Source organism: Gloeotrichia echinulata CP02, assembly GCA_038087035.1.
In the GTDB taxonomy this organism is placed as follows: Bacteria; Cyanobacteriota; Cyanobacteriia; order Cyanobacteriales; family Nostocaceae; genus Gloeotrichia; species Gloeotrichia echinulata.
Genome location: CP051187.1, coordinates 5,231,078 through 5,288,748, shown reverse-complemented (window position 1 = coordinate 5,288,748; position 57,671 = coordinate 5,231,078). Strand labels below are relative to the sequence as shown.

At 42.4% G+C, this 57,671-nt stretch carries 52 protein-coding genes and 5 pseudogenes; 27 read left to right on the top strand and 30 right to left on the bottom strand.

The features are described from left to right. Positions 1-43: 43 nt before the first annotated feature. The 3 genes from frr to HEQ19_23370 form a co-directional block, all read right to left on the bottom strand. Positions 44-592: a ribosome recycling factor gene (gene frr, locus HEQ19_23380; protein ID WYM02006.1), complete on the bottom strand. Its 549-nt coding sequence runs from the start codon at positions 590-592 to the stop codon at positions 44-46. Then, positions 579-1,307 (bottom strand): UMP kinase, encoded by a 729-nt coding sequence (gene pyrH / locus HEQ19_23375; GenBank protein WYM02005.1) that lies wholly within the window; start codon positions 1,305-1,307, stop codon positions 579-581. The genes frr and pyrH overlap by 14 nt, the downstream gene beginning before the upstream one ends. A 70-nt stretch (positions 1,308-1,377) precedes the next feature. After that, positions 1,378-1,932: a thioredoxin family protein gene (locus HEQ19_23370; GenBank protein ID WYM02004.1), complete on the bottom strand. Its 555-nt coding sequence runs from the start codon at positions 1,930-1,932 to the stop codon at positions 1,378-1,380. A 263-nt stretch (positions 1,933-2,195) separates the two neighbouring features. Between HEQ19_23370 and HEQ19_23365 the strand changes: the two genes are divergently transcribed. After that, entirely contained in the window at positions 2,196-3,086 is an 891-nt protein-coding gene (locus HEQ19_23365; protein ID WYM03561.2) for an alpha/beta fold hydrolase, read from the top strand. Between the two features lie 84 nt (positions 3,087-3,170). Here the strand turns inward: HEQ19_23365 and HEQ19_23360 are convergent, their stop codons facing one another. The 14 genes from HEQ19_23360 to HEQ19_23295 all read right to left on the bottom strand — a co-directional run bounded on the left by HEQ19_23360 (position 3,171) and on the right by HEQ19_23295 (position 15,802). Next, positions 3,171-3,455 carry a hypothetical protein gene (locus HEQ19_23360; protein ID WYM02003.1) on the bottom strand — a complete coding sequence of 95 codons (285 nt, stop codon included), beginning with the start codon at positions 3,453-3,455 and terminating at the stop codon, positions 3,171-3,173. A 447-nt stretch (positions 3,456-3,902) separates the two neighbouring features. After that, a complete protein-coding gene (locus HEQ19_23355) occupies positions 3,903-4,151 on the bottom strand; it encodes a hypothetical protein (protein WYM02002.1) in 249 nt (82 codons plus the stop codon). Between the two features lie 663 nt (positions 4,152-4,814). Further along, positions 4,815-5,135 (bottom strand): hypothetical protein, encoded by a 321-nt coding sequence (locus tag HEQ19_23350; GenBank protein ID WYM02001.1) that lies wholly within the window; start codon positions 5,133-5,135, stop codon positions 4,815-4,817. Between the two features lie 30 nt (positions 5,136-5,165). Next, a complete protein-coding gene (locus HEQ19_23345; protein WYM02000.1) occupies positions 5,166-7,334 on the bottom strand; it encodes a peptidase domain-containing ABC transporter in 2,169 nt (722 codons plus the stop codon). Between the two features lie 185 nt (positions 7,335-7,519). Continuing rightward, positions 7,520-9,034 (bottom strand): HlyD family efflux transporter periplasmic adaptor subunit, encoded by a 1,515-nt coding sequence (locus HEQ19_23340; GenBank protein WYM01999.1) that lies wholly within the window; start codon positions 9,032-9,034, stop codon positions 7,520-7,522. Positions 9,035-9,865: 831 nt separating this feature from the next. Then, positions 9,866-10,141: a CTB family bacteriocin gene (locus tag HEQ19_23335; protein ID WYM01998.1), complete on the bottom strand. Its 276-nt coding sequence runs from the start codon at positions 10,139-10,141 to the stop codon at positions 9,866-9,868. Positions 10,142-10,232: 91 nt separating this feature from the next. After that, on the bottom strand, positions 10,233-10,532 hold the full coding sequence (locus tag HEQ19_23330; protein WYM01997.1) for a CTB family bacteriocin: 300 nt from the start codon (positions 10,530-10,532) through the stop codon (positions 10,233-10,235). 82 nt (positions 10,533-10,614) lie between these two features. Next, the gene (locus HEQ19_23325; protein WYM01996.1) at positions 10,615-10,932 is read right to left on the bottom strand and encodes a CTB family bacteriocin; all 318 of its coding nucleotides are present in this window, start codon (positions 10,930-10,932) and stop codon (positions 10,615-10,617) included. 294 nt (positions 10,933-11,226) lie between these two features. Then, on the bottom strand, positions 11,227-11,559 hold the full coding sequence (locus tag HEQ19_23320) for a CTB family bacteriocin (GenBank protein WYM01995.1): 333 nt from the start codon (positions 11,557-11,559) through the stop codon (positions 11,227-11,229). A gap of 234 nt (positions 11,560-11,793) precedes the next feature. Next, entirely contained in the window at positions 11,794-12,084 is a 291-nt protein-coding gene (locus tag HEQ19_23315; GenBank protein WYM01994.1) for a CTB family bacteriocin, read from the bottom strand. Positions 12,085-12,314: 230 nt separating this feature from the next. After that, positions 12,315-12,659: a CTB family bacteriocin gene (locus HEQ19_23310; GenBank protein ID WYM01993.1), complete on the bottom strand. Its 345-nt coding sequence runs from the start codon at positions 12,657-12,659 to the stop codon at positions 12,315-12,317. A 446-nt stretch (positions 12,660-13,105) separates the two neighbouring features. Further along, a complete protein-coding gene (locus HEQ19_23305) occupies positions 13,106-13,477 on the bottom strand; it encodes a CTB family bacteriocin (GenBank protein ID WYM01992.1) in 372 nt (123 codons plus the stop codon). Between the two features lie 480 nt (positions 13,478-13,957). Then, positions 13,958-14,293, bottom strand: a complete 336-nt coding sequence (locus tag HEQ19_23300) for a CTB family bacteriocin (GenBank protein WYM01991.1) — start codon at positions 14,291-14,293, stop codon at positions 13,958-13,960. 225 nt (positions 14,294-14,518) lie between these two features. Next, positions 14,519-15,802, bottom strand: coding sequence for a transposase (locus HEQ19_23295; GenBank protein ID WYM01990.1), 1,284 nt, complete (start codon positions 15,800-15,802; stop codon positions 14,519-14,521). An 80-nt stretch (positions 15,803-15,882) separates the two neighbouring features. On the opposite strand from HEQ19_23295, the gene HEQ19_23290 reads away from it, so the two are divergent. The 5 genes from HEQ19_23290 to HEQ19_23270 all read left to right on the top strand — a co-directional run bounded on the left by HEQ19_23290 (position 15,883) and on the right by HEQ19_23270 (position 21,735). After that, positions 15,883-16,056 (top strand): hypothetical protein, encoded by a 174-nt coding sequence (locus HEQ19_23290; protein WYM01989.1) that lies wholly within the window; start codon positions 15,883-15,885, stop codon positions 16,054-16,056. A gap of 833 nt (positions 16,057-16,889) precedes the next feature. Beyond that, a complete protein-coding gene (locus tag HEQ19_23285) occupies positions 16,890-18,119 on the top strand; it encodes a sedoheptulose 7-phosphate cyclase (protein ID WYM01988.1) in 1,230 nt (409 codons plus the stop codon). Positions 18,120-18,123: 4 nt separating this feature from the next. After that, positions 18,124-18,957 (top strand): class I SAM-dependent methyltransferase, encoded by an 834-nt coding sequence (locus HEQ19_23280; protein ID WYM01987.1) that lies wholly within the window; start codon positions 18,124-18,126, stop codon positions 18,955-18,957. Between the two features lie 209 nt (positions 18,958-19,166). Beyond that, positions 19,167-20,564 carry an ATP-grasp domain-containing protein gene (locus HEQ19_23275; GenBank protein WYM01986.1) on the top strand — a complete coding sequence of 466 codons (1,398 nt, stop codon included), beginning with the start codon at positions 19,167-19,169 and terminating at the stop codon, positions 20,562-20,564. A 118-nt stretch (positions 20,565-20,682) separates the two neighbouring features. Next, the gene (locus tag HEQ19_23270; protein ID WYM01985.1) at positions 20,683-21,735 is read left to right on the top strand and encodes a D-alanine--D-alanine ligase; all 1,053 of its coding nucleotides are present in this window, start codon (positions 20,683-20,685) and stop codon (positions 21,733-21,735) included. Here the strand turns inward: HEQ19_23270 and HEQ19_23265 are convergent. Then, a pseudogene (locus tag HEQ19_23265) lies at positions 21,698-22,087 on the bottom strand (RNA-guided endonuclease TnpB family protein). The gene HEQ19_23270 and the pseudogene HEQ19_23265 sit on opposite strands and share 38 nt — an antisense overlap. Positions 22,088-22,448: 361 nt before the next feature. Continuing rightward, a complete protein-coding gene (locus tag HEQ19_23260; protein WYM03560.1) occupies positions 22,449-24,041 on the bottom strand; it encodes a helix-turn-helix domain-containing protein in 1,593 nt (530 codons plus the stop codon). A 616-nt stretch (positions 24,042-24,657) separates the two neighbouring features. Here HEQ19_23260 and fdxB point away from each other — a divergent pair. The 8 genes and pseudogenes from fdxB to HEQ19_23220 all read left to right on the top strand — a co-directional run bounded on the left by fdxB (position 24,658) and on the right by HEQ19_23220 (position 32,318). Continuing rightward, complete coding sequence (gene fdxB, locus HEQ19_23255) at positions 24,658-24,951, top strand: ferredoxin III, nif-specific (protein WYM01984.1); 294 nt, start codon at positions 24,658-24,660, stop codon at positions 24,949-24,951. A 363-nt stretch (positions 24,952-25,314) separates the two neighbouring features. Further along, positions 25,315-25,488, top strand: coding sequence for a hypothetical protein (locus tag HEQ19_23250; GenBank protein WYM01983.1), 174 nt, complete (start codon positions 25,315-25,317; stop codon positions 25,486-25,488). A gap of 60 nt (positions 25,489-25,548) precedes the next feature. Beyond that, positions 25,549-26,526 carry a cytochrome c oxidase subunit II gene (locus tag HEQ19_23245; GenBank protein WYM01982.1) on the top strand — a complete coding sequence of 326 codons (978 nt, stop codon included), beginning with the start codon at positions 25,549-25,551 and terminating at the stop codon, positions 26,524-26,526. A 91-nt stretch (positions 26,527-26,617) separates the two neighbouring features. Beyond that, positions 26,618-26,893: pseudogene (locus HEQ19_23240) on the top strand (cbb3-type cytochrome c oxidase subunit I). 58 nt (positions 26,894-26,951) lie between these two features. Then, complete coding sequence (locus HEQ19_23235; GenBank protein ID WYM01981.1) at positions 26,952-28,379, top strand: recombinase family protein; 1,428 nt, start codon at positions 26,952-26,954, stop codon at positions 28,377-28,379. Between the two features lie 596 nt (positions 28,380-28,975). Further along, positions 28,976-30,373 (top strand): annotated as a pseudogene (locus HEQ19_23230) (cbb3-type cytochrome c oxidase subunit I). Between the two features lie 207 nt (positions 30,374-30,580). Next, complete coding sequence (locus tag HEQ19_23225) at positions 30,581-31,168, top strand: heme-copper oxidase subunit III (GenBank protein WYM01980.1); 588 nt, start codon at positions 30,581-30,583, stop codon at positions 31,166-31,168. 667 nt (positions 31,169-31,835) lie between these two features. Further along, on the top strand, positions 31,836-32,318 hold the full coding sequence (locus HEQ19_23220; GenBank protein ID WYM01979.1) for a hypothetical protein: 483 nt from the start codon (positions 31,836-31,838) through the stop codon (positions 32,316-32,318). A 109-nt stretch (positions 32,319-32,427) separates the two neighbouring features. Here the strand turns inward: HEQ19_23220 and HEQ19_23215 are convergent, their stop codons facing one another. Continuing rightward, positions 32,428-32,607 carry a hypothetical protein gene (locus tag HEQ19_23215; protein WYM01978.1) on the bottom strand — a complete coding sequence of 60 codons (180 nt, stop codon included), beginning with the start codon at positions 32,605-32,607 and terminating at the stop codon, positions 32,428-32,430. A gap of 7 nt (positions 32,608-32,614) precedes the next feature. On the opposite strand from HEQ19_23215, the gene HEQ19_23210 reads away from it, so the two are divergent. From HEQ19_23210 to HEQ19_23200, 3 genes are all read left to right on the top strand, one after another. Next, on the top strand, positions 32,615-33,226 hold the full coding sequence (locus HEQ19_23210) for a cupin (GenBank protein ID WYM01977.1): 612 nt from the start codon (positions 32,615-32,617) through the stop codon (positions 33,224-33,226). 267 nt (positions 33,227-33,493) lie between these two features. Then, positions 33,494-33,961, top strand: a complete 468-nt coding sequence (locus HEQ19_23205; GenBank protein WYM01976.1) for an ArsC/Spx/MgsR family protein — start codon at positions 33,494-33,496, stop codon at positions 33,959-33,961. Positions 33,962-34,172: 211 nt separating this feature from the next. Beyond that, positions 34,173-35,480 carry an EF-hand domain-containing protein gene (locus HEQ19_23200; protein ID WYM01975.1) on the top strand — a complete coding sequence of 436 codons (1,308 nt, stop codon included), beginning with the start codon at positions 34,173-34,175 and terminating at the stop codon, positions 35,478-35,480. Between the two features lie 317 nt (positions 35,481-35,797). On the opposite strand, the gene cysK is transcribed toward HEQ19_23200, so the two are convergent. From cysK to HEQ19_31285, 4 genes and pseudogenes are all read right to left on the bottom strand, one after another. Then, positions 35,798-36,757, bottom strand: coding sequence for a cysteine synthase A (gene cysK, locus HEQ19_23195; GenBank protein ID WYM01974.1), 960 nt, complete (start codon positions 36,755-36,757; stop codon positions 35,798-35,800). Positions 36,758-36,792: 35 nt separating this feature from the next. Further along, positions 36,793-37,020 (bottom strand): hypothetical protein, encoded by a 228-nt coding sequence (locus tag HEQ19_23190; GenBank protein ID WYM01973.1) that lies wholly within the window; start codon positions 37,018-37,020, stop codon positions 36,793-36,795. A gap of 206 nt (positions 37,021-37,226) precedes the next feature. Further along, a pseudogene (gene nrdJ / locus HEQ19_23185) lies at positions 37,227-38,297 on the bottom strand (ribonucleoside-triphosphate reductase, adenosylcobalamin-dependent). 356 nt (positions 38,298-38,653) lie between these two features. Further along, positions 38,654-41,065: an LAGLIDADG family homing endonuclease gene (locus tag HEQ19_31285; GenBank protein ID WZI66994.1), complete on the bottom strand. Its 2,412-nt coding sequence runs from the start codon at positions 41,063-41,065 to the stop codon at positions 38,654-38,656. A gap of 287 nt (positions 41,066-41,352) precedes the next feature. Between HEQ19_31285 and HEQ19_23170 the strand changes: the two genes are divergently transcribed. Continuing rightward, positions 41,353-41,619 carry a transposase family protein gene (locus HEQ19_23170; GenBank protein ID WZI66993.1) on the top strand — a complete coding sequence of 89 codons (267 nt, stop codon included), beginning with the start codon at positions 41,353-41,355 and terminating at the stop codon, positions 41,617-41,619. A 205-nt stretch (positions 41,620-41,824) separates the two neighbouring features. Here the strand turns inward: HEQ19_23170 and HEQ19_23165 are convergent, their stop codons facing one another. From HEQ19_23165 to HEQ19_23145, 5 genes are all read right to left on the bottom strand, one after another. Next, entirely contained in the window at positions 41,825-43,066 is a 1,242-nt protein-coding gene (locus HEQ19_23165) for a hypothetical protein (protein WYM01972.1), read from the bottom strand. Positions 43,067-43,069: 3 nt separating this feature from the next. Further along, a complete protein-coding gene (locus HEQ19_23160) occupies positions 43,070-43,279 on the bottom strand; it encodes a hypothetical protein (GenBank protein ID WYM01971.1) in 210 nt (69 codons plus the stop codon). Between the two features lie 18 nt (positions 43,280-43,297). Then, positions 43,298-43,522: a hypothetical protein gene (locus HEQ19_23155; protein ID WYM01970.2), complete on the bottom strand. Its 225-nt coding sequence runs from the start codon at positions 43,520-43,522 to the stop codon at positions 43,298-43,300. Between the two features lie 167 nt (positions 43,523-43,689). After that, a complete protein-coding gene (locus HEQ19_23150; GenBank protein WYM01969.1) occupies positions 43,690-44,568 on the bottom strand; it encodes an NAD(P)-dependent oxidoreductase in 879 nt (292 codons plus the stop codon). A gap of 536 nt (positions 44,569-45,104) precedes the next feature. After that, a complete protein-coding gene (locus HEQ19_23145; GenBank protein ID WYM01968.1) occupies positions 45,105-46,307 on the bottom strand; it encodes a class I SAM-dependent methyltransferase in 1,203 nt (400 codons plus the stop codon). A 516-nt stretch (positions 46,308-46,823) separates the two neighbouring features. Between HEQ19_23145 and HEQ19_23140 the strand changes: the two genes are divergently transcribed. The 9 genes and pseudogenes from HEQ19_23140 (at position 46,824) to HEQ19_23100 (ending at position 56,522) form a co-directional block, all read left to right on the top strand. After that, positions 46,824-47,120 carry an RNA-binding protein gene (locus tag HEQ19_23140; GenBank protein WYM01967.1) on the top strand — a complete coding sequence of 99 codons (297 nt, stop codon included), beginning with the start codon at positions 46,824-46,826 and terminating at the stop codon, positions 47,118-47,120. 556 nt (positions 47,121-47,676) lie between these two features. Continuing rightward, the gene (locus tag HEQ19_23135) at positions 47,677-48,873 is read left to right on the top strand and encodes a transposase (GenBank protein WYM01966.1); all 1,197 of its coding nucleotides are present in this window, start codon (positions 47,677-47,679) and stop codon (positions 48,871-48,873) included. Between the two features lie 187 nt (positions 48,874-49,060). Then, positions 49,061-50,110 (top strand): class 1 fructose-bisphosphatase, encoded by a 1,050-nt coding sequence (gene fbp, locus HEQ19_23130; GenBank protein WYM03559.1) that lies wholly within the window; start codon positions 49,061-49,063, stop codon positions 50,108-50,110. A 303-nt stretch (positions 50,111-50,413) separates the two neighbouring features. Continuing rightward, a pseudogene (locus HEQ19_23125) lies at positions 50,414-51,013 on the top strand (transaldolase family protein). A gap of 252 nt (positions 51,014-51,265) precedes the next feature. Further along, positions 51,266-52,795 (top strand): glucose-6-phosphate dehydrogenase, encoded by a 1,530-nt coding sequence (gene zwf, locus HEQ19_23120; protein ID WYM03558.1) that lies wholly within the window; start codon positions 51,266-51,268, stop codon positions 52,793-52,795. Between the two features lie 105 nt (positions 52,796-52,900). Then, the gene (gene opcA / locus HEQ19_23115; GenBank protein ID WYM01965.1) at positions 52,901-54,277 is read left to right on the top strand and encodes a glucose-6-phosphate dehydrogenase assembly protein OpcA; all 1,377 of its coding nucleotides are present in this window, start codon (positions 52,901-52,903) and stop codon (positions 54,275-54,277) included. 193 nt (positions 54,278-54,470) lie between these two features. Then, on the top strand, positions 54,471-54,800 hold the full coding sequence (locus tag HEQ19_23110) for a helix-turn-helix transcriptional regulator (GenBank protein WYM01964.1): 330 nt from the start codon (positions 54,471-54,473) through the stop codon (positions 54,798-54,800). Positions 54,801-54,848: 48 nt separating this feature from the next. Next, positions 54,849-55,073, top strand: coding sequence for a hypothetical protein (locus tag HEQ19_23105; GenBank protein WYM01963.1), 225 nt, complete (start codon positions 54,849-54,851; stop codon positions 55,071-55,073). Positions 55,074-55,154: 81 nt separating this feature from the next. Beyond that, complete coding sequence (locus HEQ19_23100) at positions 55,155-56,522, top strand: cobyrinate a,c-diamide synthase (protein ID WYM01962.1); 1,368 nt, start codon at positions 55,155-55,157, stop codon at positions 56,520-56,522. Between the two features lie 266 nt (positions 56,523-56,788). Here HEQ19_23100 and HEQ19_23095 read toward each other — a convergent pair whose 3' ends face one another. Continuing rightward, positions 56,789-57,286 carry a pentapeptide repeat-containing protein gene (locus HEQ19_23095; GenBank protein ID WYM01961.1) on the bottom strand — a complete coding sequence of 166 codons (498 nt, stop codon included), beginning with the start codon at positions 57,284-57,286 and terminating at the stop codon, positions 56,789-56,791. Between the last annotated feature and the right edge of the window lie 385 nt (positions 57,287-57,671).

Here is a 57,671-nt window from a genome sequence, read left to right as displayed (position 1 = left end):
GAGAGTTATTAGGCTTAACTTCTCACTCCTGGTTTGTGATTTTTTAGACAGTGGAGATGTCTTTTTCCTTTTCTACCAGCAGTTCATCGATTCTGGCAATATATTTGTTTGTCAGTTTTTGCAGTTTGTCCTGCTGATCGCGTGCTTCATCTTCAGGGATAGCGGCGCTTTTTTCTTGTTTACGAATAGAGTCCATAGCATCACGGCGGATATTGCGAATACCAACGCGACCTTCTTCTGCATACTTGGTGGCGAGTTTGACTAATTCTTTACGTCTATCGCTGGTCAACGGCGGAATATTCAGGCGGATGACAGAACCGTCATTACTGGGGGTTAAACCCACATCAGACAAAGAAATGGCCTTTTCGACTATATTCAAGCTCTTCTTATCGTAGGGCTGAATGAGGATCGTTGAGGCGTCTGGCGTGCTAATATTTGCCAGTGATTTTAGGGGTGTGGGTGAACCATAGTAGTCCACCAACACTTTATCTAGTAAACTCGCATTGGCGCGACCAGTGCGAATAGTGTTAAAAGCGCGTTGAGTTGCTTCAACGGTCTTTTGCATCGTACTCTCAGCTTCAGATAATGTCACAAGAACCTCCCACAAGGGTGCCGATAGATTCTCCCATGACTGCGCGGTGGATGTTACCTCTCACCGTTAAGTCAAAGACAAGAATGGGGATATTATTTTCTTTACACAAGGCGATGGCGGTACTATCCATTACCCGCAAATCCTTAGCCAAAACGTGGGCGTAGGTGAGGCTAGTGTAACGCTTGGCCTGGGGATAAATATGGGGGTCAGCATCGTATACGCCGTCTACCTTGGTGGCTTTAAAAATCACTTCAGCATCAATTTCTGCGGCTCTTAAGGCTGCAGCGGTGTCAGTGGTAAAGAAGGGATTTCCCGAACCAGCACCAAAAATTACCACCCGTCCTTTTTCTAGGTGACGGATGGCGCGACGACGAATATACGGTTCTGCTAATTCTTGCATAGCGATCGCGGTTTGAACCCGCGTCTGTACCCCTATATGTTCTAGCGAATCTTGTAGCGTCATGGCGTTCATTACCGTGGCAATCATGCCGATGTAGTCAGCGGTGGCGCGGTCCATACCCGCCGACGCCGCTTTGACGCCACGAAAAATATTGCCGCCACCAACGACGATAGCGATCTGAACGCCAGTTGCTACCACCTCTTCTACTTCCTGGGCTATTCCTTTGACCACTTCTGGATCAATGCCGTAGCCCATATTGCCCATTAAGGCTTCACCGCTCAGTTTGAGTAAAACCCGTCGGTAATTCGTTCCCATGAAGTTACGCTTTATCGAAAAAGTTGCAATTGCCTCCAATTTAAGATAACAGCACAGTGTCCCCCTGTGTCTAGTTCCGCCAGATTAATGAAGTACCGATGGCTTCAGTTTCCCAAATGCGTATGTCTTGACCATTAAACAAAGCGGCGATCGCGTTTCTCAGATAATCCTCTCCCACGGCTGATGGGTGTTCGGGATGATCGTCAATCCTTCCTTTATATCGGACTATACCATTTCTATCTATTAAGAACGCCATTGGTGTTTTAGTAGCACCAAAGCTGCGGGTCACATCTTGAGTTGGGTCCCACAGATAGGGGAAGTTCAATTTGTGACTCTGGGCAAAAGCTTTCATATTTTCAAAGCTTTCCATAGTCTGCCGATTAGCATCATTACCATTCAATCCAATCAATGTCAAGCCGCTGTTGGTAAATTCTGCTTGAATATTTTTGAGCCTGTCTACATACAACCCTACGTAAGGACAGTGGTTGCACATGGAAATGACGCCCACGGCGCGGAACTTGTTAAGGTAACGGCTGAGATGGTGTACTTGATTGTCAATTCCTGGCAGTTCAAAATCTGGTGCATAACTCCCAACGGTCGTATCAATTGTTTCTACTATATTCATTTTCTTGGCCTGGCAGGAACTAGGAACAAAAAAATTCGGGCAAATTTAGCCTCACTTTTGTGTTGCAAGCCACTCCTTAGGCAATGCTGGATATGTCAATTATTTTATAAACGAATTTTGTTACCGTAAATTGTAAAACTACTGAATCTAATACTGGTGCTAATTTCAGCACACCACATGAAATGTCATAATAAAGATAACTGCTACAAACAAATCCAAGTCTGTGCCTGATATTCATCACCTGGGTTGATAAATTTCTCATCATGACTACTACAACCGCATTTACCTCGACAAAAACCTGGATTTGGCAAGGTTTTCCCATCAGCTATCAAAGTCAAGGCACTAGTGGACCTGCTGTAGTGCTGGTGCATGGCTTTGGCGCTTCCTGGGGGCACTGGCGTCAAAATATCCCTATATTAGCCGAAAATTGCCGTGTTTATGCTATAGATTTAATTGGCTTTGGTGGTTCAGCTAAACCCAAGCCTGGTGAAAACATAGCGTATACACTGGAAAATTGGGGACAGCAAGTGGCAGATTTTTGCCGCGAAGTTGTCGGTGAGGCAGCTTTTTTAGTGGGAAATTCCATTGGCTGTATTGTGGTTATGCAAGCGGCGGTTAGTAACCCCGATATCGCCTTAGGAGTAGCCTTGCTCAACTGTTCTTTACGCCTGTTGCACGATCGCAAACGGGTAACTCTACCCTGGTCTCGTCGCTTTGGTGCGCCCCTCTTGCAACGGCTATTATCAATCAAACCAGTTGGTGAATTCTTTTTCAATCAACTTGCCAATCCCAAAACTGTGCGGAAGATTCTACTCCAAGCCTATGCTAATTCGGCGGCGGTGACAGATGAACTAGTAGATATTCTGATAGCACCAGCAGGTGATCCAGGGGCTGGCGCTGTGTTTCTTGCTTTTACGGCTTATTCCACAGGACCGCTACCGGAAGACTTGTTACCTATTTTACCTTGCCCTGCAATTATTTTATGGGGAACTGCTGACCCTTGGGAACCAGTTGATTTAGGTAGAGAGTTGGCAAATTACCCCCAAGTACAAAAGTTTATTCCCCTAGAAGGGGTAGGACATTGCCCCCAGGATGAAGCGCCGGAGTTAGTAAATCCGATTCTACTCGATTGGATTGGGCAGATCAATCCTTGAATTTTTCGGAAACTTTGGATTTTGAAGCAATTACCAAAGATTTTCGTAGGGGCGCAAGGCCTTGCGCCCCTACAGTGTGTCTATCTAAAACAACGGGAATCCCACGTTGCTGAATCCGCTGCTGCGGCGGAATCGCCTGCTTCCGGAGGTGTATGCGCCACCCAGTCCGCTGAAGGTGCCAACGCCTACTGATTGGCTTCTATAGTCACTTGCTGAAGAAGAAATACCTCCACCTAGTATAGATGGATATGGATATGGCATATATATACCTCCTACAGGTGGATAATATATATATCCGCCGGCTATCAGTTGCTGTTCTTCTGTGGATAGCTCCACAAGCAACTCGGAATTGATGAATTGATCTGACATAATTGTTACCCTCTTTTTTGCACATAAATGTGACAGAAATATGTTTCCTTTACATATGTCTGTCACAGCTATGCTTCTATTTATAAATAAGTTTTCTCTTAATTAAATTATTCTAAAGTTATAAATTAGCAGGCGAAAGTTCTGGCTATTGGTTTATACCAATTCCCGTCTAAGGTTGAATGAAAATATTTTGTCCGTAATATACTTTCATTCAACTTAGATCTGTGATTTAAATGCTGCGTAAGTTTCAATGCGATTCAGTTAAGTAGAATCGTGAGATGGGTTTCGCCAAGACTCAAACCAATTTACACATTTTTATTTTTTCTGGGCTTAACCAAACCGTACTGAAATACATCCATAAAACCAGTGTTTACACCTCAATTTTCCATAGTGAATGCTTATTCTATTAGTCTGTTAATTTTGATTTGAGAATCATCAAATTAGCGACTAGTAAAGAACCATGCCATTATTAGTATTATTTGAATTCAAGCTCTTTGTCGTTTCGACTAAGCCACCGCTTCCCATACCGTTATTCAGCATTGGATTCAACAAGTCATTGTTAGGGCTTAGTGGCGAGAAAGGAAAATTTTGTTGAGAATTTATAGGTAAAACCTGACCGCCAGATATAAATTGTTGTTGCTCTACAGTTAACTCTACAAAAGACTCGGATTTGAGAATGAGAATTTGAACTGACATTTTTTGCCTCACTTACTTTTATAGGTGGGTGATAAGCTATGAATAGCTTTGACTTTAGACTCTTGATACTGGACAGCCTACAAGCAGAAATAAATAATAAATATTTAATCAATCTAGGCGTGCATCAGCTTAAATATGTTTCTAGTTATAAACATTTAATTTGTCAATTTAATTAGTCTCTGGTTATAAATTGATAAATTAAAATTCTATCTTTTGGCTAATTTATATGGCAGAATCAGGACTTAATCAAGCGGCACATATAGTAATCATATTTGGTTTCTGATTGGTTTATGAAAGAATCCGAATCAATACTGCTCGGTTAAGGAAAATCGTAGGTTGGGTTGAGGCTCTGCGTACTCCTTCGGAGAACCCGCAGGGTAACCCAACAAAGCCCCGTCCATGTTGGGTTTCGTTCCTCAACCCAACCTACGAATTTTAAGTTTTTTGAGCAAAACCTACGCAGTATTGGAATCCGAATATCTGTATTGTGGACATTACCGACCATTGAGCTTTGAGCCAGAAATTTATTTCACGGCTCAAAACATACGCAGTATTGTGGGGGTAGCCCATTAGTAATTACGAATTACTAATTGTCAACCTAGATGAGGTTTAATATCATTCTGATTGCCTCTTAAACTAGGATATTTCATGATGAACACTTATTTATGAAAATAACCTATTGAAATAAGTAGCCAAAAAATCCGGGGATGTATTCTGTCCTTCAATACCAGAAGGTAAAGCGTATTTTATGGTGGCTGACATGGTAATTTGTGAAAAATGATAGCCAGTTTTTTGCGTAGAAAGATAACCGTAACCTGGAATATTCGTTTGATTTTCGGCTGAGTTTTGAATGTCAGTCTTCTGGATGAAAAAATTAGTTTCGGCGTAAGGATTCAAGTCTTGTCCAGCCGTTATGGTTTCCTGCTCTTGTTCAGATAAATCCCTAAACAAGTCAGAATTTGTGAATTCATGATTTTCGGACATATGATTACTGTTTCACACTGATAAAAATCTTCAGATTGATAAAAACTGCAGATGCTCACCTGGCTGAGAAAGAAAACTTTCTAATGTCCCTTGTAGTTGTAGTTTACCCTTATCTAGTAGCACGATCCAATCAGCTCGATGGATGACACTAGGACGATGAGTAATGAGAATTGTAGTTTTACCTTTACGATATTCCAACAGCCGATCTAGTACGTGAGATTCGCTAACTGGATCGAGTCCAGCAGTTGCTTCATCTAAAATGAGTATAGGTGGATCGGTGAGGATACCTCTGGCGATCGCTAATCTTTGTCTTTGTCCACCAGAGAGATTAGCACCAAATTCTCCTAACACAGTTTGATACTTATTTGGGAGTTGACTAATAAAGCTATCTGCATCAGCAATATGACAAGCTTTAACAATATCTTCAAAGGAAATATAAGGCGTTCCTAGGCGGAAGTTGTCCAAAATTGAGCGACTCCAAAAATGTGGTTCTTGGGGGACATAAACTACTTGTTGTCGTAAGCAATCAAGAGAAAGGTCATGGATGTTAAAAAAGCCAATCCTGATATTCCCAGAACTGGGTTGATATAAACCTGATAATATTTTTGCTAAAGTACTTTTACCACAACCTGATTGACCAATTAAAGCAGTTACTTTTCCCCCAGGAATCTTGATGGAAAAATCTTCTAATAAATCAACTCTTCCAGGGTGGTGAAATGTGAGATGAGAACAACGAATATCTGCATCACCAGAGATTTTTCCTACAGGCTTTGGACTAGTTTCGACCACTTCCGGCGTCGCATCGATAACTTCTAAAAGGCGAGAAATTGCTGTTTGCGAGCGAAAATATTGATCTACTAAGCTAACTAGCGAACTAATTAAAGTTAAAACATTGACCTGTAGGGCGTTAAAAGCCAGCATTTGACCGATACTTAATTGACCCTGCATCACCAACATACTCCCAATCCCAAGTAAAATTACACCACCAATAGTGCCAAGAAGTCTAGCAACAGTACCGTTAATAATTCCGATTTGGATGGTGCTGAAAGTTAAATTTGCAAGACGACCAAAGCGACTTTGGAATTCATCCCAAAATTGGGGAGCAGCATTTGTGGTTTTGATTACCTGCGCTCCCTTAAATGTTTCTACCAAAACGCCTTGATTTTCTGCTCCCAAAACTAAGAGATTGCGGGTTTTTTGTTGGAGAATGGGTAAGAAAGGTAAGCTAGATAGAGTCATTAATGCAGCGATCAGAATGACTGCTAGTGTTAATTGCCAACTGTACAACAGCATTAAGCAAAAAGAAATGGCTGCAATAAAAATCTGGCTAGGTAAAAGAACTACTACCTGGGATACTAATTGGTTGATTTCATTAATATCTCCCAGTCGGCTGGTAATTTCGCCACTGCGACGGGCTTCGTAGTAAGCTAAAGGTAATTGGAGAATTATCCGCCCAAATTCCAAGACTAACCCTAATTGTAACCGTTGACCAAAGTGAGCAATCATAGTCGCTTGCACTACTTGCAGACTACTACTAAATAAGGTCATGACTACAACAGCTGACACTACAACGGTGAGTAATTGGGTATCTCCGCGAACCAATACATCATCTGTGAGCAGTTGGATTAAAACGGGAGTACCAAGAGCCAGTAGACCCAGGACAATGTTGATCATTAATACCTGAGCCAGTAATCCACGAAATGGTAAGATCCGGTGCAAAAAGCGCCCGAAACCACCTTTAGATTTTTCTTGGGTCTGCTCAAAAAAGCGGTCTGGATCTGGCTCTAGTAAAAGCATGACCCCATTCCAAGCTGTTGTTATCTCTTGGCGGGTGACATAACGGATGCCAACTGATGGATCTGCAATTACATACTTACTACCCTTTTTATCATATAAAACCACCCAGTGGTAGCCATGCCAATGAATAATTGCTGGTAGGCGGATTTCTTTGATTCTGTCGATAATCGCCGGTGAAGCTTTCACTGCTCTAGCATTAAAACCCAAAATCTCAGACCCACGTTTTAAACCTAATAAGGTTGTTCCTAACTGTCCAGTTCCTACTGCTTCTCGGCTTTTATTGATGCTTAAGAAGCGTTTGTAATACTTACAAATTGAAACTAGACAAGCGGCTCCACAGTCTTCTTCACTTAATTGTAAAACAGATTGGTATTTCTGATTGGGTTTGAAGAATTGCAACATCGTCACTAGACCTATGAAATTGGTACACAATATCAGTTAAGCGCAGCAATAGTTTCTATCCTGATTTATTTATTATTGGTCGTTTTTCATCTGTCATTTGTAAAGGACAAAGTACAAATTAAAAATGACAGCATTGACGAAAAAAACAGGCAATTTCGATGTGAAATAAAAACAGAATTTTTGGCTTACAAATTTGTGATTATTCTGGCTTTTCTGAGAACGAACTGAAGTACAGTTTCTTCGCGGGAAATAATATCAGTTCTACCTTCCATTCCAGGTTGGAGATGACACTGGCGATCGCCTCTACCGACATATAGAGTTTGCGGCTTAATGGTGACTTCATAAGCGGTAAGCTGGGGAAGACGAGGGGCGGAAGATACGCTATTTTGTACAACTGGTAGAGCATCTGGGGCGACAGTTTTCACTGTTCCTTTGAGAGTACCGTAGTCTGGATAGGGACAAGCAGAAACCTGCATCTGAACTTTTTGACCTGGTTTTACCTTGTCAATATCTTGAGCCTGGACTTGAGCCTTAATCAACAAAGGAGCGTCAAGGGGAGCAATCTGAGCGATCGCTTCACTGGGTTGTACTACCTGTCCTTGGTTACGAAGATTCAATTGCAACAGTGTACCGGCGATGGGCGAGCGAATCACGCTCTTATTCAGGTCAGTTTCTAGCTGTTTGAGTTCTTTGCGATTGCTAATAACTTGCTTTTCCAGTTCAAGACGCTGCTGGATGAGAGTTTCTTGTTCTTTTTTCAAAGCCGCTAATGTAGCCTCTCCCTTCGACTGTTCTTGGTTAATTCGTTCCCTAGCCACAGTGACAGTAGCATTACTAGGATTAACAGCAGTTTTTGCTTTTTCTAGGTTTATCTGGGCGACCTTCATGGCTTGTTGTTTTTCTTCCATTAGATCTTTAGCCCTAGCTTTAGCTTCTTCTAGCTTTGCTTCAGCAGAGGTAACTGCTTGTTGTTTTTCCTCAAATAGACTGCGAGGAACAGCGCCTGACATGACTATTGGCTCCAATCGTTCTCTTTGCACTTTAGCTAAATTCAACGCCGCTTCTGCTTCTTTAACAGTTGCTGTTAATACTTTTTCCCGCTGTAATCGGTCTAGCTGGTTTCTAGCTAACTTAAAAGTTGCTTGTGCTTGTATCATTTCAGCTGTAGCTTTAATTTGCTGATCTTGATAGTTACGTTGAGTCCCAGCTAGGTCAGCCTGAGCCGAGATTAAATTACGGCTAATTAAACGGGTTTCAGCAGCGATTTGAGCATTGATGTGACCATTCTGAGCATCGATTTGACTTAATTGTAATTGACTGTGCTGAATACTGTTTTGTAGTTGGCTTTTTTGGTTCTGAAGGCGGGAATCATCAACGTAAGCGATCGCATCCCCCTGAGCCACAACCTGATTTTCTTGGGCTGTAATCTTTTGAATAGTGCCCGTAACCTCAGACTGAACTACACGCAATTCTCCCACAGGTCGGATATTCGCCGGCACTTTGACTGTGACGTTGTAATTGAGAACAGATGAGAGACTCACCCCAGCGATAAAGGAAATCACTAGAACTGCGCCACCGATGGTAGTCCATTTATTGATCCGGGGGAGAAACTCGTTAGTTTCAAGTAAAGGGAGCTGCTCTAGATTGGGTTCACTAAATTTATTCCAAACATAATTTTCCTTTTGGCGTAATAAGTTCACAGTCTTGCACCTTTTGTTTTCAATTAAACGATGAACAAAAATTAGGGTGTTCTTATACTATTCCTCTTTCAAGTCATTACAAATTGGCAGTAAAAAAGTCTGGGTCAGGGAGCAGAAGTAAATAAGCAAGAAGAATTTGTAACTATAGTTGAGAGAATTGGTATAATATCACCCCTGTTGATTCCCAAAGGACAGGAGCAAAATTGATTGCACAAACCGGCAAGTCCACATAACTAGATTGCAAACTGCCTGCTTTGGAAAAATAACTGCCTTGGGTAATACGCCTAGAGACATAAATATTCGCCAGTTAAAGCTACAAACAATGTCAAAGGAGATAGCAACTCTTGACAAAAACTTTACCCTCAAGGCTTATACGGCTCACACGTTTACGATGAAAACAAAAGACAAGGTAATGAATTTTGGTAAACACCCTACAGCAATAAGCGTGTAATAGGTTAAGGAATGATACGGTAACATTGACTGCTAAAATTAGCAATACTTATGGTTTATAATAGGTTATAATGAATCGTGGGGGCAGAAAAAGGTATGCGGTGAATGCAGGAAAAGCCTTTTTCAAATCTTGAGTGTGGATAACACTTAGAGACAACAGAGGAGATCGTTCAAACTCCCTCAAAGTCCTCACTTACGTTGAGCGAGTAATAACAGTATCCTCTCCCCCTTTTTTAATTCCCACAAACAATTCTAGTCCTAGCTTTGCCCGAAAGTCTTGTTAGGGGCGCAAGGCCTTGCGCCCTTACCTCATTTCCCCAGATGTCTATTTGAGAACCAGAGATGCATTGAAGCTGTAGCAGCTAAATTTTCCGCGACACGTTAAAGGATGGGTGGAGGAGGTAAAGCTGTGATGTTCTCAGGAATAACTCCACCGAAGCCCAAGAAATCTTGTGCTGCGGTATTAATAGACTTATCCAAGTCAAGGGAGAAAGCAGCATCGCCTAGAGGTCCATTCGCCCTAGACTCAATAGAAGCTTTCACTCTTTCGGCAAAATTAGTGTTATTTAGTTCATAGTCAGCGCCACCACCTAGAAGCTCCTGTTGCTCCTCAGATAACTTGACAAACAACTTGGATGCAATGATTGGATCTGACATAATTGTTCGCCTCACGTAACCTACTGCTTGCGAGCAGGGGAAGGGCTTTGCTCTGGTAGCTGATTGTTTTTGGATCGGCTGTGAGAATAATTCAATTGAATGTTTCGCTACTGCCGATAAAGGGTGGCAAGATCATGGAATCTGTTGCACCAGTAACAGCGCCTGAAGCTTGTCCTAGGGAGTTACCGATGCTACCCAGAGGACCGGAAGTAGTTACCCCCTGTACAGTTTTATCGGAAAATTCAGTTTCTGACCCGTCTGTTCTAGCTCTACCGAGGGGACCTATTGGCGAACCACCGGGTAATACAAGATTCTGTCCGCCAGATAGCATCTGTTGTTGCTGTTCTGATAATTCGACAAACCAGTCTGATATAATTATGTGATTTGACATGATTGTTAGCCTCACTTAACCTAGTTATTTTGGCTAGTGGCTGGGAATAGGAACGAAGAACTAGGAAGATCAAAAAATTGTTTTATCTTCCTGTTTGGCTGAACTCGAAATCTGGTGGCAGGATCATCACATTTTGTGCAGCGGTGGTTCTGCCTGAACGGTCGGCAATAGAGTTACCAAGGCTGCCATTTGGACCTGAAGTTGTTCTTCCATTTAAATTTGCAGTCCTCCCAAAGTTTTCTGACCCAGTGATTAATGGTGCGTTTCCTAGAGCAGCTATTGATGGTATGGGATCGCCAAATTTAAACCCCTGCGATGGGCCGACACCACCACAAAGCAGTTCTTGTTGCTCATCAGATAAATCGACAAACAACTCCAGCGTGATGTTATCGTATGACATGATTCTTAGCCTCACTAAATTTTAAAACCAAAAATTCCAGAAACTGAGTTGTATAGCAGGGGACTGGGGACACAACGACCGCTCAGTGCATCGCTGGGGACACAACGACCGCTCAGTGCATCGCTGGGTTACAAGTCTGATTGTGTCTAGGTTTTATCATCAGTTAATGTCCTAAGCACTTTGGCGGTTGCTATAGATGTATTTTTTCCAGAAGCATTCAACCAGATGATCAGGTGCGATAACAGGAAAAATCTAGAATCCGCGCTTGCTTCTTCCCAGGAGGCTGGTTCAGGTTCAGAAGGGACTACTGTTGTTTGGTTGGATGCTCATTGCGCCTACGTTGTTGACGCTTGGTATATTGTTAAAACTATTAAACGGACTACCAAACGGAGACATTCCTGTAGCATCCGTTGACAATAAATTGTGTCCACCGGAAACAATTTCTGAAATCTGGTTATTAGTTTCCGTGACATTGCCTTGTGGACCAGTAGTAGTAGTACCATTTGTATTAGCAACCCTTTGAGCAAAATTATTGCTGCTCTGGGTAGAGTCGCCACCAGCTAGCATTTCCAGTTGTCCATCAGATAACTCGACAAGCCACTCCGATGAGATGATTTGATCTGACATGATTGTTTGCCTCAGTGACGTAGTTCTTAAACAAAGGATTCCAGAGGCTGACTCGCGGATGCACTATTAGGGACTAGCAAAAAATAAATTACCCAATATTTGAGTCTGTAGGGTGCCTCAACAGTTATCAGTTATCAGTTATCAGTTATCAGTTAAAAGTTTTGATAACTGATAACTGTTCGTTGACTACTGATTTAACTGGAAGTCCCTGATGCTGAATCGTTCGCCGTCGCCCTATAGTAAGCCGGTGAGAGTGGGTGCAGGACCTAAAGCGCCAAGTCCAGTTGGTAGAGTTGCTACACCCAATCCCAACAAATCTTGAGAAGCAGTATTAACAGCTGAAGTTTGTCCTACGGAGTTGGCGGTGCTACCATTAGGACCGGAAGTGGTGAACCCCTGTAAACTGACAATTCTGTTAGCGTAATTGCTCCCACTTAATTCAAAGTCAGCACCGCCAGTTATACTCTCCTGTTGCTGAACACATAATTCGACAAACAACTCGGATGCAGTGATTTGATGTGACATAATTATTTGCCTCATACTATTTTAGATTTGAAATTTTGCGAAAAGTCTAAGCGCCACAAGCCGACATCAAGAACTTTGCAAGACAGATGGCAATGATTTTTCAACTTGGTATCATCTATATAAAGGATTCCAGAGATTGACTTGTACATGTAATCAACCACAGGAAAGGACAACTCTGGAATCCGTGCCTACTTGCTGTGTTCTAGGAGCGTAAACAATGTTTGACCAGTTTAGGCGCCTGGGATTGTTGGTAAGGTGAGTCCCCCAACTCCTGTGCTTGTGGGGACTGCTAAACCGGTGAGAACCGGAGCAGCACCCAATGCACCAAGTCCTGTAGGAAGTTGTGCCACACCCAATCCCAACAAATCTTGGGCTGCGGTATTGACAGCCGAAGTAGTACCTATAGAGCTGGCGCCGCTGCCATTGGGACCGGAAGTGGTTAACCCTTGTAAATTAGCTAGTCTGTTGGCGAAATTGGTGCCGCTCAATTCAAAGTCCGCACCACCAGTGAGAAATTCTTGTTGTTGAGCAGATAATTCGACACATAACTCCGATGCAGTTATTTGATGTGACATGATTGTTAGCCTCACTTACGTAATTCTGAAATAAAGGATTCCAGAGACGAATGGCACTAAGAGCGATCACCGAAGAAGCGGAGGGGCAGGGATCTCTTAGCAGGGGGAGCAAGCCCTGACCTGGAGCCGTGGAGCGGAGCGGAACATGGATATGTTCGCGGAGCGTCTCGTTCGCGGAGCGTCCCGTAGGGAAGAGAAGCCCCGCCCTTCTAGGGCGCTCTTACTGGGGCGGAGTCTGAGCTTCCGTCTCAGTTTTCCCCCTTGCTCCCTGCTCCCCTGCCTCTTTTGACACTTTTAGGTAAATAGACCACATTTGGCGTAGGGGCACAGCAGTGCTATGCCCTTACAGTGTGGTTCAAATACGTGAAAACTGCTGTAACTTCTCTATTTGAAGACTTGAATGGCCAGGTTACTTCAGGTGGCGAATATGCTCTCTAGGAGGTCAGTTATTGGTTACTACCTAAACCGAAGCCGCCTAAGGGGCTGGCCGCAGGATTTGTGAAGGAGTTTCCACCAGTTGTTGGGCTTCCTGCTAAACCAGTGAGAACCGGTGCGCCACCCAATGCACCGATTCCTGTAGGAAGTTGTGCCACACCCAATCCCAATAAATCTTGAGATGCAGTATTGACGGCTGAAGTTTGACCTATAGAGCTGGCGCCGCTACCATTGGGACCGGAAGTGGTGAAACCTTGTAAATTAGCTAGTCTATTAGCGTAATTACTGCCGCTTAACTCAAAGTCGGCACCGCCGGTGACAACCTCTTGTTGCCCATTAGATAGCTCTGTAAACAAGTCGGATGCAATTATTGGATTTGACATGATTGTTAGCCTCACTTACGTTTTTGTCAGATTTTGTCAAAAAAGATTCCAGAAACTGACTCGCTCAAACAGAAAGCCAGATGATTCGTTTGTGCAAAAAAGAGGGTAACAGGAGAAGTTCCTGGAATCAAAGATTGCTGTCACGACCCAAGGGGAAGAAACCTTGAGGGACTAGATTGGAATGCACGTACACAACTGTAGCGTTGGTGGTCATGTAAGGGGTAACTGAAGAGGTTGACCTCTGCAATAGTTAGGTATTTACAGCAATTTTCAAGCAACCACATCTGTAGTAAAGGTGCAAGGCCTTGCGCCCTTACTGCGTGGATTTATAGGAAAATACTGTAAAGATCGCAGAAGCCACTGAGTTTCCCGCATCCCACAAGGTTTTATGAGAACCCCCACCCACCATTCCCGAACTAAATAGGCGAAGCGGTCGGCTGTGGGAATGGTTCAAGGGCTTGGCGGAGTAGATATGTCCGCCTATTGACCAAGACCGGTGCCTACTGTGGCAGGACCTTGAGCAGGTTGTGCTAAACCAGTGATTGTTGGTGCTGCACCCAATGCACCAATTCCTGTAGGAAGTTGTGCCACGCCCAATCCCAATAAATCTTGAGAAGCGGTATTGACAGCCGAAGTTTGACCTATAGAGTTGCCCGTGCTACCATTTGGACCGGAAGTGGTGAAACCTTGTAAATTAGCTAGTCTGTTAGCGTAATTACTACCGCTCAACTCAAAGTCGGCACCGCCGGTGACAACCTCTTGTTGTCCTTCTGATAACTCTGCACACAACTCGGATGCAATTATTTGATTTGACATGATTCTTAGCCTCACTTACGTTTTTAGGTGGTTCATCACCTAAGAACTTAACTATAAGCATTGTTTGTCAGGAATTCATAAATCTAAGGGCTGAAATCAAATTTGTAGATTTACCTCTCAACGTAGAAATAAAATCTTGTATTTGTTGTATGTATAGCAGGCAAGGGGCTATGCAATAGTTCCAAATCACATAGTCAAATATAGTCAGACTTATGCAATTTAGCTTTAAGCGACTCTACTTTCAGCATGGACACGCTTAAATAGTGGAGTTATCCGCCTTGGATGTACTACCAGACACCCCCTATCCCTTAGAATAGACTGGAGACAGTCAAACCCTTCAGGATTACTTTTTCTGCCGATGTTGTACCCTGCGTTCACGTCAGCATGAATCTTCAAACCATCTTTACTGATATACCACGCACGTTTGACACGTTTTCCTGAGAATACATGCTTGATCTTGTTGTTAGGTTGATAAGTTGGGATGATGTCCCAATCAATCGCTGAAGCCTTACTTGTGTAAGATTCTTCTGCTACCTTAACGGTAATACCGACTCTAACTAATTTATAAGTCAGTATCTCGATAAATTTAGCATGTGGTATTTGAATAAAGCTTTGGTTTGTACGTTTACCTAAATTAAGACGTGTTTTCCATTGTTCGTTTTTCCCGATTGAGACGTGAGTTACACCAAGAGATAGAAGTTGATCCACAATCATTTTTGTGGCTTGATGCAAATATGAATCTATAAATTGATTACGGTTGCGGACGATATTTGCGATTCGCCTTGATTTAGCTTTACCATGAGGCAGAAAACCTCGAAACTTGGCAATCTGCTTGTTATAAAATTGGTTGGCTGATTTTAATGGTTTCCCGTTTACGATAATTGGCTGTTCGCTAAAGTCGTTGAAAACAATCGTCGCTAGATTGTCTAAGCCTATGTCTATCGCCGCATTCAGTTCAGGATTCAAACTACAAAAAAACTCTGACAACTCGGTAATTTCATAGACTATTTCGATAACGAAGCATCCAGTTTTTGGGACAATTCGCACTTCGCACAAGTCCTCAAATCTTAGTCCAGGCTTTACCGGGATTCTGATTGGCGACATTGACGGGACAACCGAACCTTTACTAAATTCTCTTTTACCAATGGCTTGATTGTTAAACTTAATCAGGTTCTTATCATCAACATAATTAGGTGGTTTTGGTCTACCAGTGAACTTAGTTGGTTCAAGTTTGTAAGCCACTAATGCTTTGTAGTAAGCAATCCACGCATCTGCATTCTGTTTTAATACGAGTTGAGCTACTTTTGCGCTTATTGCTTTGTAGTTCTCGTTTTGTTTAAATAAAGTGTCTAAGCTAGCTTGTGATTGAGTTCCCCATCCGTAGAAAAAACCTTGGCGTTGAGTGAATTGAGCAGTGTTATAAAGCTGTCGAGAAATAGTGGTAATGTCACTACAATAATCAAACCAGTCATGTCCTTCTTTGATTATGTGCTTTTCTACTTGACGCATATTTATACTGAGCGTAGTCAAAGTATTGATCAACTTTGGCAATGAAATTAGTATATCATTCAAGATACAGTAAGATATGCTTGACTAGAAAACTTAATCAATCTGTTGGAGAATTTAAGGCTTCTACAATTTTTTCGGTTTTGCGCTTTGCCCTGATATCTTTTTCGGGTCGTCATCAACAATTACCGTACCCGTGGGAAGTTGTTCTGTTGGATATGGTATTTTACCTGCTTTGTAATGTCGTCAAGCGGTAAGGTACGAAATCCCCAAGGTTTTAGCATAATCAGATAATTTCATTAGGACTGTCTTTTAGACTATATCTGACTCTGCTAGACTATATTTTGTTTAAAGTTTTATCATACTGCGTAGGATTTGCAGGGGAGGCAGGGGAGGCAGGGGAAGCAGGGGAGGCAAAACTCAACGCCAGCCTCCATTTCTCCCCCTGCTCCAAGAGCTTGCCTCAACCAAGAAATTCCAAAACCTACGCAGTATTGAGGGGCTATGGGCACGAGGTAATCAGCAATGGGCTAGGACTAGTCCCGCGATTTCAAATCCCAAAAGCCTTCAGACCGCTGACTACACGAACAGCGAAGAGGGAGCGGCTTTCTGTAGGGTAGCCTGTACCTGGGCAGGAAAATCAAGATTTTGCATAGTCCACGTAGGTGGACTTTCATAAAAGTACTCTAAGCTCCAAGCCTTGTCACGACTGGGTTTCCTGGCACTACAAGTTATGCTTTTCTGTATTACATAGCGTGATGCCCGTTAAAATTCTCAAAAAAGTTAACATTTCTACATAAAAAGTGTAAACTAAAGTTACATACATAAGTCGAATGGCACGAAGTTAAGAAAAAACCTCGTGTTAGGCTTTTGTTGTGGGTAGTGTTAATAAACATTCAATAGAGTAAATCGGAACTATAGGAATCCGGTTTGATTTTTGAACATGTCTAAGTATCTGTGGGTAGGGCTATGCCTTACACACCTTGGTTTTGCTTGGCATTGTCTAGCTTAGGTGTAATTCAAAAATCAAATAGTATTCCTGTACTACCAAAATCCCACAATTTTTTAGTTTGAATAAAGGTCAACAGACATGAATACAGTTCAAGCAAGTTTTGAAGCGAAAGAAACTGAATTTCACGTACAAGGTTACGAAAAAATCGATTTTAGTCTGATCTATGTAAACGGTGCATTTGACATTAAAAACCGAGAAATTGCAGATAGCTATGGGAAATTTGGTCGCTGTCTGACTGTGATTGATGCCAATGTGTATGAACTGTATGGCGAGCAGATTAGGTCATATTTTAGACACTATGACATTGAACTAACAGTATTTCCCATCATCATTACAGAGCCGGATAAAACCATTGCAACTTTTGAAAAAATTGTTGACGCTTTTTCAGACTTTGGCTTAGTTCGTAAAGAACCAGTCTTGGTTATCGGTGGTGGTCTAATTACTGATGTAGCTGGGTTTGCTTGCGCTGCTTACCGTCGCAAGAGTAACTACATTCGCATTCCTACGACCTTAATAGGCTTAATCGATGCAGGTGTAGCAATTAAGGTAGCGGTGAATCATCACAAGTTAAAAAATCGCTTGGGAGCATATCATGCACCTTTAAAAGTGATTCTCGATTTCTCATTTTTGCAAACCTTGCCAACGGTTCAAGTTCGTAATGGGATGGCAGAATTAGTAAAAATTGCTGTAGTTGCTAACTCACAAGTCTTTGAACTACTATACAAGTATGGCGAAGAACTGCTTTCCACTCACTTTGGACATGTGAATGGTACACCAGAAATCAAAGAGATTGCCCATAAAGTCAACTACGAAGCCATCAAAACTATGTTGGAGTTAGAGACTCCTAACTTACATGAAATAGACCTTGATCGCGTCATTGCTTACGGCCACACTTGGAGTCCTACCCTAGAATTAGCGCCGCGTGTACCCCTATATCATGGTCATGCCGTCAATATAGATATGGCTTTATCTGCAACCATTGCAGCACAACGAGGCTACATTCCCACACAAGAGCGCGATCGCATTCTAGACTTGATGAGTCGTATAGGTCTATCACTCGATCATCCTCTACTAGATGAAGATTTACTCTGGTATGCTACCCAATCTATTACCCTAACACGAGATGGCAAACAACGCGCCGCCATGCCTCGTCCTATTGGTGAGTGCTTCTTTGTCAACGATTTGACTCGTCAAGAACTTGATGCTGCTTTAGCTGAACACAAACGTCTTTGTGCTACATATCCTCGTGGTGGCAAAGGCGTTGATGCCTACATTGAAACTGAAGAAGCTCAACTATTAGGGGTGTGAAGATATGACGAGTGTTGTAAAACTCCCAACAGCTAGACCAATCACGCCACACAGCATCTTAGTTGCCCAGTTACAGCAAACCCTGAAATTAGCAAAAGAGAACAACATTCCCCCAGAGATATTAGATTCTCTGTGGCAAGCAGTTCAATTAGCAGCGGGTTTAGATCCCTACTTGGATGATTACACCACCCCAGAATCGAGCGCATTAACAGCATTGGCGCAAAAAACTAGCCTTGAAGACTGGAGCAAACGCTTTAGTGATGGGGAAACAGTCCGTCAACTAGAACAGGAAATGCTGTCAGGACATCTTGAAGGACAGACATTAAAAATGTTTGTTCACATGACCAAGGCCAAGCGCATTCTAGAATTAGGAATGTTTACAGGGTATTCGGCTTTGGCAATGGCAGAAGCATTACCAAGCGATGGGCAACTCATAGCTTGTGAGGTAGACCCCTATGTCGCCCAATTTGCTCAAGCTTGCTTTGACGAGTCTGTCCACGGCCACAAAATCGTCGTCGAAGTAACACCAGCCCTAGAGACACTCCACAAACTAGCAGCAACAAAAGAATCATTTGATTTAATCTTCGTTGATGCCGATAAAAAGGAGTATGTAAAGTACTTTCAAACCATCTTGGATAGTAGCTTGCTAAGTCCCGACGGGTTAATTTGCGTGGATAATACATTGTTACAAGGACAAGTTTACCTACCACCAGAACAACGCACCGCCAACGGTGAAGCGATCGCTCAGTTCAACGCTGTTGTCGCCGCCGATCCTCGTGTAGAGCAAGTTTTGCTACCCATACGAGATGGTGTGACCTTGATTAGACGGGTAGCATAATTGAGGGCGATAAGGAGGATGAGGGGTTAATCATAGACCTCTTGCATAAATAAAAAAATAAGAACCCTACCCTAAAGCAAATTCTCCCCTAAGCGCTTGCGCTTAGGGACTGGGGGTGGGGTGTTAGAGGACTTTTGCAAGATTTTTGACTACTCCCTCATCTCCCCTACTTGCTCATCTCCCTCATCTCCTTATAATTTGAAAAACTTATGGCACAATCGATTTTTGTATCTCTACTTCCATCGACAACGCCTTCAAGGGGTGTGAGGCAAAAGATAGTGGCTCTATTCAAGACTCTGGGTACACTGACATTATTATTAATCGCCTTGCCATTCAATGCTTTGATAGTGTTGATATCTTTATTGTGGGGCATTGTGCGATCGCCGTTTACCAAAAGCAGCAGAGTGGCTACTCCTCCTCAGACTATCTTGGTGAGTGGAGCCAAGATGACCAAAGCATTGCAACTGGCTCGCTGCTTTCATGCAGGCGGACACAGAGTTATTCTGATTGAAAGTCATAAATACTGGTTGTCTGGGCATAGATTTTCTCAAGCCGTGAGTCGTTTTTATACAGTCCAGGCTCCGCAATCAGACCCAGAAGGCTATATTCAGTCCCTAGTAGAAATTGTTAAAAAGGAAAAAGTTGACATTTATGTACCTGTATGCAGTCCTATCGCTAGTTACTACGACTCTTTAGCAAAGCCTGCACTAGCAGAATACTGCGAAGTTTTGCACTTTGATCCAGATATCACTAAGATGCTAGATGATAAATTTGCCTTTACGGATCAAGCGCGATCGCTGGGTTTATCTGTTCCCAAGTCTTTTAAAATCACAAATCCTCAACAGGTTATCGATTTTGATTTTAGTCAAGAAACCCGCAAATATATTCTTAAAAGTATTGCTTACGACTCCGTTCGCCGCTTAAATTTAACCAAACTTCCCTGCGACACCCCAGAAGAGACAGCAGCCTTTGTCAACAGTTTACCCATCAGTCCAGAAACACCTTGGATTATGCAAGAGTTTATTCCTGGTAAGGAGTTCTGTACCCATAGTACAGTGCGAGATGGAGAATTAAGATTGCATTGCTGTTGCAACTCTTCGGCGTTTCAAATCAACTATGAAAACGTCGAAAATCCCCAAATCCGTCAATGGGTGCAACACTTCGTCAAGAATTTGCAACTGACTGGACAAATTTCTTTCGACTTTATCCAAGCCGAAGACGGTACAGTTTACGCCATTGAATGCAACCCCCGTACTCATTCGGCAATCACAATGTTCTACAATCATCCTGGTGTGGCAGATGCCTATTTTGGGAAAACTCCTTTAGCTGCACCGGTGGAACCTTTAGCAAGTAGCAAACCCACTTACTGGATATATCACGAAATCTGGCGACTAACTGGTATCCGTTCCGGGAAACAATTGCAAACGGCTGTTAATACCCTAGTGCGGGGTACTGATGCTATTTACTGTCTTGATGACCCCATACCATTTTTGACCTTGCATCACTGGCAAATTCCTCTACTTTTGCTCAAGAATCTGCAACAACTTAAAGGATGGGTAAAAATAGACTTCAACATTGGCAAATTGGTGGAATTAGGCGGCGATTAAAAGGCTATTTTCATCTCAGAGACAGTAGTAAAAATCAAATGCAATTAAAGCTTTTATAAATCGTTTCATGAACTACTAAACTCCAGTTACAGCCTTAAATCACATAGGAAGATGAATCATGCCATTACTTCGTATTCTTCATTTAGTTGGGTCTGCCCACAATGATTTTTACTGTAATTTGTCACGCCTTTATGCTCAAGATTGTCTAACAGCAACAGCAGAGCCATCGCGCTATGAATTTCAAATTGCATACATCACACCTGATCGCCACTGGCGATTTCCTCGTACCCTGGAACCAGAAGATATTGCTGTCGCCAAACCGATGACTCTGTTTGAAGCCATAGAGTTGATCACAGCGCAAAACATTGACCTTGTGATACCACAAATGTTTTGTATTCCGGGAATGACTCACTACCGGGCTTTATTCGACCTGCTGAATATTCCTTACATCGGTAATACTCCAGATATTATGGCGATCGCCGCCCACAAAGCCAGAGCCAAAGCAATTGTCGAAGCAGCAGGGGTGAAAGTACCTCGTGGAGAACTGCTGCGCCCAGGAGACGTACCGACAATTTCACCTCCAGCAGTTGTCAAACCCGCAAGTGCTGACAACTCTTTAGGGGTAGCCTTAGTTAAAGATGTTACTGAATATGACGCTGCCTTGAAAACAGCATTTGAATATGCTTCGGAGGTGATTGTCGAAACATTCATCGAACTCGGTCGAGAAGTCAGATGCGGCCTCATTGTTCAAGATGGGGAGCTAGTGGGTTTACCCCTAGAAGAGTATCTGGTAGACCCCCAGGAAAAACCCATTCGCAACTATGCTGATAAACTCCAACAAACCGAGGACGGCAACTTGCATTTTACTGCTAAAGATAATATTAAAGCTTGGATGGTAGACCCTAATGACCCCATCACCGAAAAAGTTCAGCAAGTAGCTAAAAAGTGTCATCAGGCTTTAGGTTGTCGCCACTACAGTTTATTTGATTTTCGCATCGACCCACAGGGACAACCTTGGTTTTTAGAAGCCGGGTTGTATTGTTCTTTTGCTCCTAAAAGTGTGATTTCCTGTATGGCGAAAGCAGCGGGAATCCCTCTAAATGAGTTATTAATGACGGCTATCATTGACACTCTCAGCCCTGAAGGGACTGAGATTCTGCGGACAGAGTAAACTTAGGTAGTATCCAAAGTCTAATTCTCGCTACGCTCGTCAAACAGCGTCTACCCAGTAAGCCTAAGTCTATGCTTAGATTGCTGGCTACTTTTTTTAGTATATTTGCTGCACCGTTTAGGTCAGCATTAACAATTGAACCATTTGCGGTTCGGTACAATCCACGTTCAACACGCTTACCTGACGCTTTCCACCCAACTGGTTTTTGACCATAAACGGGTAGGGAGTCTCCATCTAAGTAACTTGCTTTTGACGTGTAGGATTCTTCTGTTTGGTGGTATCTAATTCCGTGTAAATCACATAGTTGTTCCAATCTGTCTTTAAGTTTGCCCAAGGGCATTTGAACAAATTTGGTTCTTGCGTACTTAGCGTGCTTAATTATTAATTAAAGTTTATAAATTTGCTTTAAAAGTAAGGCTTACAGGCGTTCATAATTTAATTTTTAGCAATATGATATAAAATACAGAAAATAATGGCTATTATCTTAGCTCTGCAAGGGTTTCAAGCTGATTATTTAATAAATTCAGCACGCTAAGTACGGAAGAGCCACCTTGGGCAACAATCAAAAGGCTGCTTGACCAAGCCAATTTTAGATTTTAGATTTAATCCAAAATTCAAAACTTGTACTGAGCGAAGTCGAAGTATCCAAAATCTAAAATTGTTTACCCCTTGTGGTCGGGGTCAATCGCACCCCAACCAGCGGGGTGGGTGCATCAAAAAGCCATATTCAGCACTTTCCTTAACAGCAGTTGGTCTTCTAGTTTGGCTTTTAAACGGCCATTTTCTAGATCTCGAATCCAACTTTGGCTTTTACCTGTGAGCTTTGCTAACTCTCTCTGGGAGAGATTCAGATTTTTTCGCGCCTGTAAAATCTCTTCACCGAGCAGATCGCCTGTGATTTTTGGCTTTTTTGTGGTTTTGGAATTGCGCCGCTGCTTTTTTTCGGTCTGGGAGTTTTGCACTTTCCATTCTGGGGGAAGTTCAAAGGACAAAATCCGAGCATTTAGCAGCAGATTCCACTTACCACGGGGGCCTGAGTCTGTGAGCCTGGTGTCACCACCGCCGTCATTAGTCCAAAATTCTAATGCTGCTTCTGGATCTTCGGGAACATCAACTAATTTTGCCCACAGTGGTTGAATTTCTGTTGGATAGGTAACGGGGTCGAAGTTTGGTTTGACTCCATAATGATTGAGCATTTCTAAATCGCTTTCAAAGGTACGTAGTAGGCGTTTACGTTCTTCTCTTTGTCTGGAGGCGAGGGTAACTTTTTCCTCACCGTAAGCAACGCGCAGCAAAGTAGGAACGGTAATACGTTGTTCTTTACCCATTTTGGTTTTAAACAGCAACCATAGCATTAATCGGGCGGCACCTTCATGTTGCTGCCAAATGCTCATGACTGTGGTTAACAGGGTTTTAGGTAGAGTACCATATTGATAGAATGCGTTTCGCTCTTTACAAGCTTGTTTGTTTAAGAAATGCTGTGCCCAGATTCCCGCTTTCACTTTAAAAGTTAGTCCGATGAGATATTTGCATCCCAAATCGTCTTCTTGAAAGTGATGTTCAATGTTTAGCAAGTGCCATAGGCGAGTCCCTGCTACGGAAAATCCCCTAACTCGACCTTGTTGGGGCCAGTCAATGGATATGATCAGTGAACAAGCTTGTTGCACGATGTTTTTCATTAAATTGAGTTTGGCGGTTTTGCTCAGGTCTTTGCGTTTCTCTAGCCCTAAATATTTCTCTAGCTGGCGTTCGTCGATCGCAAATTCCTGCTCCCAAGGTTGCTCTTTGGCTGTGGCGTGAGCTGCAAAAATTAGATGGATACAAGCGGCTCTAATATCTAGGGCTGCAATGCTTTCTAATTGTGTGGTGCGATTGCTGACTTGGAATGGATCTTGGATGTGAAAGGCGATCGCCCCTTTTCCCTGATTTACTTGTCGGCCATAACATAAGTAACCTGCTTCATCAATTTCCCAATGTAGTGATGTGCGCTGCGCGAGGACGTTACAAGCTTCCCAAATGGCGATCGCTGAAGCAAATGGATGATTCTTCCCGTTAGAAAATAAATCTGGGCTGCTAGCATCTCTCGGTTCAACTTTACATCTCCCTTTTTTCGCCTGCAAAGGTATGGGAGATTGGGTTGGACAGGCTATTACACATTGCGGTTGGGGATAATAACCCTCACAATTGTTACAAAGACAAGGATCGATCCAGTATTCATTGTTCTCTATTTTGATTGCACCCGTAGGACATTGGGGACGGCAGTTGTCACATCCAACGCAACTTTTGTTAGGAATTGTATAAGGCATATTACTCTTTTCCCACTCTAATCGTTGAGATGTTTGGCTCAAGTCTCCCCTGGATGTTTCCTTTCGCTTCATGAAATTCACGACTCGCTACTATATTTTTCCCGAAAAGAAAAATATTTTATTAGCTCACTATTTCCCCACATCTATGTTCAGAATGTGCATCCATTTGGAAGCTATTTAAGGCTTGAAAGCCTAGCCTAATATTACTTCTTTATTAACTATACATTTCATAATAAATATGCTGGGTTTGTTCACAACGAGCCTAGAAATATTTCTTAATAATTTAATCAAATCCTTAGTAAATAAACGTATTTTATTTGACAAAAAAGTTTAACAAAAGTGTTTTCGACGAACAGTTAAGTTTCTAAATTAGAGGATGCATATTTTTTATTCAAAATTTCAATATTCCAGAACTTACTCTCCGGGCACATGTGTTACAAGAAATATAATTTCAATATCCGGATAAAAAATAACAGAAAAGACTTGAGATAAAGTCATCAAATTTTGATTGAATAAAAATTAATTGTTTTACATCAAAATTAGGGATTTAAGATTAGGGTAAGATAATGATTAAATCGCCAATATTTTTGTAGGGCTAAATGCCGAGGATTGATTTATGGCAACACTCACAGGATTGACATTTGGAGGTAAAGCCTGGACACCAAAATTTGCCCAGGAAATTGACAAAGATAAATGTATCGGCTGTGGCAGATGCATTAAAGTTTGCGGGTACAATGTGCTGGGATTGAAAGCACTCAACGAAGAAGGAGAATTTGTTGAAGACGAGGATGATGAAGAAATTGAACGGAAAGTGATGACAGTAGCTAGCCCAGAAAACTGTATTGGTTGTCAGGCTTGTTCACGTATTTGTCCCAAGAATTGCTACAGCCATGCGGTATTAGACAGCTAATGTTTTGGCGAATCTGGTAACAATTGTTATCAATTTCATCAATTTAGGCACTGTGGAAATAAAGCCCCAAGCAAGGTCACTAGAGGGGAAATCTATAAATTTACCGTAACTAGCAAAAAAGTTCACAGTAAACAAAAACGTAAATCACTAAATGTTATCTATTAACAGTTTCAAACTTGCTGCTCATTTAGCCTAATTAATATTAGGGCTAATAGTGCCTGATTGGAGGAAATAGCTTGTTGGGAAATCGCAGGCTCCTTTGTTATAGGAGTTGAGATATTGCTTGATTGTTTTGGGGGAAAGATGTGAAAAGATATGGAAATTTCCCCCATTTTTCACAGAAACAAGTTAGAAAATTAATGAGTGAAAATAAAAACACTGCCCTGTGAAAGTAGGGACTGGGGACACAACGACCGCTCAGTGCATCGCTGGGGATTGGGGACTTGTACTGAGCTTGTCGAAGTATTGGGAATTGGGGACTGGGAAGGACGAGAAAAGAGTTTTCTGAATATCCAGTACCGAATACCTAATAATTAATCCTTGGTAAAAACCAGAAAATTACACATTGGATGAAGTTTTACAGAGCAGGTAGCATGTATGCAAAAAATTCCTGTTTCACTATGGACCCTGATTGCTGGTATATTAATTGCAACAGTCAGCATTTGGATTGGTCAAAACCACTCATTAATGCCGGTCGCCGCATCGCAACAAGCGCCTTTGGTAGACGGATTTTTCAATATCATGTTTACCATTGCCATCGGCCTGTTTTTGGTGGTAGAAGGAACAATTCTGATTTTTCTGTTTAAGTTTCGTCGCCGTCCAGGGGATGACACCGATGGTTTACCACTAGAAGGTAATGTTCCCTTAGAAATTTTTTGGACAGCTATTCCATCAGTAATTGTGATTGGTTTGGGAATCTACAGTGTAGATGTCTATAACCAAATGGGCGGCTTTGAACCAGCAGGTCATGGTCATTCCTCGGCGCATGTGGCTGTGATCAGCGGGTCTGCTTTGGCTGATACTTTGGATGGCGCCCCTGACTCTATGGCTGCTCCCAAAATTGGGATTGGTGCGTCTCCCAAAACCCAAGGTAAATCAGCCGATTTGGTGGTGGATGTCTCCGGGATGCAGTACGCCTGGATATTTAACTACCCTGAGAGTGGCATTTCTTCTGGAGAATTGCACGTTCCCGTCGGTGCTGACGTACAACTCAACCTTTCAGCTCAGGATGTAATTCACTCGTTCTGGGTTCCGCAATTCCGGATGAAGCAAGACGCAATTCCTGGGATACCTACCCAACTGCGATTTGTCGCTACTAAAGTAGGTGCTTATCCGGTAGTGTGTACGGAATTGTGCGGTTCTTACCACGGCTCCATGAGAACTCAGGTAATCGTTCACACACCAGAAGAATATGATAGCTGGGTGAATGAAAACCTCGTTGCTCAAAAGTCCCAATTGCATCAAGCCATTGCAGTTAACCCGGCGGATTTATCAACATCAGAGTTTCTTGCTCCTCATGTCCATCATATGGGAGTGAGTGCGGTAACTCTAGAGTCATTAGTCAAGAGTCATTAGTCAAGAGTCATTAGTCAAGAGTCAAGAGTCAAGAGTCAAAATTAACTACTTTGGACTTTTGACACTGGACTTTGCGTAGCGGTGAAAAAATATGACACAAGTAGAATTTCCACGAAATACGCCGCCAGATAAGCTGGTAGCTGGTCACACCTCCCATCCCAAAGCGTGGAAATGGCAGGACTACTTTACATTTAATGTTGACCACAAGGTTATTGGGATTCAATACCTAGTGACGGCGTTTGTTTTCTATTTGATTGGTGGACTGATGGCGATCGCCATTCGGGCTGAACTAGCAACACCAGATGCAGATTTACTCGATCCGGCTCTGTATAATGCTTTCATGACCAATCACGGGACGATTATGATTTTAAAGTAGACTTGTGGGTTCCGTGGTATGATGTTCTGGCAGTTTTACCGGGACATTTATGCAAAGGTTGGTAGTTGGCTACTGTCGCGTCTCTACCCAGCAACAACAAACCGACGGTCACGCATTGGAACGCTACATTGGAGCATTAATACTATATGGTATCCCTGAAAACCTTGTTTTTTTCGATGTTGAATCCGGCGCTTCCGAAAACCGAAAAGGATTAAACGAAGTTATAACACTGGTCAAATCAGGGACAGTTGCCCGTGTAGTTATACCGAACTTCGATAGACTAACAAGAAGCCCTGGTCAGTGGGAGCAACTGCGGGAATTGTTTGCTAAACATGATACAGTTCTGAAAACACTGGAAGATGGTGAACTAGACCTGCACAGCCCCGACGGGAAATTGATGGGGCGAATGAAGGCAGCTTTTGCGGCTCAGGTTCGGGACAGGATTCAAGCGCATTCAAAGCAAGGACATGCCAAACATCGTGAACGCAAAGAGCCTTACAAACCAATTTTCGGCTATGTAAAAATCGATAGTGAATTACGTCCTAACAACGATTTATACCCAGAAAGCGACAAAAGTTATTTTGAAGTTGCAAGATCCTTGGTTGATTTGTTTTTAAAGCATAAAACGATAGCTGGGACAATAACAGAGTTTAGAAAAATCTACTACTGCCCACCAGCGAGCTATTACGGAAAAATTCACTTAAAACCACCATTAACCCATAGTCTAAAACGTTGGTTAGGAAATGCAATTTTACGAGGAAAAATACAATACTTGTCTTATGAAAGAAAAACACCAATTCTCATAGTTGACGGTAAGCATAAACCACTAATCACTGAAGACGAATGGTTAACTATTAAAGCTGTATTTGAAGATAATATTGTTCGGAAAAAGGGTGTCTCTACTGATAAATTAGTAAATGTTTTCAGCGGTATTGCTCGCTGCAAAAACTGTAGCGGGTTGATGACTTTGCGAGCCAACTTCAAACGTAAAGATGGGTCTTATGGCTATGCTTTATCCTGTCGTAGGGCTAGGGAACGTGACCCACGATGTAGCCCTGAGTTCGCACAGTACAAAGGTGCCACTCTCGATAAGATTGAACGAAAAGTCCGTGACGCATTGTTAACCCATGCAAAAACATTGGTTGATAAAGTGGTTGACTTATCAAAAGCACCACAGCAAACAAACCCTGAAACAGAAGCGCTGATTAAATCTATTGAATTATATGAATCAATGGGCGACCCTGATTTACAAGAAGTCATCGAGAAGAAGAAAACGCAGCTATTTTTACTTCAAGAAAGCCAGAAAATGAAGACAGCAGAATCAACCGAAAGAGAAAAACGATTTCAAGACCTAACGCTACTAGACGTTGAAATCTGGGAGAGCATGTCAGCCCACGAGCGAAACTTGCTTTACAACGACTTGATTGAGGTTATCTGGTGCAATAGAGGTGTTATTGACATAGTTTTTAAATCTTAATTTTCGTTCTTCCTCGGTCAATAACAGCAATTCCTCTCTAGTGATCTTAGTTTCTTCAAGGTATTTATCGACACGTTTAAAAGCTTCTCGCAAAATATCTGCTGCTAATCTCATAAAAAATGTTCTGAAGCGATTTTTCTCAAAAATATTATCACTAATTCAACCGCTATTTTGCTTGTTTAGTAACATTCTCAGCGGTTTTTATGTAATGTTTACTCCGAGCATTTTCTATCGACTGCACATCGATAAAAACTCAGGTCAGGTCGCTAAAAATAAAATATTGAATTGATATATTAGTGATATATGCAATTAAGTAAAAATGCTTGATTTATTGTGATTTTTAATGATTCTTTCCTAACTATGCACCACTAACGTAAGTTGCTATAGGACTCCTATTTGATTTTTGAACAAAATTAGGTATCGTAGGGTGCGTTAGGATGAAATCCGTAACGCACCAAATCTTTGATGATGGTGCGTTACGCTGTCGCTAACGCACCCTACGCATCTTTTCAAAAATCAAGCCGGATTCCTATAGTTAGATTAAGTAGGGTGCGTCACAAACTTACTCCTTTTAATCATGTTACCCATAATTCCATGTTTTTCTGTGGATTGTCCCCAGTGCGATTGGTGGATTTGGTAACTTTCTAGTACCGCTGATGATTGGTGCTAGAGATATGGCTTTCCCCAAACTGAATGCGATCGCCTTCTGGTTAAACCCACCAGCAGGATTACTACTGTTAGGTAGTTTCATCTTTGGTGGTTCCCAATCTGGTTGGACTGCTTACCCACCATTAAGCTTGGTGACAGCCAACACCGCACAAACCATGTGGATTTTGGCGATTGTGTTGGTAGGAACTTCCTCAATTTTGGGTTCTTTGAACTTTGTCATCACCATTTTGATGATGAAAGTTCCTAGCATGAAATGGGACCAAGTACCCTTGTTCTGCTGGGCAATTTTAGCAACTTCCATCCTGGCACTTCTCTCTACACCTGTGTTAGCTGCTGGTTTGGTGTTGCTGTTGTTTGACCTCAACTTTGGGACTTCTTTCTTTAAACCAGATGCAGGCGGTAACGTTGTTATCTATCAACACTTGTTTTGGTTTTATTCCCACCCAGCAGTATATTTAATGATACTGCCAATCTTCGGCATTATGTCGGAGGTAATTCCCGTTCACTCCCGCAAACCAATCTTCGGTTATAAAGCGATCGCTTATTCGAGTGTCGCCATCTGCGTTGTCGGTTTGTTCGTCTGGGTACACCACATGTTTACCAGCGGGACTGCTGGTTGGATGCGGATTTTCTTCACTATCTCCACCCTCATCGTCGCCGTTCCCACTGGCGTCAAGATTTTTGCCTGGGTTGCTACCCTCTGGGGTGGTAAAATTCGCTTCACCAGTGCCATGCTATTCGCCATTGGCTTATTATCCATGTTTGTCATGGGCGGTTTAAGCGGCGTGACAATGGGAACAGCGCCCTTTGATCTTCATGTCCACGACACATATTATGTTGTGGGACATTTCCATTACGTCCTGTTTGGCGGTTCCGTGTTTGGTATCTACGCAGGTATCTATCACTGGTTCCCCAAAATGACCGGACGCAAATTGAATGAAATTTGGGGTCGCGTTCACTTTGTCCTCACCTTCATCGGCACCAATTTGACCTTCCTACCCATGCACGAATTGGGCTTGCAAGGAATGCCAAGACGGGTAGCTATGTATGACCCACAATTTATCAACCTCAATCAGCTTTCTACCTTTGGTGCATTTGTCTTAGGGATATCGGTAATTCCCTTTGCTTACAACATGATTCAAAGTTGGCTCAAAGGCCCCTTGGCTGGTGATAATCCTTGGCAAGCTTTGACCTTAGAATGGACAACCAGCTCACCACCTATCATTGAAAACTGGGAAGTTTTGCCTGTTGTAACTCACGGTCCCTACGACTACGGTCATCGTGCAGAAGTGCAACCAGTTGGAACACCGGAAGTTAGTGCTTAGAACAGGAAACTCCGAGCTTGGAACAGGAAACTCCGAGCTTGGAACAGGAAACTCCGAGCTTGGAACAGGAAACTCCGAGTTCAGTAGTCTGTAGGGTGCGTCAGACAGGTGAATTTTCGGATAAGATGACTAATTTTTCGCTGCTGACGCACCGTACTTTATCTTACTCACGCAAAGGCGCAAAGGCGCAAAGAAAGAGTAAATCATATGACCATAGCGACAACAAGCGAACATCACGAAGAACATCATCCAGATTTAAGAGTTTGGGGATTATTGACATTCCTCATCTCTGAATCGTTAATGTTTGGTGGATTTTTTGCCACTTATTTGTTTTTTAGAGGTATTACACCAGTTTGGCCGCCAGAAGGAACTGAGGTAGAGTTATTTTTACCAACAATTAACACCATTATTCTGGTTTCTAGTAGTTTCGTCATTCATTTTGGTGATGTGGCGATTAAAAAGAATGATGTCAACGGTATGCGGTTTTGGTATGGAATCACCGCTATCATGGGCGCGATTTTCTTGGTAGGTCAGATTTATGAGTACGCCACATTAGGATACGGTTTAACTACTAACGTATTCTCCAACTGTTTTTATCTGATGACAGGGTTCCACGGTTTGCACGTATTTGTGGGACTGTTGTTAATTTTAGGTGTGTTGTGGCGATCGCGTCATGCTGGTCATTATTCTGCTAGCAAACACACAGGTATCGAAATGGCAGAAATTTACTGGCATTTTGTCGATATAATTTGGATTGTTCTCTTCACTCTCATCTACATTCTCAGTATTTTTTAAACAAGTTAGGAATTTGGAGTTGGGAGTTATAAGTACAAGAACCCCACCCCCAACCCCCTCCCCGCAAGCGAGGAGGGGGCTATGATATAACTCATAACTCATTACTCCTTACTCCTTACTCCTTACTCCTTACTCCTTACTCATTACTCCTTACTCATTACTCCTTACTCCTTACTCCTTACTCCTTACTCCTTACTCATTACTCCTTACTCCTTACTCCTTACTCCTTACTCCTTACTCATTACTCATTACTCCTTACTCCTTACTCATTACTCCTTACTCCTTACTCCTTACTCCTTACTCATTACTCATTACTCCTTACTCCTTACTCCTTACTCCTTACTCCTTACTCCTTACTCATTACTCCTTACTCCTTACTCCTTACTCCTTACTCCTTACTCATTACTCATTACTCCTTACTCATTACTCATTACTCCTTACTCCTTACTCCTTACTCCTTACTCCTTACTCCTTACTCCTTACTCCTTACTCCTTACTCCTTACTCCTTACTCCTTACTCATTACTCCTTACTCCTTACTCCTTACTCCTTACTCATTACTCCTTACTCCTTACTCCTTACTCCTTACTCCTTACTCATTACTCATTACTCCTTACTCCTTACTCCTTACTCCTTACTCATTACTCCTTACTCTCAACGAGGTTTTTATGCAAGTTGATCCAGCAAAGTTTTCATGGTTTGAAGTTCCAGAGGATATCAAAAAGTTATTGATATTAGCAGCACAAACCTGGGAGAATACCCCAGAATCAGAAAAATATATTCAAGAGGCTTTAGATAAAGCTGGCGAATATACAGATATATTTGTATCAGCTTATAGATTTTTTTACTACAAAAATAATTATCCTTTAGCGCTGCAAACCACAGTTAAATTATTAGATAAAATAAAAGCAGCGGAAAAATTACCTGATAATTGGGAGCAACTTAAACCAATATTGGTGAGTCGAAAAGAAGACCCGCAAATTCGATTGTACTTAAATACTTATGCTGCTTCTGGGTTAGTATTAGCCAAACTGGGAGAGATTGAGCAGGCGAAACAAATAAGTAGCCAAGTTAAACAAATTGACGATAAAAATGATTTTGGTTCCGGTATTCTTCTGGATATTTTGACACGTCCAGCCCAAGAGGATTGATTTGTCATTGGTTATTTTTTATTTGTGATTTTCGCTGATTACAGTAATTTTTATGCAATAACCATAGATCCTCGTTGGGGCGCAAGGCCTTGCGCCCCAAAAGCGTGGTCTATTTACGGGAAAATGCCGTAACAAATGACAAATGACCAATGACCAATGACAAATGACCAATGACAAATAACAAAGGACAAATGACCAATGACAAATGACAAATGACAAATGACAAATGACAAATAACAAAGGACAAATGACAAATGACAAATAACAAAGGACAAAGGACAAAGGACAATTAAAGCATGAAAGGTAAGGATTGGCTGATAACTGGTGATGGTGAGTATCAAGTCTGTAAATCTGTGAGAGCATGGGATTTGTTGCGGGAGAATTATCGCCTGTATCGGTTTTTAACTGAGGTAGAAGATGTTCTCAATAATGTTGAGGATGAATCTAGTAGACTTCCCGAAATCAGGATGCTGGTAAGGCGATTGATGGTTAATTCTTACTGGGTGCAAAGTCAATATTTACAGCCTTGTCAGGAAACGGGAACTTCTGTGTTACTGCTGTATGATGAGTTAGGTTTTCCGCTAACAGTGCAAACGGTAACTTTTGCGCCGGGAACTAGATCCACAATTCATAATCATGGAACTTGGGGAGTGGTGGCGGTGTTAAAAGGTCAGGAAAAAAACACAATTTGGGGACGAACCCACAGCCGAGAATCTGAGGATAAAATTGAAAAGACGGGAGAAATTACGTTATTTCCCGGAGATATTATTAGTTTCACTCCTGATGCAATTCATAGTGTGCAATCAGTAGGTGATGAACCTACGGTAACTTTTAATGTTTATGGCGAAACCGATCCGAAACAAAGGTTTGAATTTGACTCGGTGAGCCATATTGCTAAAAAATTTTAAGTTGAGCGGCACAAATTCAAATAAGTCTTTAAGGTGGGAAATAGGGGATTGGGAATTGGGAATGGGGCATGGGGCATAGGGCATGGTAATTTGTCATTAATGATTGGTGATTTTCGCCTATTCACAAATGACAAATGACAAATGACAAATGACAAAGGACAAAGGACAAAGGACAAATGACAAATGACAAAGGACAAAGGACAAAGGACAAATGACAAATGACAAATTACCAATGATAAATGACGTGATATAACTAGGAGAAAGACAATGGCAAGAGTAATTTTCTATGAAAAACCGGGCTGTAAAGGTGGTACTAAGCAAAAAGTTTTATTAACAGCTGCTGGACATGAAGTGGTAGCATATAGCCTGCTTGCAGAACCTTGGACAGTGGAGCGGTTACGGTCATTTTTTGGCGATCGCCCCGTAGCTGATTGGTTTAATCGTAGTTCTCCACGGATAAAATCTGGTGAGGTAATTCCCGAAAAAATCGATGAGCAAACCGCCTTGGTGCTGATGCTACAAGATCCGCTGTTGATTCGCCGTCCTTTGATCCAAGTAGGCGATCGCCGTGAGGTAGGTTTTGATGTCGAAAAACTTGATGCTTGGATTGGCTTGAAGCCTGTAGACGAATCCTTTAAGGAAATGAGCGAAAATCTGATGAGCCAAGATTTACAAGGCTGCGCCCACGGTTCTGGTCATCACCACCATCATGGGAATGGGAAGTGTAGTCATTAGTTGAATGATGGCGAGAGGGGGATGAGGAGGAATAATCAGGGTTAGGAGAAGCCTGGTTTCTTAAAGAAACTAGGCTTCTATCTTTGTGCTTGGTGAGAAAATCACCCTTCAAATAAAACCCTACTGAAAATAAAATCAAATCTTTGACAAATGAGTATATGACGTGTATAAAAATACTAGATAGTCGAGAATTTCTCAAGGAATAGTAAATATGCCGAAATATCTCAAAAATTTCTTGCTACTTTTGCCTGCTAGTATTTATGCCTTAGCTTGTTTTTATTTTAGTACCACCTTTACAGGAGAGGAAACAGAATATTATCAAAAACTAATTTTATGTGGCGCATCAATCCTCAGCAATTTTTATGTTTTGTACTACCACTACACGAACCCACCACATCCAAAATTCCTCATGCTACCCAAGAGGAAATTATCAATCAGAACTCACGTAATTTCTGGAAGTATAGAGGTTGTTTTTGGTGTTATAGCATTTTTTAGTAGTAGTCCAGAAATACCGGCTATGATCATGGCACTATCAGCCATAATCGGTCACGTCACCTCATCTTTTTACCAAACACCGATTGTTTTTGGCTCCAAGAGTGCAATGGTTCCAGGGTATCTCTTCTTTGTCAGTTTACATCTTTATAGTGCTGTTCATCTCCTTTTGGAACCGAATTCAAATTTTTGGTTAGTTAACACATTTTTAGTTCTAAGTACATACGTTTGGTGTCGAGTATTCTACTTTGTGTTTACTGTTTTTGGACTCTTCAAAGATAATCTTTATTCCGCATCGATTCTGGCGGCTGGTGTGTTGATATTACCTTCTGTATTAGGTGCTGCTGGTAACTTGTTTTTTATCGCTTTTGTCCTTGGCTATAATGCTTTGTACAAGTTAATTATGAATCCCACAGCAGCAGAGTGGATAAGCTGGACAAGAGAAAGTGAAAGACAAACATTAATTGATGAAGATGCGAAAGAATTATGGATAAGTAATAATTTGTCAATCAATTCAGATCAGGTTGATGAGCAAACAGTAGCAGCAGCAGTTTTTGCTCAATTGGATAAAAATAAAACTGGAACTTTAGATAAGGTAGAATTGAAAACTCTTTGGCAAGAGTGGCAAGTTCCAGATTCTTTTATCGATACCTTTATTGCTCGAAACACCGATTTGTCTGAATTTACTTTTGCTAAATTTTATGAAAAAATCTGGCAGATTAAGGGTGTTAAAGAACGACTGAAAAGAGAAAACATTAAATCTGAATGTTTAAGCAAGGGCAAAAATATCAGCAATGAAGAAAAATGCAGATTGATTTTCGAGCAAATAGATATCGATAGGAGTGGTTACATTGATGAATTTGAGTTAAAAACTCTATTGCTAGAATGGGGATTGCCTTCTATTGAAGTTGAAGAATACATGCAAAAATATGATGATAATAAAGATTTGAAAATTTCCTTGGAAGAATTCTTTAAAATGCGTCCTATTTGGTCTTTTGCTTACTCAGATATAATTCTGGCGACTTGATTTATATCATGTCCGAGTAATTAGTTATGATTCCCATATTCATTGCACCCCACCCCTTAATCCCCTAAGCGCAAGCGGGGAGGGGAGACAAAGCACAGCTTTGGCGGGGTGGGGTTCTTCAGGTTTAGTAAGTAATTAAGCGGACATGATATTACAGCAGTTTTCAGGTCAATAGACCACGCAGTAGGGGTTTAGCATTGCTAAACCCCTACAAACAATTTGGTTCAAATCGATGAAAATTGCTGTAACTATTTACAGCAATTTTCAGGTAAATTCTCGTTCCCTCATCTCCCTCATCTCCCCAATCCCCACTCTCCTTAACGCGCAGTAGCGGTTTCCAAGGTTAAATCTTGAAACATGAGGGTGCTGAGGTAACGTTCGCCGAAGGAAGGCTGAATCATGACGATTAAACGACCGGCGTTTTCGGGACGTTTAGCTACTTGAATTGCGGCGCACAAAGCAGCGCCGGAGGATATTCCAGACAATAATCCTTCTTCTTTGGCGAGACGCCGCCCATAAGCCATCGCCTGTTCATCGCTGACGCGGATGACTTCATCAATCAAATCGGTGCGGAGAATATCAGGGACAAATCCGGCACCAATACCTTGAATTTTATGGGAGCCGGCTTGACCACCAGAGAGTACGGGACTGTTGCTGGGTTCAACGGCGATCGCCTGAAAACTCGGTTTACGTTCTTTGATTACTTCAGCTATACCAGTAATTGTCCCACCAGTACCCACCCCAGCAATCACAATATCGACTTCTCCATCGGTATCAGCCCAAATTTCTGCAGCGGTAGTTTCGCGATGAATTTTCGGATTAGCTGGGTTCTGGAATTGTTGCAGCATATATGCATTGGGAGTATTAGCCACAATTTCCTCAGCTTTGCGAATTGCTCCCCGCATCCCCTCATGTCCTGCTGTCAATTCTAACTTAGCACCATAAGCCTTGAGCATCGCCCGTCGTTCTTGGCTCATGGTCTCTGGCATAGTTAAAATCAAACTATAGCCACGAGCTGCTGCTACCATCGCTAGGGCAATTCCGGTATTACCTGAGGTTGGCTCGACTAAAATGGTCTTCCCAGGCTCAATTAAACCCTCTGCTTCTGCAGCAAGTACCATGCTAATCCCAATGCGGTCTTTGACGGAAGCTGCGGGGTTCATCCCTTCCAGCTTGACCACGATCCTGGCTACTACACCCTCAGATTGGGGAATCTTGTTGAGTTGAACTAAAGGAGTGCGTCCAATAAGTTCTGTTACATCTTTAGCAATTTGCATTCATTAACTCCTAGCATTCCAAATTTAGTCCGGCTTTATTCAATTGAAATCTGCTGGGGACCGGAAGCTTTACCATTATCCGCCTCATTAGGGGCGCAAGTTTTTCCACAGCTACCGCTGGAGTTATTTTGTTTATCGAGCCAGGTTTTAACCGGATCGTCTGCAAGGTTGAGCCGAAATACACCAGAAACCAACCCACCGAAAAACGAAACTGGGTAATGGGTCAATTGTTTAAAAATTGGTGACAATTCATCAATAAACATTTTAGAGTCTCCTGGAGTTGCCGGAAAAATTATCATTTCTTAATTGATCGTAACATCCTCACCTGGAAAATCTGTCTCCGATAATGATGCTACTGGCGAATCGAAGATTTAAACCCTCATCGCACCGGAAAATCAGGGTTTTTGGCGTCGTTGAATAATTTGTAGGGATTTGTAGGGGCGCAAGGCCTTGCGCCCCGAATCACTTATTATGTGGGTTGCTGCTCTGGAAACATACATTTATCAGAGTCGCAGCCAACTGGACCGGCTTCTGTCATTTCACCTAAATCATAGCGACTGAGGGCTGCACAAAAATCATCGGTTTTGCGCCGCAGTTTTACTTCTTGAGTCAAGCGCTCATAGGTAAATTTGTCAATAGGTTCAAACGGCAAACGTGGGAAAGATTGCAAATCGTCAAACCGAGCTAAAAGTGCTGCAGAAATATATCCCTCATCATTCTGGATGGCTTCGTAAATGCGTTGTCCTAAAGGTTCAACTTCCTCGGAACGCAACTCCAAAGTTGCAGATGTATTGTGGGTGACATAATGGCGCTGCACCTGCATGACAAAATCTAATTGAGCTAAAACAGAGAACTGAGAAACATCAATTTGATCTGCGCCTGGTAAATCAGCCCAAGGTACGGCGACGGGGATTTGTACGAGCCATTCACTCACTCTAGAATCAAAGGGATCATGCAACAAATTGCCATTTTCATCTTTGTCAGATTGGGAAGGAATGACATTATAACCGTAGTCAATACAAGCCAAAGCTACCGGGTCATTTTTACCGAAAGTAATCCGCCGAATAAATCTTTGGGCTTTGGGGGGGTGCCATCCTGAACTAGCACCAGTCAACAAAGCTTTAGTACCACTAGGTTGGACTGTAGTACAGCGATTAGGACGTTTGAGATTATGGCGATCGCAATAATCCCATACTACCCGATGTACAATTTCTTTCCAGAAATTCAGATATTTCTCTTCCTCCCGTTTAAAGGCTAATCCTTGTGCATTTGCGGGTCTACCTTCTTTCCACCAACGCAACCAATCAACACCAAAAGCATGGACAAAGAAATCAAATAAACCCGTGAAAGAAACACCCACAATCGGGTCTAATTCGCGGCTTTTTTGATAACGTGGTTCCAGGAATTGATGATTTAAAAGTGCGGCTACAGATAAAGCACCTGCAGTGAAAGCCTCCTCTTGTTCTTTGTAGTTATTTGGGTCAATTTGATTGAGGTGAACCTCAGACAAGTTACAGTGAAAGTTAGCTCCAATAATTTCCAAGGATGTTGTTACCCTAGAGGCTTTTTATCCTCTAGTTCTACAGGTTCTATATTCCCTGTAGTTCCGCGTACCTTTTGTACTTATGACTGCAAATGATAGAGAAATTCCTTTCGACTACAGGGTTTTTTTACAACAATTTGGCAGATAGTCCTGATATCCAAATAGAAGCTGCTAGTCATATGTACCCCCACACTCTTGGAGAGTTTATATTCTAGAAAACAATTTCCATTGCAATCTAGTTTCACTCTCTACGCTGTACGGTGTCAATAGCTTTTTAGTTCCATTGATTACCACGGGATTAGCTTCTCAGCTTTCCCCGTATTTGCGGGGTTTTTTACGTGAGGCAAATATAATTAGATACCACACGGATTTAAGCCGTAGCGGCCCAAACGATGTTCTAGTTCATCAGCATCAAGATGAGGATGACGTTCTTGCAACCACTGTTTTGCTGTTCCTTGTTCATAAGCCTTCAAGAAATCAACTTTTAATGCTTCTGTTGCTAGCAAATCAGAGTTTGCTCTAGCAACAGCTTCACCAGCCCATTGAATTGCCCCTTCGCCGCTATAATACTGTTTGCGAACTGCATCAATAGATTCTTCCAGAGTAGGCTTGCGGTGAAAAACTCTGGTATGATTTGCCATGCGTAGAGCATCACGTTCTGGATCAATTCGCCAGTTTCCTTCTGCATCTTGCTGCCATAAATTATCTTTGGCATTGGCAAATAAGTGATCATTACTATCACCTTGGCGCATACCAGCACTGTTATGAACTAGCAAGCCATTGGCAATAAATTCATGGTCGCCTTCAACTTCAATATCAAAAGTTTCAGCTTCACCTGCAGGAGCGACAAATTGAACTTCCATTGGCAACCAGTGTGGATTGACCAAATCTTCTGCTATGAGTGTATCAAAGTTGGCATCTCTAAAGTAACCAGGTCTACTTTTCGGGTCAACCCAAATTACATCAGCGCGACACAGCGTTTCTGGTTTCCATCCTGTAGCAGCTAACTCTTTGACAAATGGATAAGGTAAGGTTAGCCCGTTCTTTTTAGCTAACTTGATAGTAAAGCCATCTCGAACGGCAAATTGATTAATCAAACCGACAGCCACAGCTTGAGATTGCAAACCTTTGATGTGAAGGGCATGACATCCATGATAAACTTTATCTCTTCCTTTAATAGATCTTGGCTGACGTTCTTGTAAAGTTGTAGAAATTCCCAAGGAAAGAGATAGTTTTTGGATTTCCCTTAAAAAGTCTAACTTGTTTGAGTTGAGCAGAACATTTCGGGAAGGAGTTCCATCAGCATCACTTAAACCCGCCAAGAAAGCGGCACGAATTTCTCGATTACCTCGCCAAACAAATTCTGGAATTACAGGACATCCCCAAGGCTGTTTATATTTCAAAAGTTCTTCAGCTAATTCTTGGCGATAAACCTTGATAAACCCATAGTTACCTTTGCTCCCATCAGCAATAGTGGGAGTATATCCCAAATTTTGCAGTATACGAAGACATTTTTCACCCAGTTTACCCTCAAGCCTAGATTTAGAGAGAGTAAAAACAACTTCAGATTGTCCTGTGGATCGTCTGTTGGCGTGTCCATCTCCTATATAGAAACCGAGTAACCAAGCGTAGTCAATACCGGCACAGTCAGCACCTTTGTTATGGGGAACTGAAATCAGGCGATCGCCTGGTTGTAATTCACCAGCATACTTCCAGGTATAAGAACGCAATCCATCATAAACTGCAACGCGGTGGTTAGCAGTACAACGAATTGAGGTAATAGGAGTGCGAATTTCTACAACATCCTGCATACCTTGGATGAATTTATTCACTACTGGACGGTACTCACCAGAGGAGGTTAAAACCAAATCCCCGACCTGAATATCTTGAATAGGCTTCATCCCATCAATGGCTGAAACCCTTGCTCCGTAAGCGATACATCGACGAATATTTCCCGCGACAATAGTCACAGCCGCCTCATCAATTAACACACAGCATTCAACAGAATTTAATTGTCTACCTACAGCTTTATTGAGAATTGATGCACAACGCTGATACAATCCCGGTAATTTCACAGGATTAGCCACGCCACCAAAACCCTTGAGGGTTTCACCAGCTTGACGCACGTCACTAATATCAACAGTTACTTCAACTGCATCAGTAAAGCGTTCATCGGTGGAGAGTTCCAACAGGGTTTGATATGATTTTACCCAACCTTCGCGACTATCGCCGACCTGAATAGTAACCCTATTACCCTCTGTGTAGGTTTCTGTATACTCACGACGCAGTTGTTGAGGCGTATTGCCAATTTCACCTTTGACGGTGACATTTAGACGATTGCGGACTTTGGGGAGTTGATTAATATAATCTGGCTCTAAAACGGCTCCAGTACCAGATCCCATCATCGCCAGATCCATCATTAACCCGAAGGCTTTCCAGTCTACTAGGTTGGTAGACGTACAATTATAAGCCCCGGAAAAATTCCTTGGCTTGGTTATCCAGTCAGTACCACCAACCCACAACCAGCGCCCACTCGGCAAAGTTTTCATATTCCGCTGCATATTATCTAAAATAGCAGCTTCCTGACGGCTGAGTTTTCCCAATTCGACTAAGCCCATGAGAGTGCGATCGCACACCTGATCCCATGTTTCCCTTAATCCCGCTGCAGTACGGCGGCTATAAGTCCTAAAAAACACTGGGTTGGCTGCGGGGGCTGTTTCTGGAAAAGCTGCACCCTGACGTTTGCTTTCAAGCTTCTGAACCATAACACGAGTCTTGTTCTTCACTGACAGATTATGACTATACGCCAAGTGGGTGGAGGATTAAAGCTTGATAAATTTGCCACTTTATGTTTTAGGATTGGGGCATGGGGCATGGGGAATTGGGCATGGGGGATGGGGCATGGGGGATTGGAGTATCAATATTACCCATTGCCCATTCGGATTTATACGGATTAATAATAAATAATATTTAATCAAAAAAAAATCGGGTTCTTGCGTACTTAACGTGCTAAAATATTAGCATATCTATTTATATTTCAGTAAAGTTAATTATGAAAAGAGTCCTTACTCAACTCCAGGACTTACCAGGCGTAACGGTGGAATCCAGTATACAAGAAGGTTTGGTATTAATTTTATCAGTAAGTAAAAAGGAAAAAAGTGCAGTATGTCCACACTGTGGTACAAAGTCAAGACATCTACACCAGAATCAAAGCCATTTAGTCAAAGATTTACCGATGGGGGATAAAGAAGTAATACTAAATTTAAATAGACGAAGATTTAAGTGTAAAAAATGGGGTCTTGCGTACTTAGCGTGCTAAATTTTTTGAAAAATAAGCTTGAAACACTTGATTGGCTGAGATGACAGCCATTATTTCCTGCGTTTTAGGTCAGATGATTAAGTTTTTGGCTAGAAGCGCCTGTAAGCCTTGATTGTAAAGCAAAGTTATCGACTGTAATTAAAAATTTAGCACGTTAAGTACGCAAGAACCAAAATTATGAGAAAACATCATCCCCAATCCCGATTCATTTCGCCGCTTTATCCACCAAGAAAGATAATAGATAGATAATCGTCGCCGCGCCGAATGAAAACAAAGCAATAATCGCGTCACGGGGTAAAATCCCATCTAACCAGCTTCCTTGAATACTGGAAACGGGATAATTCTTATCTAAACCAATTTTAATCTCTTCAGTTCTCCCAGCAATGCGGACTTCTAACCCTTTTTTGGGAACTATTTGTAGTTGGCGGATAAGTTCTATATTCAGGGGGATATCAGGCTGTTTTCCCATGATAAACTGATTTGTTTTAATTTCTCGTTCCTGTTCCACCATGCGAATTTTGCCTTCAATAATCGTCGAAATCGCCAAATCATCGCGGATATTGACATTCCGATCTAAATGCTCAAACTGAACATCTTTAGTTTTTATCTGACCGCGAAACCATTGGTCATCATTATTTGAGGGTACGGTTGCTGTCGTCAAATAAATACTGCTATTTTGCCCTATCTCTAACTTAACTTCCTGATTATTAGGCGTGAAAATAAATTCTCTGGGTGTTTGCTGCGCTGAATTATTTGGTAAATTTACACCAGGTAACTTATAACCTACTAAAGTCACTTTGACTGGTTCATTACCTAAATTAAGTCGTAAAATATTTGGTTTATTTTTGACATTTTTACTTGTTTCCGGCTGCAGAGAAAACCCCAGCCGCTGGCGATAAAAGTCGTAACTCAGTCCCAATACTTTTGTATTTGGTTGCAATCGTAATTCAGTTAAGTCGATTTCGCTTGTTTTTTTGACAGGCGAGATAATTAATTGACTTCTGCTGTCAATTCCATCAATTGTCAACCTATTCAACTCATTAAGCTGAGGAAGAGATTCGCTTTGGAATTTACCTGTAAAAGTCATGGTTTGTATACCTTCACTTTCCAGGTTACTAATCTGACGAATTGATGAAAGAAACAGTTGAGGTTGCTGGTCATTATAGATAAAGCTCATTTCTTCCACAATGAGATTACCTTCAAAATTATGGGTGCTGGGAATAATCGCAATCAAGCTGAAAAACCCAAAACCCAGCAGTAACAGCAGCACAAAAACAAATAATTTTTTCCGAGCAAGATATTTTTGCACCCATTGTAACCCCATGAAAATGTAAACTGCTGAGACAATCACAAAACCCACGCTCACAATTATTAAATCCCTGATTCCTCGGAGTATCGAAGTGATGAACAAGAGAAATATTCGCCCAGTTTTGTGACTACTTGTCATAATTTATTTTAGCCAGTTGGGGTTGTGTTCAAAGTTAAAACGGCGCTCAAATTTTGCTGTTGGTCTGTTAATTACTTCTTGTTCCGCAATTACATTGATTTCATAGCGTCCAGCATGGGCTTGGCGTCCATTCCAGGTGAAGACTACTTCCCCAGTCTGGAAATTTGGGCGCAGCTTCCTGTAGATGAATTTACCATTGCGGCTAATTTCCAAAGTAGGGAATTTTGCTCGTTAGGAAGAATAAAAAACAAATTCATACTGTCCAGAAGACTGTCCAATTGTCACAGGTAAATACACCGAGTGGGAATTGAAATTCACCTCAGCTAAGGCGCGTAATGTATTTGGTAGAACTCCCGCTTGCTTTAAAACATTCGGCTTTAAGGGAAATGTAAAACGAGACTTATTGGAAGTCAAGGACAATTGATCCAAAAGATAATTCTTTTCCAGAGATTGCACTTTCACTTCTGGAGTATTATTGCCGATGCGGGGAATTAGCAGCGTGAGGAGGTGAGGATAATTACTAATACCACGAATCGCTACAGAAATCAGGCGAATTCCACCACTAATTGGTCGAGTTGAATTCCTTCACAACGATGATTGTCTCGACGAATCCCAATTCCCTCTTAATCCCATCGACCTTCTTCCCAGGCTTTAATCGCATAAAAAACCGAGGAATAATCATCATTAGCAAAGGACATTTTCATTGCAGCTTGCACAATTTGCCGCACACCTTTAATAGTGCTAATATCTAAATCACTAGATTTAGCCTCATTGATAAATAAATCTACGTCTTTGAGCAAGTGTTTAGTCGGAAAATTCGGATTAGCAAAATTCCCATCCAACATGCGTTGCAGTTTTTTATCAAAAGTAGGCGCATAAAGTGAACTTTCCCGCAGGATTTGCATAAACACTTCCGTGTCGATATCCTGACGCTGAATAAAAGCCAAACTCAAAGCAAAGCTTGTTGTTAAAGAAGCAATCAGTTGATTAAGTGCTAATTTTACCGCAGCCGCCGAACCTACAGGACCAATCAGTTTAGGCTCTGGTCCAAAATTTTGCAATAAATTTAAGTAGCGTTGATATTGTCTTTCTTCAGCGCCTACCATAACAATTAATTTCCCAGTTTGCGCTTCGGGAATACTCCCCAATACGGGAGCTTCTAAATACTCACCACCAGCCGCAACTACTGCATCTCTAATTTCTTGGCTTTCTGTGGGGGTAATTGTTCCCATTTGAATCACAGTACGTCCTGAGATAGTATGCCAAGAAGTATCAGAAAGCAGCACACTATAAATAGCAGCAGTATTAGTCAGCATGAGAATTATACAATCAGCCGCACGAATTGCATGGCGGGACTGTGTCGCAATTTCTGCACCAGCTTGCTGTAGTGGTGCTAATTTTTCTGGGGTGCGGTTGTAGGCAATTAAGTCTATATTTGCAGCTAATAACCTTTGAGCCATCGGTAGACCCATTAAACCAGTTCCCAGAAATGCCACCTTCATTGTTTACGTTCCTTTGTTACAGCTTAGGCGTAGTCTGTCGTAGACATCGCATTTCCATTATCCATTAACAGTTAACAGTGAACTGTTAACAATTAACAATCTGTAGGGGCGCAAGGCCTTGCGCCCCCACCGACAATCATTTTCACATAGCCCAGCAAATCAGGTTTTTTGCATCGAACAATCTGTAGGGGCGCAAGGCCTTGCGCCCCCACCTCGCCTTGCAATACTGCGTAGGTTAAGAAAATCGCAAAGCGTGAAACCCTTGTAGAGACGTTACATGTAACGTCTCTACATTCGTTAACCGAGCAGTATTGTCTCGCCTTGCGCCCCCACCTCTTAGCCACCTGCGGCAAAAGTCGCCATAATTATTACTGAAAGTAAGATACCAGGGGTAAGTAGTGTAACTAGGGTTAATAGGTCATGGGTACTCATAAATATTATTTTCCTACTATGTTTGTCGTCACTATCATCAGTGTTATGGTATTCTAAAGAAACTCAGGCTGCCTTAATAGAGTTTTAATTTTTCCGTATAACTGTTATTCAGGGACAGTCAAGCCTTTGAGTTGTTGAGATATGGCTTTTTCCGGCAATCCTTTGCTTTGAATCAGGACGCCGAAGTTGCCTAAGCCTGAAGGGTCAATCAACTGGTGTAGTGACTCCCGGCGCTGTAGCATGTGAGATAGGGATTGCTGTTGATAGGAAAGGGAAGCAATGCGATCGCCTAAACCCAAAGCCATCAAAAATAATGCTTGCTGGGTAAAACCAACTTGATTTAAACCCTGGCGATCGCCCCATCGTTCCAAGGCTGTAAAGTCTACATGGGCTGTTATATCTTGCAGACCGATGTTGATATAGGGGTCGTTATGGTGACGATGGTGATAATAGCACTTTAACGTTCCTTGCGATCGCCTAGGGTTGTAGTAACGCAGGGCTATGTAACCATAATCAATAGTTAACACATACCCGCACTGCAAGCGCTCTGCTACTATACTCAACCAGTCGAGAGCTGCTAAATTAATTTCACTATGGTAGCCATCTTCATAAACACTGTGGGTAATTTCAATTCCCACCAAATCCAAATACTCAGCCAGTTTTGGGGTTGAAGGTTCCCCGACAACTTCCACAAATGGCGACATAACAAGAGAATCATTCCCTATCTCTGGCTTTGTCCCCCTGTCCCTGGTTGTCACATAAATTTCTTGCAGTTGCCCCGCTTCTCGGATAAACTGATGCACAGGCAAAGCATCCACCAATTCATTAGAAAAAAAGCAACCAGTAATTGAATTAGGTGATATTTCCTCTAGATTGCACCAACGCACAGAAAATGCTTGCAAGCGTTGCTGCTGTTCTTCCCTTAACCCTGGTGACTTCTCCACAATGATATACTCTAGGGCAGCAAAAAAAGTTGGATGCTGCTGCTGACTATAATTGAGGATATGGGATGCTAACAATCCTTGCCCTGCTCCCATTTCTACCAGAGAAAAGGGTACTGGTCGCCCTAAAATTTCCCACATCTGGATAAATTGCACTGCTAGCAACTCACCAAAGTCAGCACCAAGATGGACAGAGGTGAAAAAATCGCCACCCTCAAACCCAAGTTTGACTACATTGCTAGAATAGTAGCCGTGTTGATGGTGATATAGCACCATCTCCATATATTCAGCAAAGGTGATTCGCTGTTGGGGACTGGTTTGAATACGACTAGCGATCGCTTGACACAGCGCTGGATTGGAATCCATAAGCAAGTGAGGGGTGAGGAGTGAGGGGTTGAAAAAAAATCTAACTGCTGAGTGCTAAATTAACAGGCTTAAGCTGGGAAATTTTTATCTTTAACCGAATACTGGTTTTATGAGTTTTTTTATACAAAAAATACTGTAATCTAGAATGATTCCGGTTTTAACCTGCCAAATCAGGAAATTATCTATGTTAGATATTAAGTAAATACAATATACAACTAGTATAATACATAGCAAGTATTTACCGTAATTAGATAACATATAAGCTCAATTGATTACATATTATGAGCGATTGTAAAATATCATACTTTGGAAAATATCATAATCAGGTATTATATGAACGTATGCGTAAGTTCAGCCAAATGGCTCATTTATTTGTAGATATTGCTACCGCTATGGTGGCTGCCCTACAGAATTTGCCATAGGTAAATCAGAGGATACTATGCAATAATTGCAATTTGTCATATCTGTATTTACATCTGAACAAATCGTTGTTTGTTTAAATTTACGTGATCCCACATGACTATTTACGTTGGAAATCTCTCCTACCGCGCTACCGAAGCGGACCTAAGAACAGTATTTACAGATTATGGCGAGGTCAAACGAGTTGTCTTGCCTACTGACCGCGAAACAGGGCGGGTGCGTGGCTTTGCTTTTGTAGATATGACTGAAGATGCCCAGGAAGACGCCGCTATCACAGAACTAGATGGAGCCGAATGGATGGGTCGTAAACTCAGAGTCAACAAAGCCAAACCGCGAGAAGATAACCGACGAGACCAACGAGGTAGCTGGACGAATAAAGAAGAAATTGAATAAGCATGAAATAACATTCTACCACTTGTTTTGTAGTTAAGCAAGACACTTGTCTGTGAAATTTACCGAAAATTTGGGTCTAGAGCCAAGTCCACAACGACCGCTCAGTGCTACGCTTCTAGGACGGCTTTTTGGTACAATAGTGGCAACAGGCAGGGCATTGTGTGTTGTTGCTCAGTGATGTAAGACGGGCTATGCCTGCTGTTGCTGTTTGAATCCAGAATCCGTGAACTTTCTCTTCAGGGAGTATTTCAAAACAATTCCAGCCATAAGGATAGCATTGTGTAGGCGAATCACTCACCTATACGAAATTATGCAAAAAAACAATTCATCAATCCTCCAGGAGACCCCCACCAAAACCGTACTCGGTTTGGTGGTGGGAGGAATGGAGGGCTAATTGCGAACGCGAGAGCGTGCCGCAGGCAAATGTCCCCATCATTGTTTGTGCTAAAGCACAAACAATGATGGGGACAGTTGAGCAATTAGCAAATATTTTGTTATCCGCTAAATTATGCATTGTGTTTTCTGATATAGTGGGATGAGCTAAAAACTCGGTCAAATGCAAACAATATCGGTAAAATGTAAGATTCAAGTCCCTGTAAAGTTGCGCTCGGAAATAGACCGCACTTTGCAGGGGTTTGCTGATGCTTGCAATCAGATATTGGAAGTTGCCAAGCGTGAAAAATGCTGGAATACTACCAAGCTTCACCACTTGGTTTATCAGCCAGTACGCGAATCTACGGGCATTAAAGCAAATCACGTTTGTCAAGCTATTCGCCGCGTGATTGGTAACGTCAAAGCAGTTAAACAAGTCCACAAGTTCAGACCAACATCTATTAACTTGGATGCTCGGACTTTTAAGTATTTGGAAGAACTGCAAACTGTGGGCGTTACTTTGATGTGTGGCCGCAAAAAGTTCAAATTATTGATTGGTAACTACCAGTTGGCATTGCTTAAAGGACAATGCCCAACGGCTGCTACCCTCAATAAAACGAAACACGGCGATTACTACATCAATATCTGTGTTGATCTGCCTACCAGTCCCACGGGTAAAACACCCAAGGTTATTGGGGTCGATCTTGGTCGGCGTGACATAGCGACCACCTCCAACGGAGATTCTTGGAGTGGTAAACAGATTCAAAACACTCGTGACCGATACAGTAAGGTCAGGGCTAATGTTCAAAGCAAACGCACGCGCAGTTCTAGAAAACTGTTGCGAAGGCTCACCGGCCGTGAACAAAGGTTCCAAAAGTGGTTGAATCACAATATCTCGAAACAGTTGGTTCAAGATGCTAAACAAAGTAATTCTACTTTGGCGTTTGAAGACTTGACAAATATCAGACAATCGCTCAACCAGCAACCTAGAAGCAAGACCGAACGCCGCAGAACCAATAATTGGGCTTTTTACCAATTGCGGATGTTTGTTGATTACAAGGCGAATATTGCTGGTGTGCCAGTCGTCTTTGTTCCACCTGCCTATACCAGTCAAACTTGTTCGCGGTGTCACCATGTACACCCCATTAAAGGTAAATCCTATCGTTCTCACAAGTCTTTCAAATGTGGGCATTGCGGTTTTGAGCATGATGCTGATATTAACGCCGCATTAAACATTGCAGCTTTGGGGGTTTCCGTAAACAACCCTGAAGTTCCGGGGATTGCTTGCTTGTTGGAGGGACAGCTTAGTTTGTTTCCGACTGGTGGTGAAATCTGGGACAAAGCCTACACCGCATTTGGTACTCCAAATCGGTGTAGGTAGTTTACGCAATTTCGGATTTTGGGATTGAGATTTATCCCAGGCTGCCCAACAGACTGATTTCTTTAGTTTATCTAAAATCACATTTAAGTTCGCAAATTACCTTTCTAAGATAGAAACAGCGACTATAACTAAGATGCCACCAACGGCATCAACTAAACCACCAGCTAGTCGCAAGGGAGAAAAAACAATGGCTCAAGCCCCAGAATCAGAAGATTTGTCTATCAACTACGCTACAGACAAGAGCCTAGATCGTGATTGTACAACCTTATCCCGTCATGTTCTCCAGCAACTGCAGAGTTTTTCGCCAGATGCACAGGATTTGAGTGCGCTGATGAATCGCATCGGCTTGGCAGGAAAATTGATTGCTCGTCGCCTCAGCCGTGCTGGTTTAATGGAAGGAGTTCTGGGATTTACTGGGGAAGTGAATGTCCAGGGAGAATCTGTCAAAAAGATGGATGTCTACGCCAATGAGGTATTTATCTCGGTATTTAAGCAAAGCGGCTTAGTCTGTCGCCTAGCTTCCGAGGAAATGGAAAAACCCTACTATATACCCGAAAATTGCCCCGTTGGTCGTTATACCTTGTTGTATGACCCCATTGACGGCTCATCCAACACCGACACTAATCTGAGCTTGGGTTCAATCTTCGCGATTCGCCAACAAGAAGGAAACGATAGTGATGGGAAAGCAACTGACCTCTTGACCAATGGACGCAAGCAGTTGGCTGCGGGATACATTCTCTATGGCCCTAGCACCATGCTGGTCTATACTATAGGCAAGGGAGTCCACTCATTTGTCCTTGATCCCAGTTTAGGGGAATTCATCCTCACACAAGAGAATATCCAGATTCCTAGCCACGGTTCTGTGTATAGCGTCAACGAGGGTAATTTCTGGCAGTGGGAAGAATCATATCGGGAGTACATCCGCTACGTCCATCGTACAGAAGGTTATGTCGCTCGTTATAGCGGGGCTATGGTCAGCGACATCCATAGAATTTTAGTTCAAGGGGGTGTATTTCTCTACCCAGGCACAATTCAAAAACCAGAAGGTAAATTGCGCCTACTGTATGAAACCGCTCCCCTAGCGTTTTTGATTGAGCAAGCAGGGGGTCGCGCCACTACAGGACTTATAGATATTTTGGACGTAGTGCCGAAAAAAATACACCAGCGCACGCCTCTGATTATTGGTAGCAAAGAGGATGTAAGCAAGGTGGAGTCTTTTACTCACAACGGTCACTAGGCAATTGAAACTTCAAAATGATTAAAGTATAATTACTTAATGATTTTGATTGTTTGAATGATGCTAAGTAAGTCAGTGAGTGACCGAAGTTTCAAGGATGCATCTAGTATCAGCTAGTAAGTAAAAGTCTATCTTGATCACCTGTCGCTTAATTATAACCTATCTCAGTAGATCGATGAGATAAGTAACTGGTCAAGCCAAAATATATAATATTGGCAAAGCCACAATTCACAGTTGCAAATCCACTGATTAGCCTTGCCAATTTCTCTAGAAAAGATAAATAGCAAAAGGAAAATTACCGCTATGGCAACTAATCATCTCTTAGAAATGAAACAATGCGGTCAAAGTATCTGGATGGATAATTTGACACGTGATATTATTCAATCAGGCGAACTCAAAAACCTGGTTGAAAATCAAGGCATCTCTGGGATTACCTCCAACCCAGCTATCTTTGAAAAAGCCATTGCTGGGAACGTAATTTATGATGCCGATATTGAAGCCGGAATTAGGGCTGGATTACCGACATACAAAATTTATGAATCCCTCACTTTTGCAGATATCCGTAATGCCTGTGATATTCTGCGTCCTGTATATGAAGCCACGAATAAATTAGATGGTTATGTGAGTATAGAAGTACCACCAACCATCGCCCATGACACTCAAGCCACAATTGCCGAAGCGCAGCGCTATTTCCCAGAAATTGGTGCAGAAAATGTCATGATTAAAATTCCCGGCACAGAGGCTGGTTTGCCCGCCGTGGAACAGTCAATAGCCGACGGCATTAATGTCAATATCACACTGCTGTTTTCTGTCAATAGCTATATCAATTCAGCTTGGGCATATATTCGCGGCTTAGAAAAACGAGTGGCACAAAGTGAGGATATTAGCAAAATTGCTTCTATAGGGGCTGGGGGCTGGGGACACTTCGGCAAGCTCAGTGCATCGCTGGGGACACAACGACCGCTCAGTGCATCGCTGGGGACACAACGACCGCTCAGTGCATCGCTGGGGACACTTCGGCAAGCTCAGTGCATCGCTGGGGGCTGGGGAGAATAATAACTCCTAACTCCCAATGCCCAATGCCCCATGCCCCATGCCCAATCACCAATCACCAATCCCCAATCCAAAATCCAAAATCTAAAATCTAAAATTCCTATGGTCAATTTGCTAGAAAATCCTTTGCGCGTTGGTCTGCAACAACAAGGGATGCCCGAACCCCAAATTATAGTCATCTTTGGCGCCTCCGGGGACCTGACCTGGCGTAAACTAGTGCCAGCGCTTTACAAATTACGACGGGAACGACGGATTCCCCCGGAGACCACGATTGTTGGTGTCGCACGTCGGGCGTGGAGCGACGAATACTTCCGCGAGCAAATGCAGAAGGGGATGGAAGAGGCTCATCCCAATGTCGAATTGGGGGAACTCTGGCAAGACTTCTCTCAAGGTTTGTTCTACTGTCCTGGGGACATAGACAACCCTGAAAGCTACCAAAAACTGAAAACCCTATTGACTGAATTAGACGAAAAACGGGGCACAAGGGGAAACCGGATGTTTTACCTCTCCGTTGCGCCAAACTTCTTCCCTGAAGCCATCAGGCAGCTAGGGGGAGCAGGAATGCTAGATGATCCCTACAAACACCGTCTGGTCATTGAAAAACCCTTTGGTCGAGACTTGGCTTCAGCCCAAAGCCTTAACCAAGTGGTACAGAAATTTTGCAAAGAAAATCAAGTTTACCGCATTGACCACTACCTGGGTAAAGAAACAGTCCAGAATTTGCTGGTGTTTCGCTTTGCCAATGCGATTTTTGAACCCTTGTGGAATCGTCAGTTTGTTGACCACGTACAAATTACCGTGGCAGAAACTGTGGGAGTGGAAGACCGCGCCGGATATTATGAAAGCGCCGGCGCTCTGCGGGATATGTTGCAAAACCACTTGATGCAACTTTACTGCTTAACCGCGATGGAAGCACCCAACTCAATGGATGCTGATAGTATCCGCACGGAAAAAGTAAAGGCGCTACAAGCTACACGTTTAGCAGATGTGCATAATTTGTCACGGTCAGCGGTGCGCGGTCAATACAGCTCTGGCTGGATGAAAGGTCAAGCGGTAGAAGGGTATAGAAAAGAACCTGGAGTGATTCCCAGCTCGACCACACCCACCTATGTAGCGATGAAGTTTATGGTGGATAACTGGCGTTGGCAGGGTGTTCCTTTTTACCTGCGTACTGGTAAGCGGATGCCGAAAAAAGTCAGCGAGATTTCCATCCACTTCCGGGAAGTACCATCGCGGATGTTCCAGTCTGCAGCCCAACAGACCAATGCCAACATTTTAGCCATGCGGATTCAACCGAACGAAGGCATTTCCCTGCGGTTTGATGTGAAAATGCCAGGGGCAGAATTCCGCACCCGTTCCGTGGACATGGACTTTAGTTATGGTTCCTTTGGTATCCAAGCAACTTCCGATGCCTATGACCGCCTATTTCTCGATTGTATGATGGGCGACCAAACATTATTCACCCGCGCCGACGAAGTAGAAGCAGCTTGGCAAGTAGTGACACCAGCTCTTTCTGTTTGGGATGCACCCGCAGACCCAAATACCATTCCCCAGTACGAAGCTGGTACTTGGGAACCAGCAGAAGCGGAATTCTTGATTAATCAAGATGGTCGCCGCTGGCGCAGACTGTAGAAAGTTAGTCATTAGTCATTAGTTATTAGTCATGAGTAAAATCAATGACAAATGACCAATGACAAATGACAAATGACCAATAAAAACTAACAACTCAAAATTACTATGACTTCCCAAGCTCCTACAATTTTTTCACTTCAGGCACCCAAGGATGTTTCGCTCACAGAAATAGAGACGGAACTGAATCAAATTTGGCAAAGTTACGGCATTACTGGTGAGGACGGTGGTCTGCCAGCGGCGACTCGTGCCACAACTTTTACTTTAGTGGTTTACGAACCAGAAGAAACCCAGTATCTTTTAGCTGCTTTGAGATTTTATAATGGACCGATTGATGGGATTTTAGGTCCCCAAACACAAGCAGCGCTACGGGAAGTTCAGAGACAAAATGGAATGCCAGAAACTGGTATTGCTACACCAGAAATCCTCAGCATATTGCGCGAAAAATTTGCCAAACGTCAAGGAAACGGGGCTGCAGGAGACAATACTTCTGGTAATATTAATTATGGTGATACCAGTAGCCCCAGAATTGCCGATGAAATTGCTATCCGCAACCCGTGCCGGATTATTGCCCTGTGTCCCATTGCTGGTGAAGATGAAGGGGTAAAAGCTCAAGTTTCTGCCTATTGCCCGATTCAAAAGCAATCTTCTAGCACCCTCATTTGCTGCGAATACATCACTATTTCGGGCACAGCCGCTGCTTTAGAACGGATTGCTGGTATGATTCCAGCTTTGTTAATTGGTGGGTTGCCGAAGTTTCTCTGGTGGAAGGCGACACCAGACCCCAATAACTCTGTATTTAAGCGACTGGCAGCGGTCTGCAATAATGTGATTGTCGATTCTTGCAACTTTAACGAGCCAGAAACTGATTTACTCAGCCTAGAAGAGTTGGTTCAAACTGGTATACCTCTAGCTGACTTGAACTGGCGTCGTCTGGCTGCATGGCAAGAATTGACCGCTCAAGCTTACGATTCGCCCCATCGTCGTGCGGCGCTGAGAGAAATTAACCGCGTGACGCTAGATTATGAAAAAGGCAACCCTGCACAGGCTTTGCTGTTTTTAGGTTGGTTAGCAAGTCGTTTACAATGGTTGCCGGTTTCCTATGAAAAAGAAAGCGGAGATTATGATATAATCCGCATCCGCCTGCTGGCAAATGACCAACGCCAAATAGAAGCTGAGTTAGCAGGCGTTCCCGTGGCTGATGTGGGTGAAATTAGCGGCGACTTGATTGCTTTTCGCCTAAGTTCCACCAATCCGCAAGCAGACTGCGGTACGGTCATCTGTACTGAAACTGGTGGTTGTATGCGGATGGAAACACAGGGTGGCGCCCAAGCTGCGGGTCTGTTTCAACAAGTAAGTTCACTTTCTGAACAAAAGGCGGAAGTGCTGCTCAGTCAACAGGTACAACGCTGGGGACATGAGGCACTTTTTGAAGAAAGTTTGGGCGTGACAGGGAAGATTCTCCAGTTAGGAGTTAAGAGTTAAGAGTGATAAGTTAGGAGTTAGGAGTTGTAACTTTTAATTCCTAACTCTTAATTGTTTATAAAGAAATCACCCAAAGGTATCAAAACTCCGCAACAAACTATTGATTTAATTCACCAGCGATTACAAACAGCAATACAAATCTCACAAATGAGACAAAACCAATTATCATGAAACAAACAAAACATTATACATTATGTTAAATTATACAATCATTTCTGGCAATATATTTCAAGATTTAGGATTTCTTAATGCAGAAGAAAAACTAGCCAAAGTAAAATTAGCTTCTGTGATTGCTGATATTTTAGAACAAAAGCAAATTACACCCCAGCAAGCGGGGCAACTTTTCGGACTAGAAAGTGATAAGGTAGATAATTTAAGTAACGGTATTCTCAAAGATTTTACTATTGAAAATTTATTATTTTATTTAATAAAATTAGGACAGAGTATAGAAATTTTTGTAAAAAATGAACTACCAGAAAAATCTAATCACAAAATTAATGTTGTTTATCAAAAAATAGGTTAAGAACGTCTTGATAAAAAATTATTACTGAGTACCTCAAATGGAGATGAAATGGAAAAGATAGAACTGGAAATAGATAGACTAACCTTTGAACGAGTAAAAACCTTGGCAATGCTTAATAAATCAACTGTGTCAGAATTACTTACTCAAGTAATGGCGCGTTTAGCAGAGATTCAGGAAAAAAAAGATCCTTTGATGGGATTATATGCTGATATTCCAGAAGTAGTTGATGAAATTTTAGCCGAGGCAATGGAAAAAAGAGGCTATAGGGTTTAGGTTATCCGCTTATATTAGATAATTGGCGTTTATAGTTAATATAGCGAGCAATTACTTAGTGTAAGTAATTACAAATTTTCTATGTCTATCATCATTGCTGGGGAACGTAGTGGGGTGGGGAAGACAACTGTCACGCTCACCCTTTTAGCATCTTTATGTCGTCGGGGTTCAACTGTACAATCGTTTAAGGTTGGCCCGGACTATATTGACCCGATGTTTCATCAGCACGTTACTGGTCGTGCGTGTCGGAATTTAGACCCTGTGCTAACTTCTCCAGCTTACGTTCAGCAATGTTTTGCACGTCATAGTCAATTGAGTGAATTTGCACTCGTTGAAGGGGTGATGGGGTTATTTGATGGAGTTAAGGGGACTGGGAGACAGGAGGACAACTTTTCTCCCATCTCTTTTGCTAGCACTGCTCATATTGCGCGGTTGCTAGATTTGCCTGTAATATTGGTGATTGATTGCAGTCGGTTGTCTGGTTCGGTAGCGGCGATCGCACATGGTTACTGCTCCTTTGACCCGAAAATTAAAATAGCTGGGGTGGTATTAAATCGCGTGGGTAGCGATCGCCATTTATCCCTACTCCAAGATTCCCTAGAACCCCTAAATTTACCAATTCTCGGTGTCTTAAAACGTCAAGATAACATCACAATTCCCGATCGCCATCTCGGTTTAGTACCCACCAGCGAACTTCCAGAATTAAACGCTGTGATCAATCGTCTCGCAGACTTAGGTGACACCTGCTTCGATTGGGAACGCTTATTACCCCTATTGCAATCTGAACATCTCCCGACCTCCCCACCTCCCGACCTTCCCACCTCCTCTGTAAAAATTGCAGTCGCTCGCGATCGCGCTTTTAATTTCTATTACCAAGACAATTTAGATTTGCTACAATATTTGGGCGCCGAATTGGTATTCTGGAGTCCTCTGGAAGATGCGGAATTACCACAGGATGTGCAGGGAATGTATTTTGGTGGTGGTTTCCCGGAAGTTTTTGCCCAGCAACTGGCAGAAAATACTACTGTGCGTGATACAGTCAAAGCAGCAATTTTGGCGGGAATGCCCACTATTGCTGAGTGTGGCGGATTAATGTATTTATGTGAGCAAATAATAGATTTTGCAGGTAAATCTTGGCCGATGGTGGGAGTGTTACCGACATCTGCTGTTATGGGTGGGCGTTTAACTTTGGGCTATCGTCGTGCTGTAGCTTTACAAGATAGTCTGCTAGTATCTTCAGGTTCAGCCGTTTATGGACATGAGTTTCACCGTTCCCATTTAGGATTAACTCCTAATCAGCCTTTGTTTGCAACTACTCGCTATGATTCTGAAGAAAATATGGGGTTTGAGGGATGGGGAGAAAGTCTTAATCTTCACGCTTCTTATGTTCATTTGCATTGGGGCGAAAGTGTAGAACTTCCACAGCGGTTTTTAGCGCAATGTCTATAAATCAGAGTTCAACATTACCATATATTTTACGAAGGGGCGCAAGGCCTTGCACCCCTAGTCCCGCGATTTCAAACTATTTGTTTAGCCGCATAAATTTTTAGATACCCCTAAATCCACACGATATGATACCAGCTGTAGGGGCACGGCATTGCCGTGCCCCCACTCGCTCCTACATGTGTCAGCGTTTTAGTGGTATTGTATAAGACTTTGAAATCGCGGGACTAACGCTTGGTCTATTTACAGGAAGATGCTGTAAAGGTAAAAATCTACCTGCAGCGTAAAGACTTGCGAGTATCCACACCAGTTTTAGAATTCACACCACTAGCTTTAGCACAAAGTTTTTTTATTTGCGTTCTATCTAAAACTGCATTTGTGAAATCAGCACCAGTGACATTAACATTATCAAAAATCGAACGTAACATCATTGCATTTTCCAACACCGCATCACTTAAATCTGCTCCTTGGAATTTGACCAGATAAGCTATACCTTCACTAAAATCTACACCATGCATATTCACTTCCTCTAATAACGTACCGTTAAACACCACACCCCGTAAGTCAGCATTGCCAAAATTAGCATTCTTTAAATCGACATTGGTAAACTCAACCCCGATTAAACTTTGACCAGAGTAATCCTTCCCGCTGATTTCCTCGTTACCAGTAGCACGGATAACACTGGAAGAACTCGCAGCTTGCGCTGAGAGGGGAAACAAAAAAATAACCATAGCCAGGACAAAGCTAGCTAGTATTTGCCAATACTTCATAACGTCTTCTTAATAAATCTCAACACTTTCACCAATAACTATTAAACCCTGAATTAACCCCACAAGTGAGGACTGAGGAGTTAGGAGTCAACTGACGTGCTTCGTAGTGTAAAGCCTACGGTATAGCGTAGCGTAAAGCCTAAGGCATAGGGTAGCGTAAAGCGACGTAGGAGCGTCTTTTAGATTTTTACAGACACATGGGGTCTGCAAGGTACCCCAAAAATCTAAAATCCAAAATCCAAAATCCAAAATCTAAAATTCGGAGGGTCAATTGTGCTATATCACTAATAGCTGATCAGTGAAAACTTATTTACGCCCGTTACTTACAACTAGCGACAGTTAGGGGTAATGGTCGCCCTGCTAATTCCTCCGCAGGACAAAAGGG

What these genes read in the sequence shown, in the direction of transcription:
- HEQ19_23300 (WYM01991.1), bottom strand. Translation starts at nt 14,293, where the DNA reads ATGTCAAATCAAATAATTGCATCCGAGTTGTGTGCAGAGTTATCAGAA.
- HEQ19_23345 (WYM02000.1), bottom strand. Translation starts at nt 7,334, where the DNA reads ATGTTGCAATTCTTCAAACCCAATCAGAAATACCAATCTGTTTTACAA.
- HEQ19_23135 (WYM01966.1), top strand. Translation starts at nt 47,677, where the DNA reads ATGCAAACAATATCGGTAAAATGTAAGATTCAAGTCCCTGTAAAGTTG.
- HEQ19_23260 (WYM03560.1), bottom strand. Translation starts at nt 24,041, where the DNA reads ATGCCTTATACAATTCCTAACAAAAGTTGCGTTGGATGTGACAACTGC.
- HEQ19_23220 (WYM01979.1), top strand. Translation starts at nt 31,836, where the DNA reads ATGCAAGTTGATCCAGCAAAGTTTTCATGGTTTGAAGTTCCAGAGGAT.
- HEQ19_31285 (WZI66994.1), bottom strand. Translation starts at nt 41,065, where the DNA reads ATGGTTCAGAAGCTTGAAAGCAAACGTCAGGGTGCAGCTTTTCCAGAA.
- HEQ19_23325 (WYM01996.1), bottom strand. Translation starts at nt 10,932, where the DNA reads ATGTCATACGATAACATCACGCTGGAGTTGTTTGTCGATTTATCTGAT.
- HEQ19_23305 (WYM01992.1), bottom strand. Translation starts at nt 13,477, where the DNA reads ATGTCAAATCCAATAATTGCATCCGACTTGTTTACAGAGCTATCTAAT.
- HEQ19_23245 (WYM01982.1), top strand. Translation starts at nt 25,549, where the DNA reads ATGCAAAAAATTCCTGTTTCACTATGGACCCTGATTGCTGGTATATTA.
- HEQ19_23335 (WYM01998.1), bottom strand. Translation starts at nt 10,141, where the DNA reads ATGTCAGATCCAATCATTGCATCCAAGTTGTTTGTCAAGTTATCTGAG.
- HEQ19_23100 (WYM01962.1), top strand. Translation starts at nt 55,155, where the DNA reads ATGTCTATCATCATTGCTGGGGAACGTAGTGGGGTGGGGAAGACAACT.
- opcA (WYM01965.1), top strand. Translation starts at nt 52,901, where the DNA reads ATGACTTCCCAAGCTCCTACAATTTTTTCACTTCAGGCACCCAAGGAT.
- HEQ19_23295 (WYM01990.1), bottom strand. Translation starts at nt 15,802, where the DNA reads ATGCGTCAAGTAGAAAAGCACATAATCAAAGAAGGACATGACTGGTTT.
- HEQ19_23235 (WYM01981.1), top strand. Translation starts at nt 26,952, where the DNA reads ATGCAAAGGTTGGTAGTTGGCTACTGTCGCGTCTCTACCCAGCAACAA.
- HEQ19_23285 (WYM01988.1), top strand. Translation starts at nt 16,890, where the DNA reads ATGAATACAGTTCAAGCAAGTTTTGAAGCGAAAGAAACTGAATTTCAC.
- fbp (WYM03559.1), top strand. Translation starts at nt 49,061, where the DNA reads ATGGCTCAAGCCCCAGAATCAGAAGATTTGTCTATCAACTACGCTACA.
- HEQ19_23170 (WZI66993.1), top strand. Translation starts at nt 41,353, where the DNA reads ATGAAAAGAGTCCTTACTCAACTCCAGGACTTACCAGGCGTAACGGTG.
- HEQ19_23310 (WYM01993.1), bottom strand. Translation starts at nt 12,659, where the DNA reads ATGTCACATCAAATAACTGCATCGGAGTTATGTGTCGAATTATCTGCT.
- zwf (WYM03558.1), top strand. Translation starts at nt 51,266, where the DNA reads ATGGTCAATTTGCTAGAAAATCCTTTGCGCGTTGGTCTGCAACAACAA.
- HEQ19_23360 (WYM02003.1), bottom strand. Translation starts at nt 3,455, where the DNA reads ATGTCAGATCAATTCATCAATTCCGAGTTGCTTGTGGAGCTATCCACA.
- HEQ19_23370 (WYM02004.1), bottom strand. Translation starts at nt 1,932, where the DNA reads ATGAATATAGTAGAAACAATTGATACGACCGTTGGGAGTTATGCACCA.
- HEQ19_23110 (WYM01964.1), top strand. Translation starts at nt 54,471, where the DNA reads ATGTTAAATTATACAATCATTTCTGGCAATATATTTCAAGATTTAGGA.
- HEQ19_23275 (WYM01986.1), top strand. Translation starts at nt 19,167, where the DNA reads ATGGCACAATCGATTTTTGTATCTCTACTTCCATCGACAACGCCTTCA.
- HEQ19_23320 (WYM01995.1), bottom strand. Translation starts at nt 11,559, where the DNA reads ATGTCAGATCAAATCATCTCATCGGAGTGGCTTGTCGAGTTATCTGAT.
- cysK (WYM01974.1), bottom strand. Translation starts at nt 36,757, where the DNA reads ATGCAAATTGCTAAAGATGTAACAGAACTTATTGGACGCACTCCTTTA.
- HEQ19_23330 (WYM01997.1), bottom strand. Translation starts at nt 10,532, where the DNA reads ATGTCAAATCACATAATTATATCAGACTGGTTTGTCGAATTATCAGAA.
- HEQ19_23145 (WYM01968.1), bottom strand. Translation starts at nt 46,307, where the DNA reads ATGGATTCCAATCCAGCGCTGTGTCAAGCGATCGCTAGTCGTATTCAA.
- HEQ19_23225 (WYM01980.1), top strand. Translation starts at nt 30,581, where the DNA reads ATGACCATAGCGACAACAAGCGAACATCACGAAGAACATCATCCAGAT.
- HEQ19_23105 (WYM01963.1), top strand. Translation starts at nt 54,849, where the DNA reads ATGGAAAAGATAGAACTGGAAATAGATAGACTAACCTTTGAACGAGTA.
- HEQ19_23210 (WYM01977.1), top strand. Translation starts at nt 32,615, where the DNA reads ATGAAAGGTAAGGATTGGCTGATAACTGGTGATGGTGAGTATCAAGTC.
- HEQ19_23200 (WYM01975.1), top strand. Translation starts at nt 34,173, where the DNA reads ATGCCGAAATATCTCAAAAATTTCTTGCTACTTTTGCCTGCTAGTATT.
- HEQ19_23140 (WYM01967.1), top strand. Translation starts at nt 46,824, where the DNA reads ATGACTATTTACGTTGGAAATCTCTCCTACCGCGCTACCGAAGCGGAC.
- HEQ19_23350 (WYM02001.1), bottom strand. Translation starts at nt 5,135, where the DNA reads ATGTCCGAAAATCATGAATTCACAAATTCTGACTTGTTTAGGGATTTA.
- HEQ19_23355 (WYM02002.1), bottom strand. Translation starts at nt 4,151, where the DNA reads ATGTCAGTTCAAATTCTCATTCTCAAATCCGAGTCTTTTGTAGAGTTA.
- pyrH (WYM02005.1), bottom strand. Translation starts at nt 1,307, where the DNA reads ATGGGAACGAATTACCGACGGGTTTTACTCAAACTGAGCGGTGAAGCC.
- HEQ19_23095 (WYM01961.1), bottom strand. Translation starts at nt 57,286, where the DNA reads ATGAAGTATTGGCAAATACTAGCTAGCTTTGTCCTGGCTATGGTTATT.
- fdxB (WYM01984.1), top strand. Translation starts at nt 24,658, where the DNA reads ATGGCAACACTCACAGGATTGACATTTGGAGGTAAAGCCTGGACACCA.
- HEQ19_23205 (WYM01976.1), top strand. Translation starts at nt 33,494, where the DNA reads ATGGCAAGAGTAATTTTCTATGAAAAACCGGGCTGTAAAGGTGGTACT.
- HEQ19_23150 (WYM01969.1), bottom strand. Translation starts at nt 44,568, where the DNA reads ATGAAGGTGGCATTTCTGGGAACTGGTTTAATGGGTCTACCGATGGCT.
- HEQ19_23280 (WYM01987.1), top strand. Translation starts at nt 18,124, where the DNA reads ATGACGAGTGTTGTAAAACTCCCAACAGCTAGACCAATCACGCCACAC.
- HEQ19_23165 (WYM01972.1), bottom strand. Translation starts at nt 43,066, where the DNA reads ATGACAAGTAGTCACAAAACTGGGCGAATATTTCTCTTGTTCATCACT.
- HEQ19_23365 (WYM03561.2), top strand. Translation starts at nt 2,196, where the DNA reads ATGACTACTACAACCGCATTTACCTCGACAAAAACCTGGATTTGGCAA.
- HEQ19_23270 (WYM01985.1), top strand. Translation starts at nt 20,683, where the DNA reads ATGCCATTACTTCGTATTCTTCATTTAGTTGGGTCTGCCCACAATGAT.
- HEQ19_23315 (WYM01994.1), bottom strand. Translation starts at nt 12,084, where the DNA reads ATGTCACATCAAATCACTGCATCCGAGTTGTTTGTCGAATTATGTGTT.
- HEQ19_23190 (WYM01973.1), bottom strand. Translation starts at nt 37,020, where the DNA reads ATGTTTATTGATGAATTGTCACCAATTTTTAAACAATTGACCCATTAC.